51 protein-coding genes, 1 pseudogene and 1 riboswitch (1 of these 53 running past the window's edge) are annotated in these 57671 nt (G+C 36.7%); of the genes and pseudogenes, 38 read left to right on the plus strand and 14 right to left on the minus strand.

Going from position 1 to position 57671, the window contains the following annotated elements; translation table 11 throughout:
* From LDX58_RS19465 to psiE, 7 genes and pseudogenes are all read left to right on the plus strand, one after another.
* Window positions 1–958: pseudogene (locus LDX58_RS19465) on the plus strand (hypothetical protein); the annotation flags it as partial.
* Window positions 959–1207: 249 nt separating this feature from the next.
* Window positions 1208–1894, plus strand: a complete 687-nt coding sequence (locus tag LDX58_RS19470; RefSeq protein WP_227938563.1) for a response regulator transcription factor — start codon at window positions 1208–1210, stop codon at window positions 1892–1894.
* Window positions 1895–2176: 282 nt separating this feature from the next.
* Window positions 2177–3517, plus strand: coding sequence for a DUF5667 domain-containing protein (locus tag LDX58_RS19475; protein ID WP_227938565.1), 1341 nt, complete (start codon window positions 2177–2179; stop codon window positions 3515–3517).
* A gap of 375 nt (window positions 3518–3892) precedes the next feature.
* On the plus strand, window positions 3893–4714 hold the full coding sequence (locus tag LDX58_RS19480) for a transporter substrate-binding domain-containing protein (RefSeq protein WP_227938567.1): 822 nt from the start codon (window positions 3893–3895) through the stop codon (window positions 4712–4714).
* 27 nt (window positions 4715–4741) lie between these two features.
* Entirely contained in the window at window positions 4742–5437 is a 696-nt protein-coding gene (locus LDX58_RS19485) for an amino acid ABC transporter permease (protein ID WP_227938568.1), read from the plus strand.
* Entirely contained in the window at window positions 5434–6156 is a 723-nt protein-coding gene (locus LDX58_RS19490; RefSeq protein WP_227938570.1) for an amino acid ABC transporter ATP-binding protein, read from the plus strand. Before LDX58_RS19485 ends, LDX58_RS19490 begins: the two co-directional genes overlap by 4 nt.
* Before the next feature lie 206 nt (window positions 6157–6362).
* On the plus strand, window positions 6363–6800 hold the full coding sequence (gene psiE / locus LDX58_RS19495; protein ID WP_227938572.1) for a phosphate-starvation-inducible protein PsiE: 438 nt from the start codon (window positions 6363–6365) through the stop codon (window positions 6798–6800).
* 282 nt (window positions 6801–7082) lie between these two features.
* On the opposite strand, the gene LDX58_RS19500 is transcribed toward psiE, so the two are convergent.
* The 5 genes from LDX58_RS19500 to LDX58_RS19520 all read right to left on the minus strand — a co-directional run bounded on the left by LDX58_RS19500 (window position 7083) and on the right by LDX58_RS19520 (window position 12273).
* Window positions 7083–7535: an NUDIX hydrolase gene (locus LDX58_RS19500; protein ID WP_227938574.1), complete on the minus strand. Its 453-nt coding sequence runs from the start codon at window positions 7533–7535 to the stop codon at window positions 7083–7085.
* A 209-nt stretch (window positions 7536–7744) separates the two neighbouring features.
* Window positions 7745–7924 carry a small acid-soluble spore protein H gene (locus LDX58_RS19505; protein WP_227938576.1) on the minus strand — a complete coding sequence of 60 codons (180 nt, stop codon included), beginning with the start codon at window positions 7922–7924 and terminating at the stop codon, window positions 7745–7747.
* A gap of 594 nt (window positions 7925–8518) precedes the next feature.
* Complete coding sequence (locus LDX58_RS19510; protein WP_227938578.1) at window positions 8519–9568, minus strand: hypothetical protein; 1050 nt, start codon at window positions 9566–9568, stop codon at window positions 8519–8521.
* A 210-nt stretch (window positions 9569–9778) separates the two neighbouring features.
* On the minus strand, window positions 9779–10921 hold the full coding sequence (locus LDX58_RS19515) for a S1C family serine protease (protein ID WP_227938580.1): 1143 nt from the start codon (window positions 10919–10921) through the stop codon (window positions 9779–9781).
* Between the two features lie 11 nt (window positions 10922–10932).
* Window positions 10933–12273 (minus strand): zinc-ribbon domain-containing protein, encoded by a 1341-nt coding sequence (locus tag LDX58_RS19520; protein WP_227938582.1) that lies wholly within the window; start codon window positions 12271–12273, stop codon window positions 10933–10935.
* A 308-nt stretch (window positions 12274–12581) separates the two neighbouring features.
* Between LDX58_RS19520 and LDX58_RS19525 the strand changes: the two genes are divergently transcribed.
* From LDX58_RS19525 to LDX58_RS19535, 3 genes are all read left to right on the plus strand, one after another.
* Entirely contained in the window at window positions 12582–12791 is a 210-nt protein-coding gene (locus LDX58_RS19525; protein WP_227938584.1) for a hypothetical protein, read from the plus strand.
* A gap of 209 nt (window positions 12792–13000) precedes the next feature.
* Complete coding sequence (locus LDX58_RS19530; protein WP_227938586.1) at window positions 13001–13162, plus strand: YwzD family small protein; 162 nt, start codon at window positions 13001–13003, stop codon at window positions 13160–13162.
* Between the two features lie 885 nt (window positions 13163–14047).
* The gene (locus LDX58_RS19535; RefSeq protein WP_227938588.1) at window positions 14048–15154 is read left to right on the plus strand and encodes a CapA family protein; all 1107 of its coding nucleotides are present in this window, start codon (window positions 14048–14050) and stop codon (window positions 15152–15154) included.
* 726 nt (window positions 15155–15880) lie between these two features.
* On the opposite strand, the gene LDX58_RS19540 is transcribed toward LDX58_RS19535, so the two are convergent.
* Window positions 15881–16279 carry a VanZ family protein gene (locus tag LDX58_RS19540; protein ID WP_227938595.1) on the minus strand — a complete coding sequence of 133 codons (399 nt, stop codon included), beginning with the start codon at window positions 16277–16279 and terminating at the stop codon, window positions 15881–15883.
* A 129-nt stretch (window positions 16280–16408) separates the two neighbouring features.
* Window positions 16409–18193, minus strand: coding sequence for a L,D-transpeptidase family protein (locus LDX58_RS19545; protein WP_227938597.1), 1785 nt, complete (start codon window positions 18191–18193; stop codon window positions 16409–16411).
* A gap of 372 nt (window positions 18194–18565) precedes the next feature.
* Between LDX58_RS19545 and LDX58_RS19550 the strand changes: the two genes are divergently transcribed.
* The 3 genes from LDX58_RS19550 to LDX58_RS19560 all read left to right on the plus strand — a co-directional run bounded on the left by LDX58_RS19550 (window position 18566) and on the right by LDX58_RS19560 (window position 22538).
* A complete protein-coding gene (locus LDX58_RS19550) occupies window positions 18566–20110 on the plus strand; it encodes a hypothetical protein (protein WP_227938599.1) in 1545 nt (514 codons plus the stop codon).
* Between the two features lie 106 nt (window positions 20111–20216).
* Window positions 20217–20678, plus strand: a complete 462-nt coding sequence (locus tag LDX58_RS19555; protein ID WP_227938601.1) for a hypothetical protein — start codon at window positions 20217–20219, stop codon at window positions 20676–20678.
* A 519-nt stretch (window positions 20679–21197) separates the two neighbouring features.
* Entirely contained in the window at window positions 21198–22538 is a 1341-nt protein-coding gene (locus LDX58_RS19560) for a transglycosylase SLT domain-containing protein (protein WP_227938603.1), read from the plus strand.
* A gap of 49 nt (window positions 22539–22587) precedes the next feature.
* Here LDX58_RS19560 and LDX58_RS19565 read toward each other — a convergent pair whose 3' ends face one another.
* The 4 genes from LDX58_RS19565 to LDX58_RS26135 form a co-directional block, all read right to left on the minus strand.
* The gene (locus LDX58_RS19565) at window positions 22588–23334 is read right to left on the minus strand and encodes a hypothetical protein (protein WP_227938605.1); all 747 of its coding nucleotides are present in this window, start codon (window positions 23332–23334) and stop codon (window positions 22588–22590) included.
* Window positions 23335–23579: 245 nt separating this feature from the next.
* Window positions 23580–24479 (minus strand): accessory Sec system S-layer assembly protein, encoded by a 900-nt coding sequence (locus tag LDX58_RS19570; RefSeq protein WP_372459254.1) that lies wholly within the window; start codon window positions 24477–24479, stop codon window positions 23580–23582.
* A 23-nt stretch (window positions 24480–24502) separates the two neighbouring features.
* Entirely contained in the window at window positions 24503–26866 is a 2364-nt protein-coding gene (secA2, locus tag LDX58_RS19575; protein WP_227938609.1) for an accessory Sec system translocase SecA2, read from the minus strand.
* 54 nt (window positions 26867–26920) lie between these two features.
* Window positions 26921–27052 (minus strand): hypothetical protein, encoded by a 132-nt coding sequence (locus LDX58_RS26135; protein ID WP_265416774.1) that lies wholly within the window; start codon window positions 27050–27052, stop codon window positions 26921–26923.
* Between the two features lie 186 nt (window positions 27053–27238).
* On the opposite strand from LDX58_RS26135, the gene LDX58_RS19580 reads away from it, so the two are divergent.
* Window positions 27239–29731 (plus strand): Ig-like domain-containing domain, encoded by a 2493-nt coding sequence (locus LDX58_RS19580; protein ID WP_227938611.1) that lies wholly within the window; start codon window positions 27239–27241, stop codon window positions 29729–29731.
* A 437-nt stretch (window positions 29732–30168) separates the two neighbouring features.
* Here LDX58_RS19580 and LDX58_RS19585 read toward each other — a convergent pair whose 3' ends face one another.
* On the minus strand, window positions 30169–31515 hold the full coding sequence (locus tag LDX58_RS19585) for a L,D-transpeptidase family protein (RefSeq protein ID WP_227938613.1): 1347 nt from the start codon (window positions 31513–31515) through the stop codon (window positions 30169–30171).
* Window positions 31516–31782: 267 nt separating this feature from the next.
* Here LDX58_RS19585 and LDX58_RS19590 point away from each other — a divergent pair, with 267 nt between their 5' ends.
* Window positions 31783–33126, plus strand: coding sequence for a C40 family peptidase (locus LDX58_RS19590; protein ID WP_227938614.1), 1344 nt, complete (start codon window positions 31783–31785; stop codon window positions 33124–33126).
* Window positions 33127–33209: 83 nt separating this feature from the next.
* Window positions 33210–33335: a hypothetical protein gene (locus tag LDX58_RS26140; protein ID WP_265416775.1), complete on the plus strand. Its 126-nt coding sequence runs from the start codon at window positions 33210–33212 to the stop codon at window positions 33333–33335.
* Window positions 33336–33434: 99 nt separating this feature from the next.
* Here the strand turns inward: LDX58_RS26140 and LDX58_RS26145 are convergent, their stop codons facing one another.
* Both LDX58_RS26145 and LDX58_RS19595 read right to left on the minus strand, forming a co-directional pair.
* Complete coding sequence (locus tag LDX58_RS26145) at window positions 33435–33560, minus strand: hypothetical protein (protein WP_265416776.1); 126 nt, start codon at window positions 33558–33560, stop codon at window positions 33435–33437.
* A 47-nt stretch (window positions 33561–33607) separates the two neighbouring features.
* A riboswitch (cyclic di-GMP riboswitch) is annotated at window positions 33608–33694 on the minus strand.
* 101 nt (window positions 33695–33795) lie between these two features.
* The gene (locus tag LDX58_RS19595; RefSeq protein WP_227938615.1) at window positions 33796–34704 is read right to left on the minus strand and encodes an LCP family glycopolymer transferase; all 909 of its coding nucleotides are present in this window, start codon (window positions 34702–34704) and stop codon (window positions 33796–33798) included.
* Window positions 34705–34881: 177 nt separating this feature from the next.
* Here LDX58_RS19595 and LDX58_RS19600 point away from each other — a divergent pair, with 177 nt between their 5' ends.
* From LDX58_RS19600 to rfbD, 22 genes are all read left to right on the plus strand, one after another.
* Window positions 34882–35574 (plus strand): YveK family protein, encoded by a 693-nt coding sequence (locus LDX58_RS19600; protein ID WP_227938616.1) that lies wholly within the window; start codon window positions 34882–34884, stop codon window positions 35572–35574.
* A gap of 17 nt (window positions 35575–35591) precedes the next feature.
* Window positions 35592–36287 (plus strand): CpsD/CapB family tyrosine-protein kinase, encoded by a 696-nt coding sequence (locus LDX58_RS19605; protein ID WP_227938617.1) that lies wholly within the window; start codon window positions 35592–35594, stop codon window positions 36285–36287.
* 45 nt (window positions 36288–36332) lie between these two features.
* Complete coding sequence (locus LDX58_RS19610) at window positions 36333–37103, plus strand: tyrosine-protein phosphatase (RefSeq protein ID WP_227938618.1); 771 nt, start codon at window positions 36333–36335, stop codon at window positions 37101–37103.
* A gap of 479 nt (window positions 37104–37582) precedes the next feature.
* A complete protein-coding gene (locus LDX58_RS19615) occupies window positions 37583–37726 on the plus strand; it encodes a hypothetical protein (protein WP_227938619.1) in 144 nt (47 codons plus the stop codon).
* Window positions 37727–37987: 261 nt separating this feature from the next.
* Window positions 37988–38875, plus strand: a complete 888-nt coding sequence (gene galU, locus LDX58_RS19620; RefSeq protein WP_227938621.1) for a UTP--glucose-1-phosphate uridylyltransferase GalU — start codon at window positions 37988–37990, stop codon at window positions 38873–38875.
* Between the two features lie 232 nt (window positions 38876–39107).
* Window positions 39108–40928: a polysaccharide biosynthesis protein gene (locus LDX58_RS19625; RefSeq protein ID WP_227938623.1), complete on the plus strand. Its 1821-nt coding sequence runs from the start codon at window positions 39108–39110 to the stop codon at window positions 40926–40928.
* A gap of 227 nt (window positions 40929–41155) precedes the next feature.
* Entirely contained in the window at window positions 41156–41536 is a 381-nt protein-coding gene (locus LDX58_RS19630; protein ID WP_227938625.1) for a prepilin-type N-terminal cleavage/methylation domain-containing protein, read from the plus strand.
* 567 nt (window positions 41537–42103) lie between these two features.
* Window positions 42104–43336, plus strand: a complete 1233-nt coding sequence (locus LDX58_RS19635) for a DegT/DnrJ/EryC1/StrS family aminotransferase (protein WP_227938627.1) — start codon at window positions 42104–42106, stop codon at window positions 43334–43336.
* A gap of 120 nt (window positions 43337–43456) precedes the next feature.
* A complete protein-coding gene (locus tag LDX58_RS19640) occupies window positions 43457–44065 on the plus strand; it encodes a sugar transferase (RefSeq protein ID WP_227938629.1) in 609 nt (202 codons plus the stop codon).
* A 51-nt stretch (window positions 44066–44116) separates the two neighbouring features.
* The gene (locus tag LDX58_RS19645) at window positions 44117–44632 is read left to right on the plus strand and encodes a GNAT family N-acetyltransferase (RefSeq protein WP_227938631.1); all 516 of its coding nucleotides are present in this window, start codon (window positions 44117–44119) and stop codon (window positions 44630–44632) included.
* A 24-nt stretch (window positions 44633–44656) separates the two neighbouring features.
* Entirely contained in the window at window positions 44657–45877 is a 1221-nt protein-coding gene (locus tag LDX58_RS19650) for an ATP-grasp domain-containing protein (protein ID WP_227938632.1), read from the plus strand.
* Window positions 45878–45881: 4 nt separating this feature from the next.
* Window positions 45882–47108, plus strand: coding sequence for a glycosyltransferase (locus LDX58_RS19655; protein WP_227938634.1), 1227 nt, complete (start codon window positions 45882–45884; stop codon window positions 47106–47108).
* Window positions 47109–47186: 78 nt separating this feature from the next.
* Window positions 47187–48341, plus strand: coding sequence for a glycosyltransferase (locus tag LDX58_RS19660; RefSeq protein ID WP_227938636.1), 1155 nt, complete (start codon window positions 47187–47189; stop codon window positions 48339–48341).
* A 55-nt stretch (window positions 48342–48396) separates the two neighbouring features.
* Entirely contained in the window at window positions 48397–49509 is a 1113-nt protein-coding gene (locus tag LDX58_RS19665) for a glycosyltransferase (protein ID WP_227938642.1), read from the plus strand.
* Between the two features lie 3 nt (window positions 49510–49512).
* Complete coding sequence (locus LDX58_RS19670) at window positions 49513–50916, plus strand: O-antigen polymerase (protein WP_227938650.1); 1404 nt, start codon at window positions 49513–49515, stop codon at window positions 50914–50916.
* 263 nt (window positions 50917–51179) lie between these two features.
* Complete coding sequence (locus tag LDX58_RS19675) at window positions 51180–52223, plus strand: TDP-N-acetylfucosamine:lipid II N-acetylfucosaminyltransferase family protein (RefSeq protein ID WP_227938652.1); 1044 nt, start codon at window positions 51180–51182, stop codon at window positions 52221–52223.
* A 2-nt stretch (window positions 52224–52225) separates the two neighbouring features.
* Entirely contained in the window at window positions 52226–53104 is an 879-nt protein-coding gene (locus tag LDX58_RS19680; RefSeq protein ID WP_227938654.1) for a methionyl-tRNA formyltransferase, read from the plus strand.
* Window positions 53105–53108: 4 nt separating this feature from the next.
* Complete coding sequence (gene rffA / locus LDX58_RS19685; protein WP_227938656.1) at window positions 53109–54242, plus strand: dTDP-4-amino-4,6-dideoxygalactose transaminase; 1134 nt, start codon at window positions 53109–53111, stop codon at window positions 54240–54242.
* 15 nt (window positions 54243–54257) lie between these two features.
* Window positions 54258–55685 (plus strand): lipopolysaccharide biosynthesis protein, encoded by a 1428-nt coding sequence (locus tag LDX58_RS19690; protein WP_227938658.1) that lies wholly within the window; start codon window positions 54258–54260, stop codon window positions 55683–55685.
* Between the two features lie 179 nt (window positions 55686–55864).
* On the plus strand, window positions 55865–56767 hold the full coding sequence (rfbA, locus tag LDX58_RS19695; RefSeq protein ID WP_227938708.1) for a glucose-1-phosphate thymidylyltransferase RfbA: 903 nt from the start codon (window positions 55865–55867) through the stop codon (window positions 56765–56767).
* Window positions 56764–57324 (plus strand): dTDP-4-dehydrorhamnose 3,5-epimerase, encoded by a 561-nt coding sequence (rfbC, locus tag LDX58_RS19700; protein WP_227938660.1) that lies wholly within the window; start codon window positions 56764–56766, stop codon window positions 57322–57324. The genes rfbA and rfbC overlap by 4 nt, the downstream gene beginning before the upstream one ends.
* Before the next feature lie 3 nt (window positions 57325–57327).
* Window positions 57328–57671, plus strand: the 5' end (the start) of a protein-coding gene (gene rfbD, locus LDX58_RS19705; protein ID WP_227938662.1) for a dTDP-4-dehydrorhamnose reductase. It continues 499 nt past the right edge of the window; the window shows 344 of its 843 coding nt (coding positions 1–344); the start codon lies at window positions 57328–57330; its stop codon lies off the right edge, out of view.

A 57671-nucleotide genomic window follows, 5' to 3' on the forward strand; every position in this document is an offset into this window, starting at 1 on the left:
AGTAGAAGAAACAGATAGCACAGAAGATGAAGGAACAGAAGAAGTAGTAGTAGAAGAAACAGATAGCACAGAAGATGAAGGAACAGAAGAAGTAGTAGAAGAAACAGATAGTACAGATGAAGTTGTAAATGATACCGAAGACGTTGCTAGTGATGATGCTCTTGAAAACGAAATTTACGATAACTATCAATCTATTTTCAATCTTTATGATCAGTTAATTAGCTATCAAGGTTTCTACATTGAGAATACTCTTCAAAACCTTGAGACTGAGCCAGTAACAGAAGAAGCAGATCCAGTGCTTGATGAAGCAGCACCAGTGGTAGAAGAAGAAACAGAAGAAGTAGATACAGTAGTCGATGAAGCAGCACCAGTAGTAGAAGAAGGAACAGAAGAATCAGACCCAGTGCTTGATGAAGCAGCACCAGTGGTAGAAGAAGGAACAGATCCAGTGCTTGATGAAGTAACACCAGTAGTAGAAGAAGGTACAGAAGGAACAGATCCAGTGCTTGATGAAGTAACACCAGTAGTAGAAGAAGGAACAGATCCAGTGCTTGATGAAGTAACACCAGTAGTAGAAGAAGGAACAGATCCAGTGCTTGATGAAGTAACACCAGTAGTAGAAGAAGGAACAGAAGAAGTAGATTCAGTAGTAGATGAAGTAGCACCAGTAGTAGAAGAAGGAACAGAAGAAGCAGATCAAGTAGCCGATGAAGTAACACCAGTAGTAGAAGAAGGAACAGAAGAAGTAGATTCAGTAGTAGATGAAGTAGCACCAGCAGTAGAAGTAAGTACAGCAGATGCGGGAAATACTAGTGCAGAAGCAGATCTTGGCGCTGAGGCTGATGCTGATGTACAAACGGACACGAATGTAAAATATGAAAGTACTTTGGATAAGCTAGTTGGATATTATGATAGCGTGAAGACGGCTTACTCAAACTTTATTTCTTTCTTAAAATAAGTATAATTGGGAATGTAAATTGATCGAGGAACCTGAAAAAGGGTTCCTCTTTCTTATGGAAAACCATTAACTGGGACTTATGTAAGTCGTTAAGTTTAGAATTGGAAAGAAGTTAGGCACTAGTTTCAAACTTATGTCCCTTGTAACACCCTGATTGTTAATGCTACCGTGTATAAGTGTAAAAGCTTCTTTCAAATGCACACTTCCACAATAATACTAGAATACTAGGAATTAAAGGAGAGGTTTTATTTGCTTAATGTTCTGGTAGCTGATGATGACGACAATATTAGAGCGATTATCTTCCATTATTTAAAAAAGCAAAATTTTAACGTGGTTGAAGCTGACAATGGCAGGGATGCGTTAGATTTAGCATTAGAAAAACAAGTGGATATGGTTATTTTAGATAAACTGATGCCTGAAATGGATGGTTATGATGTTTGTCGTGAGATTAGAAAAGTATCGAATCTGCCTATTATTATGTTAACAGCAAGTGGTGATGAATTTGACCGAGTTCTTGGTTTAGAGTTGGGAGCCGATGATTACATCATCAAACCATTTAGTCCAAGAGAACTTGTCGCTCGAATGAAAGCCGTTTTAAGAAGAGTGGACTCGACAAGCAGAGATATAGTAAAAGAACAAAGCTTTACATATGATTATGGGGAAATCAAGATTGATGTTGATCGGAGAGAAGTGATTGTTAAAGGTGAGAAAGTGACTTTAAGACCAAAGGAATTTGATTTATTGGTGCACCTGGCTAAAATTCCCGGTAATGTCTATACACGTGAGACTTTACTTGAACATGTTTGGGGATATGACTTTTTGGGAGATATCCGTATAGTCGATGCTCATGTAAAGAAAATTAGAAATGAATTTAAAAAAATTGGTTGTGATGTGCTGCGTACAGTTTGGGGTGTCGGTTATAAGTTTGAAGTGTAGCGTGCCTGTCACAACCCGAAGATTGTTAGATTTTGTCGAGAAATAATAACAGTAACAGAAAAAGAGAGTCGGTCATTATTTCAGATAAGGATCGACTCTCTTTTATTTTGATCGATTTTCCAAGTTTAACGGTCAGAATATTTGCGAGTGATCAATGGTGGGTTTTTCTCTAAAGTAAATAAGGAAAAGAATAAGTTTTTAAAAAATTTCAAAGACACCCCCTAAAAATAGAAAGTCGCTTCGTAAAGAGTAATGTAAACCATTTTTGGAGGGATTATTATAATGTCAAAAAACAAAATGCTTTTCAGTAAAAATGTTCGTAATGTTTTAGCTACTGGTGTGATCACAACGGCTTTAGCCTTTACTTCGGTAACAGGACAAGCTTATGCGGATAATCATGAGCCAGAAGCGAACTCTCAAGTTGGGGAAACAACAGAGGGGTCTTCAGAAAATGAAACTACTCAAAATGAAGTAATAGTAGAAGATTCAATTGAAATTGGTAATGATGTTCATACCGAGGAAGACGTTGTAGTAGAAACACCTTCACTTCTTCCTGGTGATCTCTTTTATTTCACTAAAAAAGTAATGGAGAACATTCAACTTGCCTTGACATTTGACGATGTAAAAGAAGCTGAATTATTGATTTCGTTTACCCAAGAGCGTATCAAAGAGGCAGCAGTCTTATTTGCTGAAGGGGAAGACGATTTAGCTTATGAAGTTCTTCAAGAAGCTCTTGACCAACAGGAATTAGCATTAGGAAAATATGAAAGCTTAACTGAAGAAGAGGTTGCCGAAGAAGAAGAGGTAACTGAAGAAGAAAAGGTTGCCGAAGATGCAGAGGTAACTGAAGAAGAAGATGTGGTTGCCGAAGATGGAGAGGTAACTGAAGAAGAAGAAGTGGTTGCAGAAGAAGAGGTAACTGAAGATGAAGAAGTAGCTCTTGAAAATGATGAGGATACACAAGAAGAGGATCAATTAGATTCGATTCGCGATGAACTTGAAGCAAAGTTTTCTGCGAACATCCTTGCGCTTCAAGCAGCTCTAGATAAAGTGAAAAATCCACAAGCAAAATTATCTTTACAAAAGAATATTGTAAAGGCTCAAGAAAGACTTGAAAAGAAAATCAATAAAAAATTAGCCAAGCTAGAAGAGAAAGTAGTTAGCGAAGAAGAATTGGCTTCTGATGAAATTCAAGCAGACGAGTCTATGGAAGAAACGGACGAACTTAACGAAGCCGTGACCGAAGATGTAACTGCAGACGAGACGGTAACAGCAGCAAAAGACGTTCAAGATCAAGAAAATAAAGCAGCTAAAAAGGCTGAAGAAAAGCAACGTGAAGACGCAAAGAAAGAAAGAGAAGCAGCTAAAAAGGCTGAAGAAAAGCAACGTGAAGATGCAAAGAAAGAAAGAGAAGCAGCTAAAAAGGCTGAAGAAAAGCAACGTGAAGATGCAAAGAAAGAAAGAGAAGCAGCTAAAAAAGCTGAAGAAAAGCAACGTGAAGAAGTAAAGAAAGAAAAAGAAGCAGCTAAACAAGCAGAAGAAAATAAAAAAGAAGTAAACAATGAAAATAGTAGATCTGAAGAGGCTAAAAGTCAACGTGAGGAAGCTGGAAAAGGGAATTAAGTAAAAAATAGAGGACCGTGTTGCATCACTGTGCGTTGTACCTAAAAAAGTCAGGATACATACGGTTTGAACATGAAGAACTAGAGCTAATCGGCTTTGGTTCTTTTTCTTTTACTCGCTAGTTTGGACTTTAATGTAAGAGACTAGAGGGAAACTAGAAGAAGAAAACTTCAGTTAAATATTGGAGAACGAGGGATCAAGAGGATATAAACTCATCTTAGAGGAAATGAAAAGGATGAAGAAGTCACATCGCCTTACTACAATGTAACATGCTATATAGTGAAATTTCAGAATTTACCAACTTTGCCAATTGTTTTGAAAGTGATTAAAGTTATAGGGTCAATAAGTTTTCAAACAAAAAAAGGGGGAATTTTCTTGAAAACTGGTCAAAGAAATAGACAGAGTTTAAAAATGAGAGATATGCTTACCGCGTTTGTGACAGCAGCATCATTGATGGTACTAGCTGCATGTGGAACATCGGAGGATGTGCAAACAGGGGAAGAGGCACCGGATGCGGATGAAGTTCAAACGATTTCTGTTGCTGTTGTACAAGACTATCCACCATTTGAGTACATGGTTGATGGCGAATTAACTGGTTTTGATGTTGAAATCGTAGAGGCGATCGCTGCGAATCAAAATCTAGAAGTGAACTGGGAAATCATGAAATTTGGTGGAATCATTCCTGCACTGCAAGCGAATCAAGTAGATGCGGCTGTATCGGCAATCACGATTCGGGATGATCGTGCGGAAGTCGTTGATTTCACAGCACCTTATTTTGAATCTGGTTTATCTCTTGTCGTGCCTAAAGATAGTGAGATTAACAGCATTGAAGATTTAGCAGGAGCAACAATCGTTGCGAAACAAGGTACATCTGGTCTTGAAAAAGCGAGAGAATTTATTGAACAGTACAATGGAGATGAAATCGTACTTCAAGAAGATGCAACGATGTACATGGAAGTGATATCTGGGAATGGCGATGCCTTAATTAATGACTATCCAAGTGTTGCTTATAAAATTGCAACAGATGGTGAGGACACGGAAATTCGGATCGTCGGCGACCGTCTAACAGGTGAAGATTACGGAATTGCTGTTTCAAAAGGGGCAGAAGGTTTACTAGAAAAGTTGGATGCGGGTCTTGCTGAAATCATTGGAAACGGACAATACGACGAAATTTACGAATCATATTTCGCTGAATAAGCAGTTTTCTAGAAAAGGTGCGACTTTATGGTCTCACCTTTTTTAGAAACAAGATGGGAGGAAACGACGATTGATACGATAACGATCATCATCGATGCGATGCCAGTGTTGTTAAAAGGGATGTGGATGACGATTGTCATTACGGTCATTTCTCTTTTAATTGCACTAGTGATTGGATTGGTATTAGGTTTATGCAGCATTTCTACAAATAAGCTGTTAAAAATAATCGCAACGATTTACGTAGATGCAATCAGAGGCACACCGATTTTAGTGCAAATTTTATTTATTTATTTTGGTTTACCGTCAGCAACGGGAATTACGATGTCTGCGTTCGCAGCGGGTATTATTGCGATAAGCATTAATGCCGGTGCTTATTTAGTTGAAATTTTCCGTGCTGGGATTAATTCAATTGATAAAGGGCAAATGGAAGCGGGTCGAACACTTGGATTTTCATACGGGGAGACGATGAGAATCATCATTTTGCCTCAGGCCGTTCGCCGTATGATTCCAGCGTTTGTTAATCAGTTTATTGTTAGTATTAAAGACACGTCACTTCTATCGGTCATCGGGATTGCCGAATTAACGATGTCGGGACAATCGATATACGCGATGAATTTCCGTGCCTTTGAAATATTAGGGATGGTCGGTATTTTATATTTCATCTTAATTTATATCCTCACGTTATTTTCCCGTTGGCTTGAAAGGAGATTAGATGTAGCATGATCAAAATTAAAAACTTGCAAAAGTCTTTTGGGGATCTCGAAGTTCTCAAGGATATGAGTATGGACATTCAATCACAAGAAGTCGTCTGTGTGATTGGGCCATCCGGTTCAGGGAAAAGTACGTTCCTAAGATGCATTAACCGCTTAGAGGAACCAACTGGCGGCTCTATTTATATAGAAGGAACCGATATTACCGATCCGCAAAACAATATTAATAAAATGCGTCAAAAACTCGGGATGGTGTTTCAACAATTCAACTTATTTCCACATATGACCGTTTTAGAAAACGTTACAGCTGCTCCAAAGCGTTTAAAAGACAAGACGAAAGTGGAAATTGACAGCTTAGGTAAAGGTCTTTTGGAGAAAGTGGGATTGTCGGATAAGGCTGGTGTCTATCCCGATAATCTATCAGGTGGTCAAAAGCAACGGGCTGCGATTGCTCGTGCGTTGGCGATGGAACCGACGATTATGTTATTTGATGAACCAACATCAGCACTTGACCCAGAGATGGTTGGCGATGTGTTAGATGTGATGAAGGATCTAGCAAAAGAAGGAATGACGATGGTGATCGTGACTCATGAAATGGGATTTGCGAAAGAAGTAGCGGATCGCGTTATTTTCATGGATGGCGGTTATATTGTGGAGCAAGGTAAGCCAGGAGACTTGTTTGGGGATCCGCAGCATGAGAGGACGAAGGCATTTTTGTCGAAGGTGTTGTAGTGCCTGTCACGACCAGAACATTGTTAGATTTTGTCGCCCATTTGGGATGCCTGACCCCCAATGCGTTAAAGCATTAATATGGTGGGACCAGCACTAGGCTTCCAAATAAGAGCGTTGAGTAAAAAATGTGCCAGTATAAAATGAAAAATGAAAAGGGTAAAAGCAAATAATGGTCGAATATAAAAGGTGAGGAGGGGTGGTAAACGATGAGAAGAAATTATGGCTATTTCCTAAAAATGGTTCCGAAGGTTTTTCAAGTCGTTTTGAATGTTTCTCTAGTCTGCTTAGCTGGAATACTTTCTTTTTTATTAGTGAAGGAATTGGTCGTATTTGCTCAGATTTTAGTGGCAGATGGTGCTAATGATTATAAGGTCTTCCTTGCTAGAATCCTTGTTTTCTTTTTATACTTTGAGTTTATTGCGATGATTGTAAAGTATTTCAAAGAGGAATACCACTTTCCACTCCGGTATTTTATGTACATTGGTATTACGGCGATGGTGAGATTAATTATTGTTGAACATGATAACCCGTTCGACACGTTGTTGTTTACCCTTGTTATTTTAGTGTTAATTATTGGCTATTTCATTATGAACATGACGCCTCGTGAAAGACCTGAAGTTAAGAACTTAAAGAAGGAGGAGTAAGTGTTCGTGATTTGTCACTCCTAAAAAAGGGGATGGCCTACTTTTTTATTCTTAAAATAGCCTTTACAAACATTTATAGATGAGCATTTCTTGCAGCTAGATCGAGATCACTTCAATAAATGAAATAAACCACCACCAGATTATTAGATTAATTCTGGTGGTGTTTGTTGTTTATAGTTTAGCTTTCCTTGTTTGGAGTTAAAGACTCCTTCTTTTAATGGGTGGAATTAATTTCTACTATTCTGATCAGCATTAAAAGTTCGAAGATGAAAAAAATTAATTTCAACCGACTGCGATATCCCGATAGATCTTTAAAATCTGCCGAGTTGTTTTCGTCATTTCAACAGGTAAGTTATTCAAATCAAAATAGTTAAATCTAGATATTTCTTTATCATCGACTTTTATTTCACCAATTGTTGAATCGACTAGATAAATGGCAATAATACTATAAACTTTATCCCCATTTGGATATTGATGATAAAAGTCCTTGCCAGAAAAGACATGGAATAAGTTCATCTGATTGATCGATAGATTCAGTTCTTCTTGTATTTCTCGTTTAGCAGTTTCCTCCAAGGTTTCTCCCAATTCCATATAACCACCTGGAATGCCCCAATTATTGGTATCGATTCGGTAAGAGAGTAGAACTTGCTGTTGTTTTCTAATGATAACTCCTGCAGAGTTAAGAATAATCGGCATGCTACCAACTAGATCTCGAAGTAGCTTGATGTAATCCAAATAGACCACCTCATTTTTTTTCGCTTATATTTTACATGAAAACGTTTTATCCTAACTATAAACAGTGTAGCTTAAGGTAGAATCCTATTATTACCTTGATTTTAAGTGCAAGATAAAATAATAAGTAAGGACATGTTTTATGTAAAGGAAACCCTCACCAGAATCTGGGTGGGGGTTTGTAGTAAATTTGTCAGAAAAAATTGTTGAGATTACTCTTCTGTCAAGCTGGTTACAGCAACACTTTGTTTAATATCTGGAGTGTTAAGGGGATGGATTGTAGCAGTTTCCTGGTCTTGGTCCACATGTTCAATGTAGATAGGTTCCCCGTTATACATAACAGTTACCATATTAGTTGAAGATGAAATTTCTTGTGCTCGTTGTGCGTCCATTTTAGCCACCTCCTTAAGAGATAATGTTTATACTATTTGCAGTTGATTAAATGGATATACAATTTTTCTTGAAGGGACCGATTAGCCTTGCATGATAGTAACTTAATAATATTCAAAAAAATCACATTGTTTTTTATAAATTAGCAGAAAAATTTTTTGTGTCGACTATATTGTTGAAAAGGTAAACGTGATGTTCGGGCGATCATATGAATGATAAAGACGAGCACAATTAATTGGAAGGTCCCGAATAATCGGGTGACGCCATCAGAATTGGAGTTTAACGGCTCAATTTAGTCTAGTAAGATTAGGAGTACTAACATTAGCCATAACCATCGTCTATTATAAAAAGGGGTAGCTATTTCTATAAACTCTCAGTTTGTCGAAGCAATTCAAGCTGCGTGTAATTACATCAATTGAACAATCACAAATAAATTTGATCGGTTTGCACAATTAAAATTGATCATTCTTTTCCATTTAAGATTGAGCACCTTACTTCCGAGGAAATAGTTTTTCTCTATTCTTAGCTAATCGTCCTCCTTAAAAGAGATCATCGCTGACCTTGCCTTGGAGTATTACAGGTTTAAGCGTTAGGGGTCAGGAAAGATTTTGGAACCGATTTTGCGCTACATTTATCTTATAAAGTTGTTCTTTTAACAAAGGCAAATTCAACTCGACTTGTTTTTTGATACGAGCATCTAGTGGAAGGTTCTTAATACTTTCAATAGAATAATAAAGTGGTTTTTGGACACGATCTAGCAGTGCCTCTTGCTCTTCTTTGGTAAAAGAGAGAACGAATTCTCGTTGTTCAAGAGTCAAGGAATGTAATTGTTCTTGTCTTTTCTTTGCCAATTTCCATTCTTTTACTTCCACTTTTTGTCGTTCAAGGAGTGGGAGATGCAGTTGGATTTGTCTTTGAGTGGTTTCCTCATATTCCGAGATTTCTTCATCTTGAAAAAAACCTTCTACTATTCCATCTTCAATGGATAGAAGCAATTCTCTCCGATCTTCCGGGTTCATTTTTGAAACAAACTGTTGTTGTTTGATATTTAATCGTTGGAACAGAAACGATAATTTCTTTTCTTCCTCGTAGCGTGCGTTAATCCGCTCGACCAGTGCAATTTGGTTATCGGATAACGGAAGCCCTGCTTCATATTGGTCAATAATGTCCTGAGGGAGAGATAAATGCAGATAAGAAGCTAAAGGGTAAAATAAGTTCTTTTTATATTTAACTAGAATATCATCTCTTTCAAGATCGATTGCATACATCCCGTTTTTCACATCTTTAATTACAGAAGAAGGAAGGGAGAGGTAGTTTTCGAAACAGTTCTCCCCTAGATATCTTACTGCGCCTTCTTTTTTGTTTTGGATGAGATATTGGAAGCGAAGGGATTGACCGCAATCGCACTTATGAGGCCGTTTCTTATATCCGCCATCCAAAATGTCTATCAAAACCCAATCCTTAATTTTTCCTTCGATGTCTTGGTGGCTCATCGTTTCGTTTATGTCTATTCCTTTGTAGTTTGCTAGTACTTGTAACCATCGGCTCTTCTTTTTAATTTTCATTCTGTGTGTCAGAAAGTAGACTTGCTCATCATTCAATTTGCTCATGATCGCTTCTACCTCTTTTTGCGCAAGGAGTACCATTGGTTCGACACCTCCATTTAAAGGGATTCTATTCGTAATCTATTAAATGGTTATGCGTTTGGTGAGAGGTTTATGCTGTAATTTATTTAAAATGCGAGATTTGTGAAGGATAGTAACAGTGCTCCCGGACTTAGCAGAATGAATGCAGTGCCTGGCACCTTAGATGAACAACACAAACAACACAGAAAAAGCAGTTGGATTCCCAACTGCTTAGTCTATCACTTCCCCTTTACCAGACAAAATCTTCATCTGATCATTCTCATATCCTACCGCATAGGTCACTTTGTATTTACTATACGTATGGCTGCCGTTCTTTCGCTCTTCGGCTGTAATGATGGCCGTAACGATTGTGTCCTCTTCTGTTTTAACGATTAAATCATCAATGACGACTGATTTAGTATCTAAATAGCCCTCACGGAACGATTCATAGGACGTTTTCCCCTGCCAAGAGCTTCCTATTAAAGAATACGCTGTTACGTAGTCTTGAACATTGAGGCTATCATAGAAGTAGCTTACTAGATATTCTGCTAAATCTTCGTCTAAATCCCTTTCTCCGTCATATGCATAACCAGCTGCATTTTCCACGATATTTGGTAAGGTAGTCATTGGTGCCTTGGACCATCCCTCAATTAACGTAATAACGTTTGGTAGTGGAATACTAAATCCAATCGATCCTTGATCAGCCTCCGCAGAATTAATGCCGAGAACTTCACCTGTGTCACTATTAATTAGAGGTCCTCCGCTATTTCCTGGTGCAATCGGTGCTGAAATTTGATAGGCGTCCTCAAAGTGATAAGGAGGTAACTCAAAGTCGCGATTCACTCCACTGATAATCCCAGTCGTGACCGTATTTTGAAATCCTAGTGGGCTGCCTAATGCAAGAACTTCATCACCTATTTCTGCGAACTGCTCTCTACTCACTTTTAATGGTTCCGTTCCTTTTAACCCATCAACACGGACCACGGCAACATCTGTACTTTCGCTGATTCCAATGACCTTTCCGGCGAATTCACGGTTGTCTGTCGTTTTCACCTGTACATCTGTTGCACCAGCAACGACATGGGCATTTGTCACCACATCTCCTTGATCATTATATAAAAAGCCAGAACCTAAGGAGTCATTTGCTGTTTCAATCTGAACGACTAGCTTTTGCGTTTCATGGATAATTTCTTTTAATTCCTTTGATTCAGCTGGTGTAGAGACTTCCTCTGATGCAATCAGTTCTCCTGCCAATATGGTCGATGGGGCGTTAAGTTGGTCTGGAACAGATCTCTTTACGAACGTAAATCCATACGCGGCGGCACCCCAGATCATCATAGTCGCAATGCAACTAATTATCCACTGCTTCTTCATTTCTTCCCTCCTTACTCGACAAACCAAGTTATGTTATCAACTTCAACGTTTACATCTTGCGAAAGATAGAACACAACATCCTCGAACGAGCCTTGTTCTCCTCGATTTACATAATAGGGGTAGACTGTAGTCGAACGATCATCAAGAGAGTTGCCCTCTAAATCGTAAATCGTATAATCAATCGTAACGGAAGAAATGTCTTTCGTCGCTACGTTTGTCACTTCTCCATATAGATATAAGTCACCATATTCATCGACTTCATATTCAAATGACGTGATCTCAACAGCTGCAGTATAATTTTGTAAGTCCTCTCTAGCTGCGGCCTCTATCGCCTGTTCTAGTCGCGTCTGCTCGGCTTCTTCAAATGCAGCTTGTTCCTGTTCAATTTTTTCCTTGAAAGAAAGAAGCGTTTTATTATCTGTTGCGTATTCAAGTCCTTGATTTATAGTCGCAATGGCATCTGAAAACTGCTTTTTCTGTAATTGTTGCTCTGCATGGTCACTCGATATTTGAACAATTTTTGTGAGAATTTGTTCTTTGACCGCGGCTGCTTCTTCTGAAGGTAATCTAGCAACCAGAGTGAGCTTATTTATCAACTGATTAACAGTTGTTAACTCACTTAGTTCCTGTTTTATTTTCCCGACGGTTATCGTTACTTCCTTGGCCTCGATTAACTCTGTAAAAGGTTCAAATAACGGGTCAACTTCAGATTCGATCGTTTCCTTTAATGAAGAAAGAATATCCTCCGCTTCGACAAAGTTCTGCTCTTTAATTTTTTCGCTAATAGCTGTTAGCTCAGCCATATTACTAGAGGCACGATGAACAGCTTCCATGTCCTGCTGCAAGACTGCATAAGCTGGACGCATGTGCAGCGCGCTTTGCAACGCTTTTTCAGCCTTTGTATATTCACCATTTAAGGCAGCGGTCTCAGCTGACTGCTGCAAAGCAAGAACTTTTTCATTCTTATTTGTTTCATTAAAATAGGATGCTGATACACCTCCACCGGCTAATAACAAGCTAACGACTGGAATCAGGATTGGTAGTTTTTTTAGAAAGCGACCACGGGGAACATCGGTTTGTTGTATTGTTTGACCTTCATCTTCTTCTGGTTCAAAAGCTTCAGTTGTTGCCGCTATCTCTGCTACTGCAGTTGTTTGGTTTTCGGTAATTGTCCGGGAAAGCTCTTGATCTAGTCTAGATTTTTCAGAAGTATGTAACTCAGAGCCCAGGGATATCTCTTTTGTATCTAGCGTCTGTTCAACACGTTCCTCTGTCGTTAAGACCTTTTCACCACAGTTCGAACAAAAACGAGATTTCTCAAGCAATTGCTCACCACATTTATGACAAAACATGATTAAAATCCTCCTAATCAAGTTTATATTTACTATAATAGTAGATTATTATACAAGATTAGACAATGCCAATTGATAAACAATTTATTCGGGTGATTGTCACAGTAATAAAATTTCAAAAGCCCCCCCTAAAAAATTAAAGTCTTTTCGTATAGATTAATAAAAAACAATTTTGGAGTTCTTTATTTGGAGTTCTTTATGTCGAGTGCAAACGTTCGAAATGTTTTAGCTACTAGTGTGTAGATAATGACTTTCGTTTTTTACTTTGGTAACAGGACAAGCTTCTGCGGATAATCATGAGCAAGAAAATGATTCTAAAAGTGGAGGAACGGTTCAGCAAGAAGGTGAAGATCCATCAACTCAAGAAGGAGCAACAGCAGAAGGGACTTCAGAAGCTGAAAACTATTAAAGATGATGAGGGTTTCGAAGAATTAATTGAAGTAGATAATGATGTATATAAGGATGAAGAAGTTGAAGAGAAAACAGAAGAAATAGAAGAAGAAGATCAGGAGTATTGAAGGGATTTTAGAAAAATAGTCAGAAATTGAAAAAACTAGACCAAGTCTAGTAGTGCGTGCTGCAATCACCCGGAATGTGTTGATTAATTGTTATTCCATTTCCTTTTTTTGGGTGTTATTATATGTAAATGATTTAAAGTAGCTTAGTGTTCTAGTAGTCTTTGTCAATAGAGACAGAGCATTAACTACCATTTGTGGGGAGAGAAGAAATGAGTGTGCTTAAAGAAGTCGAGATGTTAACACAAGAACGTCTGTTGAAAATATTAGAAGCTGCATATAAAAAAGGTACGGAGTCTGCTAATGTGACGTCTAAACAATTAGTAGACGAAATTTCCGCAGTCTTAAAGCCATATGTTAAGCCCGAGAAATAAATAAAAGTTCGAAGCAACAGTACTTGTAAGCAAGTCAGTCGCTTAGAACTTTTTCTTTTTAATTGGGGAAAAATTATATAAGAAATTTTTGTGCGATCTCTAAATAAGCTCTCTCTCAGTAAAGTCAAATTTCTGAACAAAGTTACACTTGGAGCAAGCCCTTCCTAGTTGCTCGTTGGTAAGAGGACTTTTGTAATAAACTTCATCAAATTCACATACAGGGCACTCAATAATATGAAGAATTTCTCTCTGACCTAAAACTACATTAAGTAAGTTTTCAAAGTACATAATCCTCACCTCTATATGTTATTTCTTACCTATTTTAGCAAATAGGATAGGAGAAGTATGATGAAGTTTGTCAGTGATAAAGGAGTTATTTAACGACAAAAAGTGAGATAGAAGGTAATCAGAATGCTGTGTTTTGTATCTGGGCGTCGATGGATTCCAATAGTTTAAAATCCGATATGGATTCCAGACCTCTAGTACACAAAAGCTTTAATAAGGTGGGGGGCAGGAACCTTAACAAGGAACGATTGGTTAGAAGTGTTTGATCATAGATTAAAGAAACGATTTTTCAGAAAATTGAGTGAAACTACATAAAGCAGATGGCGACTGAACTCCCTCAGAAAGGGGAAGGCATATGAAGACTAGTCTCCATTGTCGTCTATCTTTATAAAAAGAAATAGCCATCCTGCCGCCAAGTAATTTGAGCTGTATCTATAGCAAAAATTTAAGATGATCAATCGAAATTCAGTGGCGGTATCAGAAGCGGTGCCAGGCACCCAATACAAAACCGTTCATTTCCCGGAAAATTGTCGAATTTCCTATTATTAAGTTGTATAATAGATGAAATTCCTAAACAGTTTGAAAGGGGCAACGGTGTCCATGAAACAATTTTTAATTATTGCTATTCTAATAGTTAATTTAGTGGCTTGTCAGTATACAGAAGAAAAAGCGATTAAAGAGATAATCGCTGAACCTATAGTAGGGTCTGAAACCATTGAATTAATAGAAGAGGAAGTCAGCATTACCATTGGCTCGATTGGAGATGTTTTATTACATAGTCGAGTATATAACCGAGCAAAGACAGAGGACGGATATGATTTTTTACCAATGTTGGAATTGGTTGAACCGCTTTTACAAGCTCCTGATTTCATGATGGCTAATCAAGAATCCATGCCAGGTGGAGAAGAGCTAGTACTGTCAACTTATCCAAGCTTTAATAGCCCTCACGAGATTGCCAGTAATCTGCAAACAATTGGAATTGACATGGTGATTGGAGCGAATAACCATACGCTTGACCGAGGGGTAGCAGCAGTAGAAAGTGCATTAGATTATTATGACAAAATTGATATGGACTATGTTGGGGTTTACAGGGATACAATAGATCGAGCAAGAGACCGGATTGTATCGGTTGAGGATGTAACCATAGGTGTGTTGGCGTACACCTATGGGACAAATGGTATTTCAATCCCAACCGGACATGAAGACATTGTTGCTTTAATCGATCCTGAAAGAATGGAGCAAGATGTAAAGAGACTTCGTTCAAAAGTAGATGTCCTCATTGTTCACATGCACTGGGGAGCTGAATATGAAAATGAACCTAATGAAGAACAACGACGATTCGCTCAACAACTAGCAGAAGCTGGAGTCGACATTATATTTGGACATCATCCACATGTGTTGCAGCCTATTGAAGTGATTAAGCTGGATTCTGGGCATGAGACGACGGTTTTTTATTCTTTAGGAAACTTTATATCATCGCAAAATTTTGATCTTACTGATATTGGTGGGATAGCGACTGTTGAAGTGACGAAAAATTGGACTGCTGAGGAAACAACGATACGTATTCATTCTCCTTATATTGAACCAACTATAGTAGAACAAGAAACATACCGAGTGTACCCGTTTGCTGAAACTGAATTTGGGTCAATTAGTGGCAGGACGTTTGAAGAGACGCGTGATCATACACAGAAGTATTTTACCCATTAGACTTTTATAGTCCAAATAATAAATTACAAAACAAAAGAGGTAAACCCCTAAGGAGAAGTAGTTCCGTTTTTGTGGAGAAGAAGTACACTTAAAGTACGAGCAAGATAGTTTTGTAATCACTTAAATGTTTAGCGGACACAGGAGACCTTATTACTCGAAATAGAGGATATTTTTTTAGAGATTTGTTGAAATAAGGGACCTGGTGTCCGTTTGACTCATGAAAATTGTATGACCGCTAACCATCAGTCAACGCCCTTTATTTAATAGGGGCGTATCTTAAATTAGATATATAAGCTTGGATTAGATTAATAATCCAAGCGTTTTTGTGTGCTAATTGTTTTGTTATTTCACTCGTTATTTATACTGTTCTTTTACTTTTTCTCCACATTATCGGAACTACTTACCATAAGGGGTTCACCTCTTTTTAAAGACAGCAATTAAGAAAGAAATACATAAAACCATTTAATCCATCCAAAGAAAGAAAGCCATAACGGAATACTCAGGGAAACGCCCCATAATAATCCAGTTAAAAAGGTATTATGCTTATTCATATGTTCAACCTCTTTTCTTCTTTGAAAGGATGACAAAGCATAATCTAATTATATAAGAAAGCGCCTACAAGCAAAGTCAATTTCGTTCATCAGTTTCAGGCAAATTTCTTCGTATTTACTAATACTCATGCATAAAATGACACTATAGCTAGCTATAGTGTCATATCTTCTGTTACTATTTAATGGTTTTTCGCTTGTTAATCCAATAAATAAAAATCAGCATGAGAAAAGCTCCTAATGAGTCAATCAAAACATCCGTCACCAAAGCGGAACGATTTGGTAGAAAGGATTGATGCCATTCATCAATGGCACCGTAAATCGATGCGAGTAACCAAGCGATAAAATAACGGTATTGTGATCCCCGTAAAGCGAGCCAGAGAAAAAGTGCCAGCAAACCAAAAGCAGTGAGGTGCGTAGCTTTTCTTAGAACGTAATTTAAAATAGCTGAATCAAAAAAGGGATTTAATAAAAGTTGTTTTGTAGAATCTCCTGTGAAAAATGGTTGTCTTGTGGCTATAGCAATAGCAAAACACCAGATTAGAGCTATCGACCACCACAGTTTAGAATTGTTCATGTTATCACCCAAAGTTGATTATACACGAAAAATAGCTGCTCAGTATGAAAAATGGTAGACAAAGAAAAGCCCCTTATACTCATTTTTCTGAATAAAAGGGGTCACGATAACTATATTAACTGCGAACAATTACTCGCTTCCAAAAAGCTGCTCAGTTATTGTTTGTTTTCTCAATAATAACTCGTCATTTACAGCACCTGGAAGGGCTTTATATTGACCAGCCTTTTTGATTTCCTCTGCCCGCCTTTCTAATCGGTTAAGCATTGCATAATCTAATTTAGCTTGTTCTACCTGATTATTTGTAATTAATTCATCAATTTCTGTCATTAATCGTAACATTGATACTTCATAAATCGTTCTTTCGACTGCTATTTTTGCAGGGGTAACGTAATCGCTATTAAGTGAAGATCTAGTGCTGGCACCAGAAACTTGACCTATTTTTTGCTCTGTTATCTTTAGTTGTTTAGTAAATGGGTCGTATTGATTTTCAATAGTGGAGATATTACCACTGTCAATTGTGGAATTAAACTCGATTAGGTGTCTAGACATGATAGCACCCTGAGCATGGGCTTCACGCTCTTTAAGTGTATAGTGGACAGCATTAGGTAGTTGCTTATAGTTACCGGCTTGTTTAATCTCCACTGCTCGCCTTTTTAAACGTTCTAGTTTTGCCATTTCACTCTCTGCATTTTGAAGGCTACCTGATTTAGCTAATTGTTCAATTGATTGAATCAAGCGAATTTGTGATACTTCATAAATAGTACGCTCAATCGCCACTTTGGCTGGAGTAATATACAGGTTTCCAAGTTTGTCTCGAGTGCTTCTTCCAGCAACTTGACCAATTTTCAACTCTGTTAATCGTAATTGACTAGTGAAATGATCGTAAAGATGATTAATTGTAGTCATATTTCCACTGCTTATAGCGCTCTCAAATTCCGCTAAACGTCTAGTTAGAATAGAACCTTGAACACGAGCTTCACGTTCACTAAGCGTATGATTAACACTACTTGGGAGATCTTTATAATTCCCGGCTAGCTTGATTTCAGCAGCACGTCTTTTCAGGCGTTCTAGTTTAGCCATTTCATTTTCCGCTTCTGAAAGGTTGCTTGATATAGCTAACTGTTCGATTTGTTGGATCAGTCTGTATTGAGAAACTTCATAAATGGTTCTTTCAATCGCCTCTTTGGCTGGTCTGATGTATCGATTGCCAAGTTCATCACGGTTCCTACTTCCTGAAACTTGACCAATCTTCTGTTCTGTCGTTTTTAATTGTTTAGTAAATCCATCGTATAACTGATTAATAGTAAGAAGGTTCCCATTATTTATAGCACGATTGAAAGAAGTGAGTTTCTTTTGTAACTCATTTCCGGCTTTAACGGCCTCCATGTATCTTGCTTGCTCTGGATTTAAATACCCATGGCTTACTGCGATTGTTGCAAAGGAAGACTTAGAACTTGTAATAACAACTTTAGTATTTAGGTTTACTCGTGAATAGAGCCATCTCACTTCATCATTGTGCATTCGAACACAGCCGGCACTTACATAGTTCCCTATTGAACTAGCATTATTATTTCCGTGAATTGCATATGTAGTTCCGTATGTACCACGAGCGTCAAGACCTAACCAACGGTCACCTAATGGGTTAGAAGGAGATCCCCCAGGTATACCTCCACTGTAATATGGACGATTAGTGATTTTATTTACAATTCTAAATGTGCCTTCAGGAGTTAAAGTTGAATTCCTACCGGTAGCTACTTGAAACGTCCTTACTAATTTCCCACCTTCAAAAAAGGCTAGTTCATTTACAGACTTATTAATAATAATTAATTGTTCCTGAGTTGACGCATGAGCAGAATTACTGGCAAAAAAAAGACTAATAAAAACTAATAAAAATGACAAAATTACCTTTTTCATCAAAACACCCACCAATCATAAAAGTCAAAGTAAAACTAGTATAATCATTAACTTATAAAAAGGGTGTAGAATTATAGCGAATAGATCTAATGAAATAAAAAAATAAGTTATAAGACATAAGATGTAAGACGGATATAATTTGTAAAATTATTTATATAAACAATAGAAAATTTGAAAAAAATGCCTTATGATAGTTCTTATGACACAAAAAAATTCATTTCCAATGCTTTACAAGAATTCAAATTTATATTGATTCCATACATAATTTGTGAAATAATATCAAAGTGAAGCAGAGTACTAGTTTGATAAGTACATTCTATATTTGAATGTTGAAATTACTATAAATACATAAGAAGAAAGGGGCTTTTTTCCTTGAATAAGAAAAAAGTAACAAAAGTTGCATTAGTATCTACACTAGCTACAGCTGCATTTGTAGCTGCTACACCAGCTGATGCAAGTGCTGTAACGCCACAAGAATCAGTAAAAAATGCTCAATTAGAAGCGAACAAACTTATCCCTCATTACAATTTAGTATCTAAAGGTAAGTTTGAAGCAACAGCGGCATTCGAAAAACAATACAGTGTAACACTTCAAGCAATTGAAGAAGCTAAAAAGGCAATTGGTCCTGTTAAAGGGGCAGAGCGTGTTTGGTTAAACGATCAGCTACGTTATGCGGATGTACAACGTGTTCGAGCTGCTCGTATCATTGATGCTGGTAAACATATTCAACCATTAAATGTAGCGGTTGAAAACTTCCAACAATACTTAGGTCATGAAGTTACTGCGGATACAGTTGAAGCGTATGACGCACTTTCTTCTGAAATTAAAAATGCAGAGCGTGCAATAAGCCGTATTTACGGACCTGAAAATCGTGCCATTGCAGGTAATGATCTTGTTCAACCTGCCAAACTGATCCGTGAACAATTAATGTGGGAAATCTCTGTTTATAATCTAGTTAATGAAATTGATGGTTTACTAGAAGCAGGAAAAGTTGAGGAAGCTGAAGCGAAATTTGCTGAACTTGATCGTGTTAAAGAACGTGCTGTAGCATTTAAAGAAAAAGGTCAAGCTCTTTATCCTGGATTCTATGAAAGATATGTACAAGTTGACGCTCAATTAGAAGCGAAAGAAGAAGCGGCAAAAGCTGTGTTTGCTGAATTAACTGATGAACCAGTGGAAGAAGAGCCGGTTGAAGAAGAACCAGTGGAAGAAGAACCAGTGGAAGAAGAGCCGGTTGAAGAAGAGCCGGTTGAAGAAGAACCGGTTGAAGAAGAGCCGGTTGAAGAAGAGCCGGTTGAAGAAGAGCCGGTTGAAGAAGAGCCAGTGGAAGAAGAACCAGTGGAAGAAGAACCAGTGGAAGAAGAGCCAGTAGAAGAAGAACCAGTAGTAATCGATGGTGGACTTGAAGTAATTGACTTCGACCACACTTCAATTACCGTTACTGGTTGGGCTGAAAACACTGATACTGTAGAACTTGAGCTAGTTTCAGATGAACTTATTGTAGAGCTTGGTACAGTAGCTGTTGAGGTTGATGGTTCTTTCGAATCAGCGTATACGTTTGATGAAGAATTACCAGCAGGTTCTTATGATGTTAATTTATATGTAGACGGAGAGCTATTAGATTCTACTACTCTAGTATTGGAAGAAGTAGAGCCTCCTGCGCCAGAATTTGTCGCGTTAGGTAAGGCAGCTGAAATTGGTATAGTAGCAGATGCATTTGTAGTAAGAGTCGTAACAGTTTCACTTGACACTGTTGGGGATGCTTCAGAAGTTAAGCTTGTTCTTGAATCTGGTGAAGAGCTTGAATTTGCTTTTAATGCTGATGATTACAATGGCGATGGTGGATATCGTTTAACGACATCTAACATGGCTCATACTGTAGCAGTTTTAGGTGCAGGTACTATTTACGCAAAGTAATAGTTAGGTCGTTAACAACTTGATAAATTTATGATTTTAGCTCTACCTGAGATTGTGTAACGTGAAGAAATCGGGTAGAGCTTTGTAGAAGATAGGAGGTTTTTATTTGAAATTCTCAAATAAAGTGTTTGCTGCGGCTTTAGTAGGTACTGTAGCTGCTACTGCTTTTGTACAGACGGCTCCTGCTGAAGCAGCGTCACCGACTAAAGGGTTTGTTTTTGAAACAACTGAAGGTAAAGCAGTGGTAAGTTTAGACCAGTTGATTGTTGTTATTACATCTCCAGGTCATGGATTACGTGATCATATCTTTGAAGGGTCGAATTTGAAAGTCCCTTATGGTTTCCAGGATAATGCTGACCGCTTTATTACATTAGATGCTTTCATTAATGGGTTAACATCAAATGCTGGTAAATCAGTAGAAGAGGTATTTGGACTAATTACTAATACTGTACCGACAGAGGAATCAAACCAATTCCTTATCCCAAGTGTTAATAATGGTCAATTAGTCTTCACACCAGTTGCTGGTGACCAAGAAGAAGAGCCATTTAAAGTTGTAGATATCTATTAAGCGAACGGTTATGAGTAATCGTTAGTGGTAGTAAATAAGCACTTAGCTAAGGTGGATTCAAGCCGAAACTAAGTGCTTTTTATTTTATGAAAGAATTGTAAGTAAGTGATCGAACGAGAATTTGGTGTGGAATTTTTCGATAATTAGAGCAATGTACTTTGGATTGAAGAATTTTTAATTCCATTCCTACTTCTAGTCTAACTAGATCAGTCTTATAAAAATAGTCACTTTTAGAGCTTGTTCAAAAAGGGCGGTTTTCCTTTTTTGAACAAGCTCGAAGCAATGAGCGAAGCCACTGCAATGTTTTAAGTCGATCCGAGTGGTTTTCTCGGATAGACGCGCAGTGAGTGAAGCCATTGCAACGCCGCATTAGGAGAGAGGATATTAAAGGGTTCAAAAAGGGCGGTTTTCCTTTTTTGAACAAGATCTTTTATGGGTATGTGGATAACTTAATTTCCTTTGGGAAGTACTGGGTATTTCTTGGTAGTTTGATAGAATAGGAAGAGAGCTGATATAGAAGTGTTTAAGAAACTAATAGTCATATGTTTATTCACATCAAGTTTATTATTTACTCAACAGTCGGTGTTTGCAGAGGAAATAGATGAATCTATTATAGAAGAAGACGAGCTGAAGAAAAGTGAAGCTCTTGTAGACGATTCAGAGGCGGAAGAGGAACTGGTTAAGTCCGCTCAAGAAGAAGAGAGAGTGGGGGTGAATCCATCCGAAACGGAACTGCGTCAAATGCTTACGGAAAAAGCATTAGAGCATGGAATACCGCCTGAGATTTTAAAGGCGATCGCGGAGAAAGAGTCACAGTCAAAGCAGTTTGAAAATGGAAAACCAAAGATTTCAGTGATTGATGGTGGAATTGGGATTATGCAAATTACACCAAGCCGAATAGAAGAAAATCGTTTTGATGAAGACAGGCTAAAATATGATATCGAATGTAATATTGAAGCTGGAATTGATATCTTATTAGAACGTTGGAATGATTTTAGTGGAGGAATCATTCCTCGCATTAATGCTATGGACCCAATGATTCTAGAAAACTGGTATTTTGCCTTAATGGCTTATAATGGACTTGGTCTTGACGGGGAGGGGATTGGCTATAATAACCCATTTAGCAGAGTTTCTACGTACCAAGGTCAAATTTATAATATTATTAGAAGTAATAGTTACGTGCAGACAAATGTAAGTCAAGTCCCGTTTTTCGAGATTATTGAGTCAAGAATTATGAAATTTCCTTCGCCTGAATTAAATTGGCCGGATGCAATCACTTATTCGACTCAGATGTTTGATGCGGGAAACCGGGCTATGATTTTAAATGAATTAGAGCCAGATGATAAGGATGATTATGCTTATGGAAATCTGCGTAGTGTGCCAGATATGCAAAGCGGTAATCCAAAAGGCATCCCGCTGTATACAGAAGTTGAAATCATCAGCGGTCCGTATTACCAGGACACAAATAGAAATAATCACTACATTCAATACGAGGTTCAAGGTGACAACATCAGTGGATTTATGACTTCCTCTAATTTACGTCATTTAAAAGAAAAAGAGTTTGCTCCATGGGAGAAAGAAATGGGAGCAGTTGACCAAGAGAAACAATGGACAATCGCCTTTAACCAACCTTTAAATGAAGAAACTGTACAAGCACGTACGGTTTATGTACGGGATGATCGCGGCAATGGGGTAAGAGGGACGGTCACGTATAATCAAGAGGACATGACCATTACGGTGAAACCGCGAGAAGAACTTTATAAAACAGATCGAGCGTATACCCTTCATATTGATGGGGTGGAATCAGCAGAAGGAGAAGTTTTAGAAAGCGCCATCCAAATGGACTTTTCAATTCAATAGATTGATAGAAAAAAGCTGCGCGGAGCACAAGCCCCAACGCAGCTTTTCTTTATTTATAATACTCAACCTTGCCTTGTTCTAACTCTTCTACTGAATACGTACTTGCAGAAACCGTTACAAAGTATCCACCAGTATTATCATAAAGTTCAGGGTTAAACTCCATTAAAAGTGGTTCTTCACCCTTCATTTTAACGAATATACGCAGGTCAGAATTAGGGTGTGGTAAGCTTTTTAAAGGAACGGCAGCAACTGTCTCTACATCAAAAAGATTTTGAACGAGCCCACCTAATGAATTAGCAGTTCCTAACGCATACTTCGTTTCGACAGGTTCTTCTTTTCCTTCCTCTTTCACAATAATTTCAACATGGTGCTCCGGGTACTTGTCTTTGACTTTATCTGTGTATGAATGAATCACTTTTTCACGCTCAGCGCTGCTCGTCTCAGGTTTAAATGTAATCGTTGTTTTGGCAACCTGTTTACCAACGAAAACTTCGCTAGCAACAAAGCCTTCTGATTCACCCTTCAAACTAGATGTGGCTTCATTAGAAAGCTCTTCATCTTTTTCTGTTTCTTCATTAAAAGACTCAGCTGATACGTTGACTATGGGATTTAAACCAGTTTCCATTTCTTCGGTTGTAGCTTCAGCTTCCACGTTCTCATCATCTTGAATTTCTCCAGTCGCGTCAGTAGCAGTCGGTGTAGATGTTTGTTCCGAAATTTTGTTTGAAAGGGCTACGATCGAAACGATCAAAACAACAACAAGTACAGCAGCACCTATTCCTATATATTTCTTCATCTTGGGTTCCTCCAATATATCTTTATCTCTCCATTAGTAAGTCTACTGAAAAAGTCATGCAATATCTACTGTTTTATTAAAGGAAATAGTAAAAAATGTTTAATAATGACAGATGATTTATAGTAAAACGAGCTAATTAATCATCATAAACCCTCTTAAATTAGAAAAAGAGTAAAAGCTTAGTCATGATACCAATCAAAAACGCTTGGAAATCGTCCTCCAAACGTTTTAATGACGGTACAACTCTATCTAACCGGAGTAGCCTTCCACTTCGATAAGTCAGGCTTGTCCTTCTTTAACAGATCTTTCGTAAAAATAAACGTCCATGGCTTACTCGTATTCGCTTTAATCACAAGTGGATCCAGTTTAAAGCCACCTTTAGCAACGACATCATTAGCGGCATCCTCTACTTGAAGGGAGAGCTGCTTTAGTGTCAAGGCTTTGTCATGACCATTACGAATCAGCATCGTGACATGCAACAGACCATTTCGATCAAACTTGGCTTGTAATCCAAGAAAGTTAACTTCTCCAGGTTGAAGGGGAGGCAATTTCTCTACTTTTTCTTGTAGCTGTTGCTTCGATGCAACCGTTAAGGCTTTTTCCCATTTTTCGTCTAGGTCGAGTGCATGCTTTTGGTCGGATGGACTTAGTGAAAAAGCCAATTTCCAGCCCTCATCAGGTACATCTGAAAGAATCATATCCTCTGTCTTAAATTCAAACAACCAAGGACGGCTACTTGCTGCAGGGATTTGCCCAAGTTCGCCAAGTTTAAATATCTTTTCAGCAAGTGTTTGATCATCTCGACCAATTAGGGCAAGTTTGGCGTCTTTTAATCTAACGGCTTTCTGTAGTCCATTTCTGACAAAAGCTGTTACTTTAAAGCTATCACTCGTTCCCTCAATGGAGATTCCGTGTAAAGACAATTGATTGGATTGTAATGGCGGCAAATCTTGGTGTAAAAATTGATAGACATACAAATCCTCTTTGCTTATATTCCAAGAAGGATGCAAGGAGAGTGTTGTTTCCACTTCCTTTTTTCCAGATGGAGGTGTCTCTTCTTCTAAGAGATCGCTTGACAAGATTGTATTTTCAGCCCCTTCTAAGGAAGGTTGGTTGTTCCCCTTTTTCTTGAATAAGAATCCCACTACATTCATACTCCTTTCAAAACCTAATGACTGCTTTTATTCATTAAAGGCGTGATTACTTTGGCGAAACGGATGCTAACATCCCTTTCATATGATTGATACATGTGTTGGAATAATTGAAAAGCTTCACGGTTATAAATTCTGATAGGATCCTCTTGGCTATATCCGCGCAACCCAATCCCCTCTTTTAACCGATTCATCTCTTCAATATGCTCGAGCCAATGATAGTCTATAGTCGCTAGCAATAGTTTTTTTAAATCAATACCTACCCGCTGTTGCGGAAGGTAGTCTAATTGATAGAAGATCGAACTTATTTCCGTATTAACGAGTTCCTTAATATCTGTTAATTCCAATAGAGAACGACGTTTATTCGTGAGATTGACATGTATCGAAAGAGTAGAGAGAATCGATGTTAACTCGTCTAAGTCCCACTCCTCTGGCAACAGTTCCTTTGAGCACGATTGATCGACGATTTGATCGGTAACGTTTTTCATCATTGAATGAATGACCGGAAGAAGCTCGTTCGCTTTTAAAATCTCATTTCTCTTTTGATAGATGATGGAACGTTGCTCATTGACAATATTGTCTAGCTGTAGGATATACTCACGAATGGAGTAGTTGTGGTTCTCGCATGACTTCTGTGCTTTATCGACTAACTTATAGGCCTCTTTACTCGTGATCAAACCGTTTTGGTTAACAGAGAATTTCCTTATCGCCTTATCCAATTCTTCCTGAGCATAGCGTTGGACAATATCATCTTCAACGGATGTCATTAATTGGGTCTCACCACGATCACCTTGGCGACCAGATCGCCCTTTCAATTGATTATCCACTCTTCGGCTTTCATGACGTTCTGTCCCAAGAACAAACAGGCCACCGAGTTCACTTACACCTTCACCAAGCTCAATATCAGTTCCACGCCCTGCCATGTTCGTCGCGATGGTAACCTGATGTTTCTGCCCAGCTAGAGAAATTAACTTTGCTTCATTCTCGACACTCTTGGCATTTAAAAGCTGATACGGAATGTTGCTATTCTCTAAATAAGCAGCCATCTCTTCTGATTGTTGAATGGAGGTTGTTCCAATTAAAACAGGTTGACCAATTACATGACGTTTCTTCACTTCTTCTGCAGCTGTTTGATATTTGGCTTCTTTCGTCATAAAAAGAAGCGGTTCATGATCGATGCGGATTCTAGGCTTGTTCGTTGGAACTTGAATAACATCGATGGAATACAAAGCTTGAAATTCCTTTTCTTCGGTTTTGGCCGTTCCCGTCATCCCAGATAAGCCTGGATACATCCGATAATAATTTTGAATGGTAATCATCGCTTGCGTTTTATTTTCTTCGGTAATGTCCAGATTTTCCTTTGCTTCAAGTGCTTGATGTAAGCCATCGCTAAAAGAGCGCCCTTCCATAATTCGCCCAGTGAACATATCAATGAGCTTTAATTCTCCATCTGTCACGATATAATCTACATCCAGTTTGAACATGACATGTGCTCGTAGTGCTTGGATGACAAAGTGATAAAGAGTTTGGTGCTCTAAATCATACAAGTTATCAATGCCAAACGCCTTCTCAACCTTGGTAATGCCATGTTCGGTTAGATTGGCTGCTTTTGTCAGAGGATCAAAGGTATAGTCAACCTCAGACGTGAATGTTTTTACGAGTTTGGCACAGATATAGCATAGACTCGTATTAACTTCTGATTTAGCCGCTAGAATTAACGGCGTTTTCGCCTCGTCAATTAAAACACTGTCAATTTCATCAATAATCGCGAAGTGAAAAGGACGCTGAACCTTGTCGGCTTGATTGTAAACCAGATTATCGCGGAGAAAATCAAAACCAAATTCCGTTCCAACCCCGTACGTAATGTCAGAAAGATAGGCCGCTTTTTTTTCTGCGGTGCTGAGCTGAGGGAGGTTTAGACCAACCGTTAAGCCGAGAAATTCGTGGACTTGTCCGATTAATTCTCGGTCACGTTTGGCTAAATATTCATTTACCGTTATCACATGAACCCCTTTTCCTTCAAGGGCTCGTAAATAACTTGGCAGAGTGGCAACTAAGGTCTTTCCTTCTCCGGTGGGCATTTCCGCAATGTTTTGATCAGTAAGGGCCAATCCACCAATTAATTGAACATCATGATGGCGCAGACCAAGCACACGTCTTGAGGCTTCACGGACAATGGCAAATGCCTCAACAGTAATATCGCTGATACTCTTGCCTTGAGCCAATTGCTCCTTGAAGTAAAAAGTCTTTTCGCGAAGCTTTTCATCTGAAAATTGCAGGTACTCCCCTTCAAGGACATTTATTTCCTGAACAAGCAGTTCATAGTGCTTAAGTTCTTTGAATTGTTGATCACCAACAATTTGTTTTATGTAAGATAACATTAATTTTCTCTCCTTACTTCTAGTAAAAAAGACATAGAAGTATTCATCAATCAATTATAACATTAACGATAAAACCTTATCTATATGAGATGATTCTATTTTCAATTTATTTTCCAAATTGATCGCCATCTTCTTGCTAGATTTCCCCGCTTTTCCTTCAAGCGTTTTTCCAACCATATCAACCATTCCTGTCATTCTGCTGGAATGATAAATTTCTATCTGAAGCTATTAAAATATGAACAAAAGCTATTCTCGTGTTTTAGTACGAGTTTTTTAATCGTACTTATGGACTAACAAACTACCAATTATGTATAATTATAGAAGAATTATGTGGAAATGCAAAAAATGTTAAATGTATGAGGAGGACTTATATTGAAAAACTTTGTAAGTAAGATGTTCTTTTTATTTACTATCGTTCTGTGTACGTTACCGTTCATCCACGTTTCAGCGCCGATTGTGGCAGCTGAAGAGGATGGAAAGTGGAGAGTGATAGATTCAGTAGAAAATGTACCTTTAAATAAGGAATGGACCATTGAATTTAACGAGGATGTCGATCTATCGGCTATTACGTCTGATCACATTTTTGTGAAAGATGAAAGAGACCAGGTTGTGTCGACTACAACGGTTCTCGTTGATCATGGGACGACTGTAAAGGTCTTACCACCTCTAGATGGGTATCAACCTTTTCAAACGTATACACTTTTTGTCGGTGAGCGCGTTTATTCAACAAAGGAACGTTCATTACATGAAGGTGTAAAACAATCATTTGAAACAGGTGATTTTGAAGAAGAACTAAGTCCACCTTTTGAGACTCGCTCTGATAGTGCCAATGAGGTTATTTACCAAGATCATGTAATTGAATTAGAAGAAGAAACTTTGTTAAGAGCCCAACTGTTGTCGGTGGAAGACAACCTCTTTATTTTTGATGGCGCTCCGGAAGAGATTACGAAGTTAGAAAAAGGAGATATTTTTATCTTACCTCCAACAGAAGAGTATCCAATGGGATGGGCCAAGAAAGTGGTCTCCATTAAAGTAGAAGCTAACGTCACCAGTGTGGTGACAGAGGAACCGACTATGGAAGAAGTCCTTGAAGAAATTGACCTTTCCCAAGCCATTCCGGTTAAAGCCACTGACTTTGAGATTGACCCAGAACTATTCCCTAACGCGATTGAAGAAGTATCTGAGGATGGTAACGAGGTCGTCTACAGTCAAGCGACTGACCCGAACGTGAAAATAACGATTACAACGAAAAACGGCGATCCTCATGTGAAATTTGAAGGAATTGAAGTTTTTCCTAAAGGGGACAACCCGGGGCCGGCTATGTTAAATGGAGACATCACTTTTTTAGTACCAGAAATCCATTTAGACACTAAGGGATTAAATATAAATCACTTAGAGTTTACGAGTGGATTTGAGTCGAATTTAAAACTGGATTTTCCAATGGTTCAAGGATTCAATCCACCCCCGACTCAAATTCCTAAGCTTCCTATTAAAATTCCCGTCAAAGCATATGGAATCGCTGGTGCTTCTATTAATTTAAGTTTATTTCTAGAAGGAAGCGGTGAAGTGAATCTTAGTGTCTCATCCAAAGACTCATTAATCATTAATGTTGGTGCGACAACTATCGATGATACCTTCACTCCATTTAATCGGACAAGATATACATCCGAAGCAAAAATAGGGATACTAAAAGGCACGATTAAAGGGAAAATGGGGCCGCGAATTAATGTGAATGCTGAGGTGTTGCAATTTACGTTAGGTGGTATCAATCTAGACGGGGGATATAAGTTTGAAATAAACGGCGAAGTTGATTTGCAGAACGTTTGCTTCAATAGAAAAGAGGAATTGTTTCTAGAAGCAAATGCCTTAATCGGTAAAGAACCAAAGCCATTAAAGAAATACACGCTACCAGTTTGGTCTATGCCACTTAATCATCTTTCAACTTGTACATATGATGAGTTACTCGTGACACCGAACGAGGTTGTATTAGAACCAGGTGAGCATATTCAACTTGATCTGCAAGGTAAGAGGTTTAATACCATTGATGAGCTAGAATTTCCGGACTCCAACATCAAGATGATTTCGTTAAATAATGATGTCGTAAGAGTCAATTCACTAGGCTATGTGACTGCACGGTTTGGCGCTGTACCTGGAGCCCAAACGACAGTCATGATCAGTTATAGAAATGGGGAAGATGGGACGGTAGAAGCTCAAATCCCCATTACTATTGCAGGCAATTATGTGGAAAAAGAAAAAGAGGAAATGATCGAGATCTACTCTTCTGTATCCGGAGCAATCTGGGAAGAAATTCGTGGAAGTGAAATTCATCAACAATATCCGGATATCCCAGCATTTAGTGACATTCGTTCAACTCTACTAAACTATGGGACTGAATCGTTTATAGATGGGCCAATTAAAGCGTTTTATGAAGAGGCTTGTTATTCTTGCGATTGGATGTTTTTCCCCTGGTTAGAGGAAGATATCAGGTGGAAGGTCGTCAGTCAAACTCCTAAAACGATCCAATTTTATGCCGTTGAGTTTGAAGGGCATCTTACTTTTGGTGGAAACTATACCATCACTCTAGAAAGTGAAAATGGAGACTGGAAGTTAGCGGATATGAGCTTTGAAAGTTTCGAAGATCGAAGTTTAGACCTAACACGTGAAGAAGCAGAGAAGATTATCTATGACTATTATTCGCAATGGAATAGCAATCTATCAATGACGTACTTAAGGCTAGATAGTAACCGAGTTCAAAATTGGTATACGGGAGAATGGTATACGAAGCGAGAACATGTATTTGAAGTAGTGGGCGATGATTATACATCTGAAGTGGCGATTAATGCGGATACAGGATTTACTCCTTAATCGGAACACAGAAGATTTTAAAGATCCTTCTCATATGAAGTGTGAAACGAAACTAAGTCAGTAAATATCTATCAGTTTGGAGATGCATGGTTCACTTGCATCTCCTTTTTCTTATTACCAGCAAAATATAGCACTCCCGCCCGGGTTCAGCAACCGCTCGCATGCTAATTGCGCGCAATCGGTCATTAATTGCACGACTATCTAATTAATTGCAAAGGAAATACAACTAATTGCACAAAAACAAAAATAAATGCACCGAACACAACTCTTTTTGCACGCGCATCAAACTGCTGTCACCTCTAAAAAAAGCGATCTACATTTAAGATACTCTATCTATAAGTAAAAACAAAAACCCCCTAGATTCTAAAGGCCACTGAAAAAGGTGAAAATCTTACCTATTTCAGTGGCCTCAGATTCTAGGAGATCTTCACATCAACTTACTCCACCATTCCACTCAAACGATCTTCCCACTCATTAAGGAAATCAGTATACGCGGGAAGATCTGGGTACATTCCAGGATGGAGCTTGTTTCCTGCTGCTTTAATATCAAGACTTCGAACCTTTAAACGACTCAGTAAAGCAAAGTCTTCATCAATCGTAGCGAGATTGCCATTATTAATATCCTGTTCCATCCGCTTCAACACTTCATAGATCGTCACTTCCCAAATAACGGTTTCTCGTTCAATTTTCGCTGGAAGGACAAATTGTTGACCGGCTAAATCTCGATTGCCCGCTCCATAAATCCGGTAAACGGCCCGCTCGGTTCGTCTAATTTCGCTAGAGAGATGATGGTATGCATCGACTGCATCTTGATTCAGAACGCCTTTGCTTACATAACTGTGCAGGTTCGCTTGAGCATTCTGCAATCCTTGGCTCGTTTTCGTTGCATCAATAATCCGCGCCGCTCTTACTCGTAATTCATCTGCGTATCGGAGTTGTTCTTGAAGCCAATCTTTTCGCTGTCTATTTGTGACTGCATCAAGCGCGCGCTGTGCCGTTAAAATGTTCTGTCTGGTTTCATTATATGCAGTATGGTATGCAGTGTTTGTGACAGCATCTTCAGGCTTTTGCAGTTGGTAAAAACTGCGCAGGTTGTTGGCGCTGATTTGCGCTTCGCCAACTAGCTTGGTCGCTTCTGCATTAATATGCGCTTCAAGTAGTGAATTCACTTGGTTGGGTAGACCTTGAACAACGAGAGGGTTTTTGTTTGGATCAAGCCATTGCAATAAGTGAACCATGCTTTGCTCGGATACCGCCACACAGCCTGCAGTGGGACTCGTAGATGAGCTCCAGACGTGGATGAAGATGGCACTTCCTTTACCCGGTACAATCGGGTTCATGTTGTAGTTAATGACGACACCGTATTTGTATAATGGATGATTCATTCGCTCGAAGCTTTTCCATTTTGCTTGCGGATTTCCCGAAAAATTCACCCATTTATTGTAGTCTGGGGAAGAAGGGTCATCAATCCAATAGTCATGGCTCCCTGCACGACGGTAAGGCATGCTTACTCCGGAAGGTTTGGGAGCATGTCCAAATGCAGTGCCAAGTTCAAACACTCCTATCGGGGTTTTGCCGTCACCTTCCTTTGTTTTGTGATCGATACCGCTAGTACCAAGGACGGCTTGCATCGGTGAATGGACTTTCACCCAGCGACCATTTTGTTTTTCGTAGGTTTGAAGAGTCGCTCTTTGGTTGCCGATTCGATCAGCGGTTACCACAATGACTTGCTCCGATGAAGTCAGTTGATTCATTTGAGAATAGGTAGCCGCTTCTGTGGTCATCGTCCATAAAAACATGGGAGCAAGGACGATGACGCTAAGAAAAACGTTAAAAAGGACAGATAATTTCAAAGAACGCACCTCGCAATAACAGATTTTAACATCCTCATTATACGATAGTTCAAAAACGGGTGCGATAGTAAATAATAGAATTCCCCCACAAACTATGAATAGATAAAAGGGAATCTAAAAAGAAGCTAGAATAATATAGAAAAGAAAGGTAAAATAAAGAAAAAATTAGTGAACATTTGGAAAAGGAGGTTTCTCTAGATGAAGGAAGCATCAACACTCAAAAAAGTCGTCCTTTCTTCGACGTTTGCAACAGGTCTTATGCTTGCGACGCCACTTGCAGCAGATGCAGCCCTTGGAGATCAAACGTTACGAATCGGAATGGATGATCCCGACGTAAAAGATTTACAAGATACGCTTAAGAATAAAGGTTTTTTTACCCATCCCAGCTCAACAGGCTACTATGGATCGATTACAGCAGATGCAGTCCGTCAGTTTCAGGCTAAGCATAACTTACAAGTAGATGGAATTGCCGGTCCACAAACGTTAAGGGTTCTTTTAAAGAAAATGGATGGACAAGCTCATACAGCAAGTGCTAAAACTGTAACGGCACAGTCTTCAAGCCAAGTCGTGCAGTCGACAACCTTATTGCGATCTGGATCAAGCGGTACACAAGTCGAGCAACTGCAACAAAAGTTAAAGGAACGTGGTCACTACAATTACACGATTACAGGTCAATTTGGAAGAATTACCGAAGCGGCAGTGAAAGAGTACCAACGAGCCAATAACCTTGTCGTCGATGGCATTGTTGGACCACAAACGCTTGGGCTTTTAATCAATGAGCCAACAACGGCTCAAGCACCTACTTATCAAACGGAAACTAGAGATGAGAAAATAGCAAGTCGAACGGTAGTCAATACGACACCATCAGCATCCACACAAACAATATCCGTACTCAAGATCGGTAGCAGCGGTACAGCGGTTACTGGGTTACAGGTAAAGTTACGCTCTCTAGGATTATTCGATCAAGAGCCAACGGGATATTATGGAGAGGTCACGGCAGCGGCCGTTCGCAGCCTGCAACGTCTACATCAATTGACGGCAGATGGGATTGCTGGGCCCAAAACGTTAAATACATTGAACAGTTTGGCTACGAATCAACCTGCAGCACAGGCGCCTTCGATTCAACCTGTGGCGACAACACCGGCACAACAAGCACCAACACAACCAACTGCAAGTCCTGCTGCCCTTGTCACCAATCTAGTTGCTGAAGCCGCTAATTACATAGGAGTACCCTATTTATGGGGCGGTACATCGACTGCAGGGTTTGACTGCAGCGGCCTTATCCAATATGTCTTTAATAAGCAAGGCATTTCAATTCCACGTACCGTCGCGCAGCAGTGGAATGCAGGGAAAACAGTTGCGCAACCAGCTGTAGGAGATCTCGTATTCTTTGAAACGATTTCTGCTGGCCCATCCCATAACGGTATTTACATTGGCAACAACCAATTCGTACATAGCGGCTCATCAACGGGAGTGACCATTGCGAATATGAATAGTAGCTATTGGAGTGAACGCTACCTCGGAGCGAAGCGACTCTATTAAAAAAGGACTCTCTCATTCTAATAAAAAAAGTGAGGGAGTTTTTTAGTTTGTTGAAATAAATAGAAGTGAAAAGGGGCGAAGGGATGGATGATGAAACAAACGGTGTTCACTTAATAACAAGCAGCAGCCACTCCGAAAAAGATAAAGGCACATTGCATTCGAAAACGGTGTTTAAAACGCAACGACTAAGCAAAGGCAACGGCGAGTAGGATCAATTTGCAGAACAACGACGAAGTGAAAATTTTAACTTCCAAAGATTTCAAATAAAAAATGCTCCCGCAAAAGCGAAAGCATCAATACCAATTCGTTTAAAGCAGATTACCAAGCAGCGAAGCACCAACAGCTAATGCAATCGCTACTACTGAAGCTAAAGTGATAATAATATACCCCTTAACCTTTTTCCTTTTTTGCATTTGTTCGGGTGTTAAAAACATATGTATACCTCCAGTAATGTAAAATGAATCATACGGAGGACAAACCTTTCGGCAGCTGGCTGGCATAGTGGTTTTCCAATGAAGCCCCTATAGCTTTGCGTCATCATCTTTCGGTGATTTTGCTATTGTCGTATGATCTCAATATATATATCGACAATATATGACAAAGTTTTAGTGATTTCCTCAAATAAAAAAGTCACTCTCAAAATGAATAAGAGTGACTATTGCGTTCATTTTATTCTAACCCTAAATGAGTTCTTAATTCAGACTGTACCCTTGCTACTTCTTCATCTGGAATTTGTAAGTAATAAACGCCATTCATCTTCGTTCCTGAACCTTTGATCTCCATTTGTTCGACTGAATGACGTGCACTTCTGTAATTCGATTGAATCTTCCACATGTCATCCAACGTCAAATCCGTTCGTACAGACTTCCCAACTTCATTTAATACATCTCCAGCTTTTGTAATCGAACTAATTTGAGCTCCCTCTTGAATAACCGCTTCAACAATTTCACGTTGGCGATTATTACGTCCAAAGTCTCCGCGAGGATCCTCATAACGCATGCGAGAGTAAGCAAGTGCCTCTTCTCCACTTAAGAATAGTTCCCCCTCTTTAAACGTAAAACCATTCTGGTGAAATTCAAATGCATTGTTCACCGGCACACCGCCAAGAGCATCCACCAAGCCTTTAAATCCTTCCATATTAATACTGACGAAGTGATCAATCGGAATATCCAAAAAGTTCTCAACCGTATCCATCGTCATCTCCACACCACCGAAAGCATAGGCGTGATTAATCTTATCTTGTATGCCTCTTCCAATGATTTCAGTACGAGTATCACGAGGAATACTAAGCATTTTGATCGATTCTTCTGCAGGGTTAACTGTCATGATAATAAGCGTATCAGAGCGACCAGAGTGATCATCTCCTCTGGAATCAACACCTGCTATTAAGAATGAAAGGGGCTGCCTATTATCGACATCCACTTCTTCTTTTCTTTTATCCGTTTCTCGCTCAAGCGGTTCATGTATTTCCTGAACCGTATCCGTCACTGATTTATACAAATAAAAACCATAAGCTACAACTGCTAACAAAGCAACACCGAAAATAAGGCCTAGAGTAATAAGAATTTTTTTCTTCATAATTGTACGCCTTTCTCTATTGAATTTAATGATTTCCAGAAAAATAGTATAGATTTACTTACGTCATTATAGTTAAATTGTTACTAGTGAGCAACAAAAATTTCAACAGCATACGACAATCTGTGATATAATCCTTTTTGTTGTCATGTTACTAATTTTAGGAGGTTTTCAATTAGAATGGAAGAAACAATTAGTTTAAAAGATATCTTTCAAACGTTAAAAAGACGATTGAAGCTTATAGTCCTTATTCCTATTATTGCTGTTTTAGTCAGTGCGCTTGTTAGCTACTTTCTATTAACACCAATCTATCAGAGCTCTACGCAAATCCTAGTAAACCAAGCCAAACAAGATCAGGCTTTCAACCAAGCTGATATTCGTACAAACATTGAACTAATAAATACGTATAACGTAATTATTAAAAGTCCGATCATTTTGGAAAAGGTTATCAAAGAAGCTAATCTTACTGAATCAGTAAGTGAATTAAATAGTAAACTTAGTGTAGCAAGTCAAAATAACTCACAAGTGGTCAATATTACCGTTGAACATGAACAGCCAGCGATCGCTGCTAAAATTGCCAATACAGTCGCGTCCGTGTTTCAACGTGAAATTGTCTCAATTATGAATGTAGATAATGTTAGTGTTTTATCACAAGCACAAGTAAGTGATTCACCATCTCCGATTAAACCAAATCCCACATTAAATATGGCGATTGCTTTTGTCGTTGGTTTAATGACAGCTGTTGGACTTGCTTTCTTATTGGAATATTTAGATACAACCATGAAAACAGAAAAAGACATTGAAGATATTTTAGAACTACCTATTTTAGGCGTCGTTGCAACGATGGAAACTAATGAAGGAAAGAAAAAGTAGAAGGAGTGAGGGAGAACGTGTCTCGTAGACAAAAGCAACCTAAAGGAAATAACCAACGAAGCCTGATTGCTGATACAAGCAAGAGTTCACCGATTACGGAACAATATCGAACGATTCGAACGAATATTGAATTCTCTGCGATTGATCACGAAATTAAAACGATTGTCGTGACATCTGCAGGGCCAGGAGAGGGGAAATCAACAACGGCTGCCAACCTCGCTATTGTCATGGCCCAAAATGGAATGTCTGTTTTATTAATTGATGCAGATTTGAGAAAACCAACGGCTCATTATACGTTTGGTGTTCCAAATATGAGTGGATTAACGAATGTTCTAACGAAACAGGGACTATTAGAAGACACGGTCATACAAACAAAAGTAGAACACCTGAAACTATTACCGTGCGGTCCAATCCCACCAAATCCTGCTGAATTACTTAACTCAAACATGATGAATTTGCTTTTAGAAGAGGCTCAAGTATTATTTGACGCCATTATTATTGATACTCCACCAGTCATGGCCGTAACAGACGCGCAAATTCTTGCGAGTAAATGTGATGGAACTGTTCTTGTTTTATCGAGCGGGAAAACGGAACGGGAAGCAGTTATAAAGGCAAAAGAACAATTAACAAAGGTGAAGGCAAGAATTTTGGGAGCGGTATTAAACAATAAGGAAATGGATTCTGGTCATTATTACTATTATGCGAATAACTAAAATAATTATAATTGACTAGATTATAAGGAGAGGGGATAGCGAACTATGATAGATATACATTGTCATATTTTGCCGGGCGTAGATGATGGCCCTAAGACTCTAGCAGAAAGTTTAGAGTTAGCGAGACAAGCTGAAGCTGAAGGCATTACAACGATCATTGCAACACCGCACCATCAACACCCCTCTTTTGAAAATAGTGGACCTTCAGTTTTAAGGCAGGTAGAAGAGTTTAATCAAGCATTACAAGAAGCTGATATAAACATACATGTGAATCCATCCCAAGAAATTAGACTACACGGTGAAATGATTCAGCACATCGACTTAGGCGATGTGCTACCGATGACACCAGAGAGTTCTTATTTATTGATTGAATTTCCGACTAATAGTATTCCTCGTTATGCAACCAGGTTGTTTTATGATTTGCAGTTGAAAGGATATACACCGATTATTGCTCATCCGGAACGGAACAAGGTATTTGCTGAGAGGCCTGAGGTTTTGTATGAGATGGTGGCAAATGGAGCATTAACGCAAGTGACTACATCTAGTTTGACAGGGCATTTAGGGAAGAATGTGAAGAAGTTTACAGAGCTGTTGATTGAGGCGAATTTAACGCACTTTCTAGCATCGGATGCGCATAATCTTGGAGAACGGCCTTTTCGATTTCAGGAAGGTTATTCGGTGCTTGAAGATGTTTTTGGGATGGATATGGTTTATCAGTTTAAAGAAAATGCTGAATTACTATTGAATAATAATCATGTGCACATGCTGCCACCTGAACCGGTGAAGAAACGGAAAAAGCTATTTAGTTTCTTTTAGAGTGTGTCTAGGTTTAGTGTTTTGCCTTTTGGGGCTTCAGCGAAGAAGTAACACCCTATTCTTTAAAAGTGAGGGTGTTTTTACATGGAGTAGAACAGTCAATTCCTGACTCTTTTCTGAGTCAATACTCACAAGGCTTTCTTATTGACTTTTGCGAAAGATGTCGAATGATGTGGCACGCTATTTGTTGAATTTTGTAGGAACACCTATTAAACTAGTAAAGTGCCAAAATAGATCTTTATTAGCATGAGATCTTATTCCACAAAGGAATATGTAAATTTCGGAAACCTAAATTTTGATAAAGATTTTTGCTTGACCTGTGTTATTATAGACGAGTTAAGAGATAACTGTCGTTTTTTGATGGAAAGCGCAAAAGGTCTTTAGTCCTGTTTATAGAGTTGGCGTAACTAAAGGATATTGAATGTCAAACAAGGGTTTAGGGAAATTCTTGTCCCTTTTAATGTAAAGGAATGTTAAATATGAAAGAGTTAGACCAAATGCCTAAATCAATCGTAAAAGCACTAAGGTATATAAAACAAGATGCACCGAAGGACAAGCTCGATGTCATTCACCAGCTTTTACAGCAAGCAATAGCGCAAAGGAAGCTAGAAGAAACTCGTTAAGAAAAGTGAAGAGCTTTTGGCAATGCCTCCTTGCCCTTATCGATGGAGGCACTCGATTACGCTGTGGGTTCGACTGAACCTTAGACGCATTTTGTCGTCAGTGGTGTGATGTGAGGAGGGGTTGGATGCCTCTTTTTTTAAATAAACAAAAGAAACAACTTAGAACCTTAAGCTATCGGTCTTACCTTAATTAAAAAAGATTAGTAGCTTAAGGTTTTAATAATAGATAAAGACATATAAGAATTCACTGGAGGTTTCACCGTGTATAGAAAAGTACGTAAAGCGATTATCCCAGCAGCGGGATTAGGAACTAGATTCCTCCCGGCAACCAAAGCGATGCCAAAAGAAATGCTACCAATTGTTGATAAACCAACCATACAATATATTATCGAAGAGGCGATTGCTGCAGGAATTGAAGATATCATTATTGTCACTGGTAAAGGAAAACGTGCAATTGAGGATCATTTTGATCATGCGTTTGAATTAGAGCAAAATCTAATTGAAAAAGAAAAATTCGCCCTTCTTGATAAAGTACAAGCTGCTTCAAAAGTTGATATTCATTATATTCGTCAGAAAGAGCCTAAGGGATTAGGTCATGCCGTTTGGTGTGCACGTAAGTTTATCGGGGATGAACCGTTTGCCGTTTTACTTGGTGATGATATTGTGGAGGCAAGTACACCTTGTACGAAGCAATTAATTGATGTTTACAATGAAACTGGCTCTTCTGTTATAGGAGTTCAAACCGTAGCAGACGATCAAACACATCGGTATGGGATTGTTGATCCAATTTCACAAGATGGTAGAACGTATCAAGTGAGTAACTTTGTTGAGAAGCCAGCACAAGGCACAGCTCCTTCTAACTTAGCAATCATGGGCCGTTACTTATTAACACCTGAAATCTTTGGGTTGTTAGAAAACCAAGAAACGGGTGCAGGTGGAGAAATTCAGTTAACAGATGCGATTCAAAAGTTAAATGAAATACAGTCTGTTTATGCTTATGATTTTGAAGGGGAACGTTTTGATGTTGGGGAGAAGTTAGGTTTTGTGTTGACGACGTTAAAGTTTGCTTTGAAAAATGAAGAGTTAAGAGAGCCGTTGTTAAGTGAAATAGAAGAGCTTCTTAATAAGAATAAGATTGTGTTGAAATAGTGCTTTATTTAAAAGAAGGGATTTGATATCCCTTCTTGGTTGGTTTTAATACCTTTAAAAGATTTATGAAAGATTTTCGAAGAAGGGCAATGGCTCCGCACGTTGCGCGCCTGTTATGAGAAACCCACTCATAACAGGCTTAAAAGAAAGCAACGGCTACACTCATTGCTTCAAGGCAACTAAAAAGGTGTAAACCGACCTTTTTTAGTTACCTTAGAAAGGGGAACAATTTATGTCATATCGCAAACGTATAGCTGCTCTTGTTACAGTTGATTCGCTTATTGTGTTAACGGCCATTTTTATTAGTCATTTTTTATTAATCCCTTTAGCAAATCCTTTTACTATTGTCTTACTTGTTAGTGCTATCACTTTGTTAGTTAGTCATCATTTTTTTGCTTATAAATATCACCTCTATAAAAAGGTTTGGCAATATGCGAGCATTTCTGAACTAACGGGAATCTTCAAAGCTGTTACGTTTTCGGTTGCGGTAGCAGGTGCCGTTCAGCTGATTTTCTTTCAAGAGATTGCCTTACGAACATTAGCGATCACTTGGATGATGCACATTCTTTTTATTGGTGGTTCACGTTTTTCATGGAGACTTTATAGAGATTATTACATCAAACCAGCATTATACAAAAAAAATACGCTGATTATCGGTGCTGGAGCAGGTGGAACAATGGTTGCTAGACAACTCCAACAAAGTCAAGAATCTGAATTAAGTCCAGTTGCCTTTGTGGATGATGATTTCACAAAACAACATTTAGAATTACTAAACCTGCCAGTTGTTGGTGGGATAGAAGAAATAGAGGTAACCGTTAAAAAGTTAGAAATTGAGCAGATCATTATAGCAATCCCTTCCCTTTCTAGAAAAGAGCTAAACACAATTTTTCAAGAATGTTCAAAAACAAAAGCAAAAACACAAATCCTCCCTAGTATTGAGGATATTATGTCAGGGAAAGTATCGGTTACTCAGTTTCAAGATGTAGAAGTAGAAGACTTACTCGGACGAGATCCAGTCGAGCTCGACATTGATGGAATTGCAGAGTATATCAAAGGCAAAACCGTGCTTGTTACCGGTGCTGGTGGATCAATTGGTTCGGAAATTTGTCGTCAAATTTCTATTTTTTCTCCGAAAGAGCTTGTTTTACTTGGACATGGGGAGAATAGCATTTATTCGATTGAGATGGAGTTGAGACGAACGGCACCAGAGTTGAATATATCGACTGAGATTGCCGATGTTCAGGATCGAGAGAAGATGTTATCGATTATGACTAATCGCAAGCCGCATGTTGTCTTTCATGCAGCTGCTCATAAACACGTGCCTTTAATGGAGCGTAATCCAGAAGAAGCTGTTAAGAATAATGTGATTGGAACGAAGAATGTGGCTGAAGCTGCGGATGCAGCGAAGGTCAATACCTTTGTGATGGTTTCGACAGATAAGGCGGTTAACCCTACAAGTGTAATGGGGGCAACGAAGCGGATTGCTGAGATGGTTGTACAGCATATGGATATGGTTAGCGATACTAGATTTGTGGCAGTAAGATTTGGGAATGTGCTTGGAAGTCGTGGTAGTGTGATTCCGCTCTTTAAGCAGCAGATTCAAAATGGTGGGCCTGTGACGGTTACGCATCCGGATATGGTTCGTTACTTTATGACGATTCCGGAAGCTTCAAGACTTGTGTTGCAAGCGGGGGCGCTTGCTGAAGGTGGAGAGGTATTTGTGCTTGATATGGGGGAGCCGGTTAAGATTGTGGATTTGGCGAGAAACCTTATTAAGTTGTCTGGTTATACGGAGGATGAGATTCCGATTCGTTTTACGGGGATGAGACCTGGGGAGAAGATGTTTGAGGAGTTGCTTGGGGAGGATGAAGTGCATAATGAGCAGGTTTATCCGAAGATTTACCGGGGGAAGACGCCGGAGGTTAATATTAATGTGACTTATGAGTTGGTCGAGCGTTTTGGTGGACAGGATCGGGAAGCGCTTCGGCAGGAGTTGTTGGATATTGCTAATTTTCGGGTTGGTGGGTTGAGGGTTTTGAGTGGGGTTAAATAGAGTAGTGGGCAATTTTTGTTAAAGTATATTTGATTTTGAGATGGCTTAAGGTAAAAGAAGGAAAGATACGTGATTTCCTTCTTTTTATATGTCTGGGGTTAACAAAGAATACAGATTGTTGTTTCATATAGGTTAAAAAGTACAGGTGAAAATGGGCTACATCATTACAACTAAGAACCGTCAGTTTGCTAAGGCCCTTAATCTACTTTTAAAGGTGGTTATTGGCAATGGACAGACTTACTATTATTAAGTACACTGACATCTTAAGTAAAAGACTTAGTGATAAAGGTCTTACTTTAATTGAAGTTTTGTTGGTTGTTCTCATCTTGGGAATACTTGCTGCAATTGTTGTTCCAACATTTTTCGGGTTGGTTGAAAAAGCGGAGCAGGATGTTTGTGATGTGAATGTGATCCAGCTGGAAAGAATGTACGAATCTTATCTGGTTTTGGAGAATATTGACCATTCAGATGTTGTTTTTACTCAATATTTGCTGGATTATGGTGAAAATATATGTGATGATTGTGATCTATCCTATGTTGATGGGAAAGTTATATGTAATGTGCAGTCAAGTGATGAAGATGAAGATGAAGGGGTTCCGTTTTTTTGATTGATGATGTTTATTTTAGGTGAATGATTGAATGGGGAGTGGGGAAGTCAGAATGGTGAGTAGATGACCACTATATGTTGTGTGATTTTTAGTGGAAAATCAATAAAAGATACAATATATGGATTGTATCTAATGTACATACTTGCCTTGGGGTCACTATGGAGTAGATAAAAAGGTCATTTGTAAAAATATAGGTGCTAAAAACGTTGATTTGACGGGCTTTTTGAGTGTGAATATTCTGAAAGTTGATTGAATGTACATTAGGAACTGACTATCGTGAATAGATGACATGCTGAAAGCCTTGTGGGATAAGGGTTTTAGACGTTTTTAGTGAGAATTATAGATTGATTGAATGGTATATATAATAGGAAGAAACTCGGTTAAGGTTGGTTTTGAAGTGAATATCTATTTCGTATTTGTTAGGTAGATTGAATAGATATTACGAGGTGGGTATTGATAATAGATGGGTTTGGTAGGTTAGTAGTTAGTTGGAAAGTCTTCTAGTTAAGTACTAAGTTACTAAATGTATATGAAACCTAATCTTTCGATAAAGTGAGGAAAACTAAGATGAATGACACTAAAGTTAGAAATATCCCTTTCTCTCCGCCGGACATTACAGATGCGGAAATTGAAGAAGTCATAAAAGCATTAAAGTCTGGATGGATTACAACTGGACCTAGAACAAAAGAATTTGAAAAGAGAATAGCTGAATATGTCGGAACGAATAAAGCTGTTTGTTTAAATTCAGCTACAGCAGCGATGGAACTTACTTTACGCATTTTAGGAATTGGACCGGGTGATGAAGTAATAACATCAGCCTATACTTACACGGCGTCTGCTTCAATTATAGATCATGTAGGTGCCAAAATAGTACTAGTTGATACCGCACCAGACTCCTTTGAAATGGACTATTCAAAGCTTGCAGACGCGATCACAGAGAAGACGAAGGCTATAATTCCTGTAGATATTGCTGGGAAGATGTGTGATTACGATGAAATTTATAAAATAGTTGAAAATAAAAAAGAACTATTTAAAGCAAAAAATGACCTTCAAAAGTTATTTAATAGAGTAATAGTAATGACTGATGCAGCCCATGCTTTTGGAGCTGAAAGAAAAGGTTTAAAATGTGGGCAAGTAGCAGACTTTACCTGCTTTTCTTTTCATGCGGTAAAGAATTTGACAACTGCTGAAGGTGGAGCAGTTGTGTGGCAAAGTATTGAAGGTCTAGATGAGGAATGGCTATATAAACAGTATATGCTCTATAGTTTGCATGGGCAATCGAAAGATGCACTAGCGAAAACGAAAATAGGTGCATGGGAATATGACATTGTATATCCAGCTTATAAATGTAATATGACTGATGTAATGGCTGGTATTGGTTTAATTCAGTTAAATAGATATGAAGATTTGATGAATAGACGTAGAGAAATTATTGAGATGTATGATAAAGCACTTTTACCATTAGGTATTAAAACCATACAGCATTATGCTCATGACTATTCCTCATCAGGGCATCTTTATTTGGCGAGGATTCCCGGAATAGGAGAAGCTGAAAGAAATGAAATAATTTATATTTTAGCTGAAGCAGGAGTGGCAAGTAATGTTCACTATAAACCACTTCCGATGTTTACGGCTTATAAAAATTTAGGGTTTGATATTAAAAACTATCCAAATGCTTATGGTATGTATGAAAATGAGATTACACTTCCCTTAAATACTATAATGAGTGATGAAGATGTTGAGTATGTAATTGAAAAATTGAAGGAAATTGTAGTAGGAGATTTAAAAGTTTATAAATGATGTCAAAGTTTAAATGAACTCGAAATTATGGAAAATGAATACTAGTATTCAAATTAGGTGATTAGTGACTTTAAAACAAATTCATTCTATAAATAGTACAACCGAAAGTGAGCTGTAAATATGTATATAAAGTTATATAAGAGATTAATAGATATTCTTTTGTCAGTTTTCGGATTTATCCTCATTTCACCGCTTTTTTTGTTAGTAGCACTATTAATTCACTTCGAGGATAGAGGTCCTATTTTTTATAACGCTAACAGACTAGGTAGAAATGGTAAAGTATTCAAAATGTACAAATTCCGTTCTATGAAAAGTAATGCTCCTGATATAAGAAATGAAGATGGTTCTACTTTTAATTCTGAATGTGATATGAGAGTTACAAAAATAGGGAAGATTATTCGTAAGGCAAGCATTGATGAATTACCACAATTGTTGAATGTAATAAAAGGTGATATGAGTTTAATCGGACCAAGACCCGATTTACCTGAAGCTTTAAATATATATAGTGATGTGGAAAGGAAAAAATTAACTGTCAGACCAGGGATAACGGGGTATAACCAAGCTTATTATAGAAATTCAAACTCTCAAAGTGAAAAGTTTAAGAATGATATTTTTTATGTAGACAACATTTCATTTAACATGGATTTTAAAATATTATTTATAACTATTAAAAATGTTTTAGCACGGAAAAATATAAATAATGCAAAAAAACCAGTTGTAAAAAATTAATATAAAATTCAATGTACTCGCTATGGAGAATAATATATTGGAGATGTTTATATGATTGTTGGTGAAAAAGTTACACTAAGAGCGCTTAATCAAAAAGATTTTGAACAAATACTTGAATGGGTTAATAATCCAAAATTGAAGTATTTAACTGGCACACTTTATCCAGTTTCAGAAATTGAGCATGAAACATGGTTTAAGAACAAAATATTGGATAATAAAGGAAAAATATTCGGGATACAGGATAAGCCGAATAGCCAACTAATTGGTATTATAGGTTTAAAAAACATGGACTTTATTAATAGAAATACTGAGCTATATATTTATATAGGGGATGAAAATTATTGGGGAAAGGGGCTAGGAACAGAGGCTACTAGCTTAATAGCAAAATTTGTTTTTAATGAATTAAATTTTCATAGGATTTATTTATCGGTTTTTTCTTATAATGAACGAGCAATAAGTTCATATGAAAAAGCTGGTTTTAAAAAAGAGGGCGTTATGAAAGAAAGTCTTTTTAAATCTGGTACCTATCATGATATTGTATTAATGGCATTAATTAACAAGGGGTAATCTATACTAAAAAGGAGTTGTACAATGGTAAATAAAAAAATTATGATTCTTGGAGCAAGTATATTACAACTTCCTGCCATATTAAAATCTAAAAGCATGGGGTTACAAGTTATAGCTGTAGATATGGATAAAAATGCTATTGGGTTTAAACATTCAGATGTTTGTCTTAATATCAGTACGGTAGACATTCCTAAAGTGATTCAAGCCGCAAAAGAGTTTGAAATTAATGGTATTTTTACTCTTGCGAGTGATAAACCAATGCGTACGGTGGCGGCTGTATCAGAAGAATTAAATATAATTGGCATAAATAGAGAAACAGCTATTAATGTAACAAATAAAGCTGAAATGAGAAAAGTGTTGAGGGAAAAGGATGTTCCTGTACCTGCATTTTTTAAAATTGAAACATGGAGTGAATATATTAGCGCTGTTAAGAGTTTTAAAAACAGATTTATTGTAAAGCCTGCTGATAATTCGGGGAGTCGTGGGATATTTTTGATAGAAGATATTAATAACAAAGAGAATATTGCTTATGCATTCAATTATAGTAAAGAAAATTCTCATAGCGGTGAAATAGTAGTAGAAGAATTTATGAACGGGCGGGAGGTAAGTGTTGAAACTTTAAGTTTTGATGGGAACAATCATATTATTGCAATTACAGACAAAGTGACAACTGGTCCCCCTAAATTTGTAGAAATGGGACATTCTATACCTTCACAATTGTCTAATCAAACAAAAGCGGAAATAGAAAAAGTTGTTAGTGAAGCATTAAATGCTGTAGGACTTACAACTGGTCCTTCTCATACAGAAGTTATCATTACAGAAGACGGTCCTAAAATTGTAGAATTAGGTGCTAGGTTGGGAGGAGATAATATCACAACACATTTAGTACCTCTTTCAACAGGAGTAGATATGGTTAGGTGTTGTATTGAAATAGCAATGGGTAAAAAGCCATTTTTAAATAGTAGAGTTGAAATGGGTTCTGCAATACAATATTTTAACCAAGGTGAAGGTATAATACGAAATATTAAGGGACTTGATGATGCCAAGAAAATACCAGGTGTAGAGGAAATTTATTTCATGAAAAATATCAATGATAAAGTTGTTGAAATCTCTAGTAGTGTAGATAGATTAGGATATGTTATTGCAAAGGCAAATACAGCGACTGAAGCAATAGATGTTTGTGAAAAAGCTAGAAAGAGGCTATACATTGATATACAAAAGCCTGAAATATATGAAAGGACTTGAATATATGAAATTACTTGTAGTATTAGAACATCGATTCTTTCAAGATTCTGATGGGGCAGTATATTGTGAACGGGTTGTTGATTACAATTTTATAAAAAGATATTTAAATGTATTTGAAGAAGTAGTTGTTTGTGGAAGGTTTAAAACTACTGATACTTCTATTAATAGAAGGTTACGTGTTGATGGTGAAAATGTTTCATTTGTGAAGTTACCAGATTTCAAAGGTCCTTTAGAAATGGCCTTTAAGTATTTAGTGACAAGAGGAATTGTTAATAGTGCTATTAAGGACTGTGATGCTGTCTTGTTAAGAGCACCCAGTCCAACTTCTTTTATTTCACTATCTGCTTTGAAAAAAGAAAATACACCTTTTGCTGTAGAAATGGCCGCTAATCCAAGAACAGCTCTAAACGCAACTACAGAAAAAAGCATTTTAAAACGTATTGCATATCGATTTATACAATTAGTTTGGATTAAGCATGCAAAAAATGTTTGTATGTCCGCTAATGGAGTTTCGTATGTAACAGAACATGCTCTACAGAAAGAGTATCCTTGTCGTGCTGAAGTGTATGGCGAATCTGAAAGATTCTTTGAAGATTCCTATTCAACTATTAACTTAAAAAGCTCACATTTTTGCTCAAAGAAAAAGCAGAAACCTCAAAATTCAATTTTTACTATTTGCCATACTGGTTATATGGACGGAACCACAAAAGGGCATATTACAGTATTAGATACTTTAAATGTTCTTTTAAAAAGAGGGTATATAGTTAATGTGAAATTTATAGGTTCAGGCGACTTATTAGAATCATTTAAAGATTATGCAAAGAAGCTAGGGATTAATGAGAATGTTAAATTTGTAGGCAATCTTTATGGATATAGTGAAGTTCAAAAAGAATTATTGGCATCTGATATGTTCTTATTTCCAACTATGTCTGAAGGATTACCAAGATCATTAATTGAAGCAATGGCAAATAGATTACCATGTGTATCAAGTCCAGTAGATGGTATTCCAGAGTTGCTTAATTCAAAATTCTTAGCTCCAAATAATTCTCCTGAAGAAATTGCACAAATAGTTGAATATTTAATAGATAATCCAAGTGTAAGGGAAAAAGCAGCTCAAGATAACTATAATAAATCTAAAGAATATGAAGAAGCTGTATTAACACCACGTAGAAATAGATTTTATACAAAGTTATATAATCTTGCACTCAACAAAAATTTGATAAACAACTAATTTTTTCTGTTAAAAATATTGCTTAAAGAAAATTAATTGAGAATAAATTAGCTAAAAATAATTGTTAGGAAGTCGCAAATGAATGATAAAAAGAAGGTATTAGTTATATCATATGTATTTAGTCCGAATAACACTGTTCGGGCTTTTGTAGTTTATAAGGCACTATGTAAAAAATATGAAACAAATATATTATACGCGGATTTCGACCATTATTCAAAAAAACATATTACTTACGATAACTCTGATTATAAAAGCATTCATGTACCAAGTTATAAAAAGAATCTATCAATAATGCGTATGGTTTCTACTTTAATCTTTGGAGTAAAATTAAATAAAGAAATTAAAAAACTAAATCCCGATCTAGTTTATGTGATAATTCCAGCAAATAGTAGTGGCTTTTTTGTAAGCAAATTATGCAATAAATTAGGCATCCCCTGTGTAGTTGATGTCGTAGATCTACACCCTGAATCACTACCATTAAATGAGAGATTAAAAACTGTTGGAGACTTTTTTGGTCTATATTGGTGGAAAAAAATTAGAGAAGTTACAATAAAAAATGCAAATAAGGTAATTTTGGAGTGTAATTATTATAAGAAAATTATAAAAGAGGTATATCTTCCAAAAACAACTACAGTTTATTTGACTAAACAGTCTAGTACAGCTCTTACTTCGTATAATGCACTCCACAATAATAGCATTAATATATTGTACTTAGGGTCTATAGGCCACATCTATGATTTTGAATCAATTATTTATATCTGTGAGGAGTTAAATAAAAGAAACATAGACTACAAATTGCATATTATTGGAGATGGTGTTAAAAGGAAGTGGTTAATAGATAAACTAAAATCAAAGAAATTAAACTTCAAATACTATGGGAAAATTTACAATGAGTCAGAAAAACAAAAAATTATGGAGATTTGTGATTTTGGTTTCAATGGCTTTAAAAAAGAAACATCTGTAGGTTTGTCATATAAAAGTATTGATTATATGGATTATGGATTAGCTTTAATTAACTCTTGTAAAGAAGATACTTGGAATTTAATTGAAGATTATGAGGCTGGTATAAACTATAATCCTGATAATTTAAAAACTTTAGTAGATGAAATTGCAACCAAAAGTATAAATGATATTATAAAGATGAAAAAAAACTCTCGAGTATTGTTTGATAAGTTCTTTGATAAGGAAATTTTTGAGAAGAATATAAATAATCAAATTAAAGATTTATTATAATCTATTGAGATAGAGATGTTGAACGATTAAAAAGGATAATGGGGGTTTAAATATATTGAAAAAAAAGGTGTTATTCTTTTTATTTAAGTTAAATGGTGGAGGAGCAGAGAGAACAGTTGTAAATATTGTAAACAAATTAGATGAAAATAAATACGATGTAGTACTAGTCCTTGGTAATGATAAAAATAATGAATATTTAAACCTAATTTCCAAACATATTACAGTGAAATTTTTAAATTGTAATAAGTTGAGATATTGCCTGTTTAAATTAAGAAAATCAATCATTGAAGAAGAGCCCAATTTAATCTTTACCACTATGAATCCGAATAATTTAATGGTTATATTATCAAAGATAATTAGTTTGAAAAAAACTCCTGTAATAATAAGGGAGGCTAATAACAGGACTGAATCGGGGAGTGTTACATGGCTTAATAAATTTATGACAAAAGTTTTTTATAATATCTCAGATAAGGTCGTAGCACTCTCTCAAGGTGTTAGAGAAGATTTGATTGAAAATTTTGAAGTCAATAAAGACAAAATTAAAGTAATTTATAACCCTGTTGATATTGGTTATATCAACAAAGTAAAAGATGAAGGTATTGAAGATATAGATATAGATCCAAGTCAAAAGCTAATTATTTCCGTAGGTAGATTAGAAGAACAAAAAGATTTTTCAACACTGATTAGGGCATTTAGCTTAGTAGTTAAGAAAGTTGATTCCAAGCTTATAATATTAGGTAAAGGTTCGCAAGAAAAACAATTAAAGAGATTATGTGAAGAGTTGGATATCGCTGAGAAAGTGCTATTTCTGGGGTTTAAAGAAAACCCACAGAAATATGTCAATTTATCAGACCTATTTGTATTAACGTCGAAATGGGAAGGTTTTGGGCATGTGATAGTTGAAGCTATGGCAGTAGGTACACCTGTTATAGTTACTAATTGCAAATCTGGGCCGAATGAAATAATTAAAAATGATCAATATGGTATTTTAGCAGAAGTAGAAAATTATCAGGATATAGCAATGAAAATAATTACTCTATTAGAGGATGATGAAAGGCGCTTATATTACTCTAACAAAGGATTAGAGAGAGCTTGTGATTTTAATAGTGAAGAAATAGTTAAACAATATGAGAAGTTGTTTACCAAAGTCATTGACGGTAAGGTGTGAAAAATGAATTTACATGAAAAAGAATTTAAAATAAGTTTGCCCAGAATAGTCATTGGGTTATTTTGTTCTGTACTTATATGTATCGCAGTTATAGTAGCATATGATTACTCAGTTTCTGTTGTAGGGTTGTTTGTTTTAATTTGTTTTTTACTTATTATTTTACCTATATTTCTATTGAAAGATATTTTTCATCCTTTTATTATTCTTGCAACTTCTACCTTATTAGCAATTATAGATTTTTTAAATAAAGACCTGATTGGAAGTCAATATCCCAACTATATAATTGTATATTCATTAATGGTATTTATTTGTTGGTATTTATTTGTCTACTTAGGGTATCTTTTAGCTTCTAGAGAAACAATAAAAATTACTGCTAACAAAGCGACACTTCCTAAAATTAACAACCCTATAAAAATATCAATAGTGATATTAAGTACAGTTTTATTAGGCTTTGTTTATAGTATGTCAATTATGGGAGGTTTTCAAGGGATGTTAAATGCTATGACTAATACGACAGTAGCCTATTCTGGGTTTGGTTATCTTAGGCAAGTTGTTGGGTTAGGTGGTATTGCAGCTCTATTACTACTATATGGCGGCTATAAAAAAACTTCAATGTTAATCTTAATAGGTACAGGTGTTATGTTAACATTTTTTGGTGGTCGAGCTAATGTAATTTTAGGAACAGTTTTGCCTTATTTGATGTTATACCACTATAAAGTTAGAAGGTTTAAACTTTGGCAGCTATCGTTACTAGGGGGAATAGGTTTAATATTTGTAGAGGCTATAGGTGTCTTACGTAAAGCAAGTCAATCGCATTTTTCTATAGATAGTATGTGGGGTCTTATTACTAATGCAGCTAGTGCTACGTCTAGGGCTAATACTGTCCCACTTTTAATTGAATCATTATTGAATGGTAATGTAGATTTCCAATATGGCAAACCATTAATTAATATTATTTATGCCCCAATACCAAGAAGTATTTGGGACAATAAGCCAGAGATTATTGATGGAACAGTATTAATAGCATATGAACTAACTGGGTCTACCAGTTATGGTATGCCTGCAGGACCATACGGAGAAGCATTTTTTAATTTTGGCTGGATAGGTGTTATATTGATGGGATTTTTGACAGGATTTATAGTAAGGAGAGTTTATAGTAAATTTGTAGTTAAAAAAATTGAAAATGCTGGTGGTATAATGGGTTTAGTTTTTTATGTCCTAATTATTCAATCGGTATTTAGTATATTCTCAACTTCGGCACAAGCAAAAATATTATGGGTTGTTGGTATTTTTACTCTAGTATATTTCTTAGACTTTGTATTTGGAATTAGATTAGCTAAAAGTCGAAAACCGTCTCAGGCTTTTTCTAATAGAGTAAATGAGACTATATTGAATTCAAATAAATAGAAATACTATTTACTAAAATTATAATTAAAAAAGTGCATCTATAAATGTTAAGAGAAATTTATAAAACATATAGAAAAAATTCATAATAAGAAGGAATTATCTATACAGGTGTATTTATCCAGGGAGTATTTTATCCTTACGCTCACCTATCTATTTTAAAGGGCAATTAAGATATCTGCTTTTAAATTAGGGTGGTAGGAAACTTGTCTCGTTCTCTAAGAAAGCTATTACTGAGAATATCCCAATATGGAAGGGTGAGGACTTTGAAGGTTTTACATGTATTCAACAATGAGAAATTTGTTAATCAATATATAGAATTTATGGATCTGAATTTTGATTATTCAGATCATTTTTTTTTGATAATTGGAGATAATAAAGGGTTTGAAATTAAATCAGGTCAGAATGTTTTACAACTAACTAAAGATATAAAAAGTGTTAGAACTCTTATAAGTAAGATGAATAGGTGTGATAAACTTATAATTCATGGGTTAAGCAATCCTAACCTAGTAAAAGTATTGTTTATGTTACCTTGGGTTTTGAGAAAGAGCCATTGGGTAATTTGGGGGAGCGACCTTTATTATTATAACTTTAAAGATAAGACTTTTAAAAATTGGGCATTTGAGATTGTGAGAAAAACAGTTATTAAAAATATTAGTGGATTTATAACTCATATAGAAGGAGACTACGATTTAGCTAAGAAATGGTATGGTACAAAAGGTGATTATCACTACTGTTTTATGTATCCTAGCAACCTTTATAAAGATTATAAATTAACAAATGAATTAAAGAATACTAAACGCATTATTCAAATTGGTAATTCCGCTGATCCATCGAATAACCATATTGAAATTTTTGAAAAGCTAGCCCTGTTACCAGACAAGAATTTTGAAATTATTTGCCCTCTATCTTATGGAGATCCAAATTACGCTAGATTTGTGATAGATAAAGGTAAAGAAATGTTTGGAGATAAGTTCCAACCACTTACCGAGTTTATACCATTTAAGCAATACCTTGAAACATTAGCTAGAATTGATATTGCGATTTTTAATCATAAGAGACAGCAAGCAGTGGGGAATATAACAACACTGCTTAGTTTAGGAAAGAAAGTTTATATTCGCAATGATATAACTACTTGGCGATTTTGTGAAGAGCATGGGTTAAAAGTTTTTAGTACTAATGAACTTCAAAGTCTATTTAAACCATTGCCTCAGGAAATTAAGGATAATAATCAAAAAAAAATGATGGAACAATTTTCGAAAAAAAAGCTTGTAAATGACTGGAAGAATATATTTGAAGGGATTGAATAAAATTGAAGCTCGCTTTTTATTTAATGAATCATAAGGGTTATTCAGCAATTGTAGATTTTCTTAATAAATTCAATTCTTCTTCAGTCGAATATGTTGTACTATCTCGAGACGAACATGTAGAAAAGGATTACTATAATGAAATAAAAAACCTTTGCCATAGTCATAGTATTGTAGTTTTTGATAGAAAAGATAATATTCCAAAATATTCGGGCTATAAAGTTGCTATTGGATGGAGATGGTTAATTCGAGACACTTCAAAGCTAATTGTTATGCATGATTCAATTCTTCCCAAATACAGAGGCTTTTCACCGCTTGTAAATATGTTAATAAACGGTGAAAAGGAAATAGGTGTTACGGCATTGTGTGCTTCTGACAATTATGATGAAGGCGACATTATTGAACAGAGAAAAGTTAAAATAGAATATCCGATTAAGATACATGAAGCTATTGATAAAGTATCAGCCTTGTATTCATGTCTGGTTATTTCAATTTTTCAAAAGTTACTAGTTGATGGATGTTTAGTAGGGTCACCGCAAAATCATAACCAAGCTACTTACAGTTTATGGCGAGATGAATTAGATTACCTTATTGATTGGTCTAAAGATTCATCTACTATTATACGAACAATCGATGCTTTAGCATTTCCATATTTGGGGGCAAAATCATATTTTAATGGTAAATTAATTACGATTACTGAAGCTGAGGAAGTTAATGACGTTATGATTGAAAACAGAGATTTTGGGAAGGTTATTTTTTTATCTAATGGATTTCCAGTTGTAGTATGTGGTGAAGGGTTAATTAAAATCAGAGGTGCATACGACAAAGACAATAATCCTATTCTTCCATTAAAGAAATTTAGAAGTAGATTTGGAGTGAAATAATATTATGATTCCGTTTAATAAACCACCTGTGGTCGGTAGAGAAATTCAATATATACAACAAGCAATAGAAAATCATCAAAAACTAAGTGGCGATGGTCCTTTTACAAAGCGTTGTCATGAATGGTTTGAAGAAAACTTTGATACCTCCAAAGCTCTTCTTACTACATCTTGTACACATGCGTTAGAAATGGCTGCAATTTTGATCGATATACAGCCTGGAGATGAAGTAATAGCTCCATCTTACACTTTTGTCTCGACAGTGAATGCCTTCGTTCTTCGCGGAGCAAAAATTGTCTTTGTTGACATTCGACCGGATACGATGAATATAGATGAATTGTTAATTGAAGCTGCTATCACTGAAAAAACGAAAGCTATTATCCCTGTCCATTATGCTGGTATTGCTTGTGAAATGGATATGATCATGGACATTGCCAAGCGTTATAACCTTTATGTAATTGAGGATGCGGCACAAGGAGTGATGTCGACTTATAATGGCAAGGCGTTAGGAACTATTGGTGACCTTGGTTGCTTCAGCTTTCATGAAACAAAAAATTATTCTATGGGTGAAGGCGGTGCTCTCCTTATTCAAAACGAGAAGTTCAAAGAGCGTGCAGAAATTATCCGAGAAAAAGGAACAAATCGTAGTAAATTCTTTCGTGGGCAAGTTGATAAGTATACGTGGGTGGATATCGGTAGTTCCTACCTTCCAAGTGAGTTAAATGCAGCATATTTGTTAGCTCAGTTAGAAGAAGCAAACACAATCAATAACGATCGTTTAAAAAGCTGGGAGTTATATTATAACTGTTTAAAGAATTTAGCTGAACAAGGTTTCATAGAGCTACCAGTTATACCAGGAGGTTGTGAACAAAATGCACATATGTTTTACATCAAGTGTCGCAATATTGAGGAAAGGTCTAAACTAATTGAGTATCTAAAAGAAAACGAAGTTCTATCAGTATTTCATTATGTTCCACTTCATTCTGCTGATGCGGGCTTAGTTTATGGTGTTTTTCACGGAGAGGATCGCTATACTACAGTTGAGAGTGAACGATTATTGAGACTACCGATGTATTATTGCTTAAAGGAGTCTGAAGTTTTAAAAATATCTAAATTAATAAATGAGTTTTATATCTCATGATAGAGATTTATATTTATGCATAATAAACTCATAAAAAAATTCCTCTCTTTTTCATACGGAAGTGTGATCGGTGCTGCAATTGCATTCATTACGACTATGGTCACAACAAGATTACTGCAACCCGAAGAGTTTGGTAAAGCTTCTATGTTTACATTGTTTGTAAGTATAGCAATGATCCTCGCAGTTTTTGGTACAGATCAAGCATTTGTTCGTTTCTTTTATGAAGAGAAGGAAAATAAACGAGGCGCTTTATTATATAATTGTTTAAAAGTATCATTCATTATACTAGTCCCGGTTCTGCTTCTTGTTGTTGTGATTCGAATTGATTTACTTAACTTTTTATTTTCTGAATATAGTGTAATGACCTTTATTGTTCTCCTAATAGCTATTTTAGTTCAAGTATTATATCGTTTTGGAACGTTAGTAATTAGGATGCAACAAAAAGGAAATATTTATTCAATGCTTGAAATATTAAACAAAGTTATTATTCTAGTTGGGGTTGTAACTTTTTATTTTATATTTGGTAAAACTTATGAAATTTTGATTTATTCAACCGTTATTAGCTTTATTGTTCTTCTTATTTTTCTGATTTATTCACAAAAAGGTTATTGGAGATTAAGCAATCTACATGTTGTGGGTTCTTATCATTCTAAATTTGAAATTTTTTCTTTTAGTTATCCACTAGTTTTTACAACAGCTGTAATGTGGATTTTTGAAGGTTTTGATAAGTTTGCTATTCGCCAGTGGTCTAATTTTAATGAGTTAGGGCTATATGCTGCGGCATTTAAAATTATTGGTTTGCTCGCTATTATGAAGATGGCTTTCACTACTTTTTGGACTCCAGTTGCTTATGAAACATATCAAAAAGATCCTACAAATACTTCTTTTTATGCGAATGTTTCCAAGCTTGTTAGCTTTTTGATGATGATGGTAGCCATAATGGTTATTATGATGAAAGATATCATTATTATGTTATTAGGTGGAAGCTATGGTGGATCAAGTTTAATGCTCCCGTTTTTAGTATTTATACCGATTATGTATACAATTTCAGAGACTACAGTAATAGGAATTAATTTTCATAAAAAGGTAAAGTGGCATATTTTAATAGCAATTTTTGTCTGTATTGTGAATATTATAGGGAATTGGTTGCTAGTCCCTAAATACGGAGGAATAGGTGCTTCTATTTCGACGGGGATTTGCTATATTTTATTTTTTACTCTAAGAACGGTTATCTCTCTACATTATTATAAAGTGGATTATGGACTAGTTAAAGTTTATACATCAACAGCAGTGTTATTGGTTTTTGCTAGCTATACGCTATCACCTATCCAACCGCTTGATGAACAGATCATTGGTTTATTGGCAATGGGTTTAATCATTCTTATTTATTCAAGTGATATGAGGAATTTTATTAAACTACGTAAAAGGGGTTCATCAGAATAAAAGATATCTTTTCAGCCGGTGGTTCTGAAACGTAGCATTTATTCTTTAATGGAATCAGACTACTATAGTAAATTTTTGCATTCAATTATGATCTAAATAGAAAAAGATATTCCATTTACAAATTAATACTTTAAAGGCTTTTTTACTTACTGTTAACAATATTAAAGGAGTTGATTGTGTTGAAAGGTATAATTTTAGCAGGAGGTAGTGGCACGAGGTTATATCCCTTAACAAAAACTATTTCCAAACAACTACTGCCAATATACGACAAACCAATGATTTACTATCCTTTATCTGTTTTAATGCTTGCTGGTATTAGAGATATACTAATAATCTCTACTCCACAAGATACGCCAAGATTTGAGCAACTTCTAGGTAATGGTAGTGATATTGGAATTAATCTTAGCTATGCAGTACAAAAATCGCCTGACGGTCTAGCTCAGGCTTTTTTAATTGGTGAGGACTTTATTGGTGATGATAGTGTTGCGTTAATACTAGGAGATAATATTTTTTACGGACATGGCTTTACTAAGTTGCTAGAGAATGCTGCGTCAAGAGACAAGGGTGCCACGGTTTTTGGATATAATGTGAAAGACCCACAGAGGTTTGGTGTAGTGGAGTTTGATCACGAGGGCAAAGCTATTTCAATAGAAGAGAAGCCCGAAGATCCAAAGTCGACGTATGCCGTTACTGGGCTTTACTTCTATGATAATAGAGTGGTAGACATTGCTAAACAGATCAAGCCTTCAGAGCGCGGTGAATTAGAAATTACAGATGTTAATAAGGCCTATTTAGAATTAGAAGATCTAAATGTTGAATTATTAGGTCGTGGATATGCTTGGCTCGATACAGGGACACATGAATCTTTGCTTGATGCATCGACATATATTGAAACTGTTGAAAAACGTCAGAGTTTAAAAGTTGCTTGTTTAGAAGAAATAGCTTATAGAAAGGGGTATATAAATAAAAGCCAATTATTAGAATTGGCTGATCCACTTAAGAAAAACGAATATGGACAGTATCTAATTAGATTGGCTAATCAACATAAAAATGTATTGCAACAAGAGGAGGTTCTTGCTTGAAATTTACCGAAACTAATTTAAATGGGGTATTCATTGTAGAACCAACGGTCTATGGTGATCATCGTGGATGGTTTATGGAAACATTCAGCCAAAGCAATTATAAAGAAGTAGGAATAAATTTGAACTTTGTTCAAGACAATCATTCATTCTCAGCAGTCAAAGGTACATTGAGAGGGTTACATTACCAGTTAAACCCAAAGGCTCAAACAAAGCTTGTGCGATGTACAAAAGGAGCCATTTATGATGTAGCAGTAGATATTCGTAAAGGGAGTCCCACTTATGGGCAATGGATTGGGACCAAGTTAAGCGAAGAAAATAAAAAGCAATTATTAGTTCCGAAAGGTTTTGCACATGCCTTTATGACGTTAACCGATGATGTAGAAGTTCAATACAAAGTCGATGAGAAGTATTCTCCAGAGAATGATCGAGGGATAATTTGGAACGATCCTGAGATTGCTATTGAGTGGCCTGTAGATATTTCACCAATACTTTCTGAAAAAGACAAAAAAGCACCGATGTTAAAAGATGCTGAAAACAATTTTGTTTATGGAGTGTAAATGATGAAGATCTTAGTGACTGGCTATAGTGGACAACTTGGACATGATGTTGTACGTGAAGGCTTAAAATGTGGTTTTAATATACATGGTATTGGCAGAGACGAAGTAGACATTACTAATGAAGAAGATGTTTATCGATTTGTAAGAAAAGTAAAGCCAGATGCAATTATTCATTGTGCAGCCTATACAGCAGTGGATAAAGCGGAAGATGAAAAAGAAATTTGTCAAAATGTAAATGTAAAAGGTACAAAATACTTGGCTAGTTCTGCTAAAGAAGTAAATGCAAAGTTTATATATATTAGTACTGATTATGTGTTTGATGGAGAAGGAGAAACTCCCTTCGTAGA

Source organism: Alkalihalobacillus deserti (assembly GCF_020734105.1).
Lineage (GTDB): Bacteria > Bacillota > Bacilli > Bacillales > Bacillaceae_D > Halalkalibacter > Halalkalibacter deserti.

What these genes read in the sequence shown, in the direction of transcription:
- LDX58_RS19475 (WP_227938565.1), top strand. Translation starts at nt 2,177, where the DNA reads ATGTCAAAAAACAAAATGCTTTTCAGTAAAAATGTTCGTAATGTTTTA.
- LDX58_RS19485 (WP_227938568.1), top strand. Translation starts at nt 4,742, where the DNA reads ATGGTCTCACCTTTTTTAGAAACAAGATGGGAGGAAACGACGATTGAT.
- LDX58_RS19490 (WP_227938570.1), top strand. Translation starts at nt 5,434, where the DNA reads ATGATCAAAATTAAAAACTTGCAAAAGTCTTTTGGGGATCTCGAAGTT.
- psiE (WP_227938572.1), top strand. Translation starts at nt 6,363, where the DNA reads ATGAGAAGAAATTATGGCTATTTCCTAAAAATGGTTCCGAAGGTTTTT.
- LDX58_RS19505 (WP_227938576.1), bottom strand. Translation starts at nt 7,924, where the DNA reads ATGGACGCACAACGAGCACAAGAAATTTCATCTTCAACTAATATGGTA.
- LDX58_RS19510 (WP_227938578.1), bottom strand. Translation starts at nt 9,568, where the DNA reads ATGGTACTCCTTGCGCAAAAAGAGGTAGAAGCGATCATGAGCAAATTG.
- LDX58_RS19515 (WP_227938580.1), bottom strand. Translation starts at nt 10,921, where the DNA reads ATGAAGAAGCAGTGGATAATTAGTTGCATTGCGACTATGATGATCTGG.
- LDX58_RS19520 (WP_227938582.1), bottom strand. Translation starts at nt 12,273, where the DNA reads ATGTTTTGTCATAAATGTGGTGAGCAATTGCTTGAGAAATCTCGTTTT.
- LDX58_RS19525 (WP_227938584.1), top strand. Translation starts at nt 12,582, where the DNA reads ATGATTCTAAAAGTGGAGGAACGGTTCAGCAAGAAGGTGAAGATCCAT.
- LDX58_RS19530 (WP_227938586.1), top strand. Translation starts at nt 13,001, where the DNA reads ATGAGTGTGCTTAAAGAAGTCGAGATGTTAACACAAGAACGTCTGTTG.
- LDX58_RS19535 (WP_227938588.1), top strand. Translation starts at nt 14,048, where the DNA reads ATGAAACAATTTTTAATTATTGCTATTCTAATAGTTAATTTAGTGGCT.
- LDX58_RS19540 (WP_227938595.1), bottom strand. Translation starts at nt 16,279, where the DNA reads ATGAACAATTCTAAACTGTGGTGGTCGATAGCTCTAATCTGGTGTTTT.
- LDX58_RS19545 (WP_227938597.1), bottom strand. Translation starts at nt 18,193, where the DNA reads ATGAAAAAGGTAATTTTGTCATTTTTATTAGTTTTTATTAGTCTTTTT.
- LDX58_RS19565 (WP_227938605.1), bottom strand. Translation starts at nt 23,334, where the DNA reads ATGAAGAAATATATAGGAATAGGTGCTGCTGTACTTGTTGTTGTTTTG.
- secA2 (WP_227938609.1), bottom strand. Translation starts at nt 26,866, where the DNA reads ATGTTATCTTACATAAAACAAATTGTTGGTGATCAACAATTCAAAGAA.
- LDX58_RS26135 (WP_265416774.1), bottom strand. Translation starts at nt 27,052, where the DNA reads ATGGTTGATATGGTTGGAAAAACGCTTGAAGGAAAAGCGGGGAAATCT.
- LDX58_RS19585 (WP_227938613.1), bottom strand. Translation starts at nt 31,515, where the DNA reads ATGACCACAGAAGCGGCTACCTATTCTCAAATGAATCAACTGACTTCA.
- LDX58_RS19590 (WP_227938614.1), top strand. Translation starts at nt 31,783, where the DNA reads ATGAAGGAAGCATCAACACTCAAAAAAGTCGTCCTTTCTTCGACGTTT.
- LDX58_RS26140 (WP_265416775.1), top strand. Translation starts at nt 33,210, where the DNA reads ATGGATGATGAAACAAACGGTGTTCACTTAATAACAAGCAGCAGCCAC.
- LDX58_RS26145 (WP_265416776.1), bottom strand. Translation starts at nt 33,560, where the DNA reads ATGTTTTTAACACCCGAACAAATGCAAAAAAGGAAAAAGGTTAAGGGG.
- LDX58_RS19595 (WP_227938615.1), bottom strand. Translation starts at nt 34,704, where the DNA reads ATGAAGAAAAAAATTCTTATTACTCTAGGCCTTATTTTCGGTGTTGCT.
- LDX58_RS19600 (WP_227938616.1), top strand. Translation starts at nt 34,882, where the DNA reads ATGGAAGAAACAATTAGTTTAAAAGATATCTTTCAAACGTTAAAAAGA.
- LDX58_RS19610 (WP_227938618.1), top strand. Translation starts at nt 36,333, where the DNA reads ATGATAGATATACATTGTCATATTTTGCCGGGCGTAGATGATGGCCCT.
- LDX58_RS19615 (WP_227938619.1), top strand. Translation starts at nt 37,583, where the DNA reads ATGAAAGAGTTAGACCAAATGCCTAAATCAATCGTAAAAGCACTAAGG.
- LDX58_RS19625 (WP_227938623.1), top strand. Translation starts at nt 39,108, where the DNA reads ATGTCATATCGCAAACGTATAGCTGCTCTTGTTACAGTTGATTCGCTT.
- LDX58_RS19630 (WP_227938625.1), top strand. Translation starts at nt 41,156, where the DNA reads ATGGACAGACTTACTATTATTAAGTACACTGACATCTTAAGTAAAAGA.
- LDX58_RS19635 (WP_227938627.1), top strand. Translation starts at nt 42,104, where the DNA reads ATGAATGACACTAAAGTTAGAAATATCCCTTTCTCTCCGCCGGACATT.
- LDX58_RS19640 (WP_227938629.1), top strand. Translation starts at nt 43,457, where the DNA reads ATGTATATAAAGTTATATAAGAGATTAATAGATATTCTTTTGTCAGTT.
- LDX58_RS19645 (WP_227938631.1), top strand. Translation starts at nt 44,117, where the DNA reads ATGATTGTTGGTGAAAAAGTTACACTAAGAGCGCTTAATCAAAAAGAT.
- LDX58_RS19650 (WP_227938632.1), top strand. Translation starts at nt 44,657, where the DNA reads ATGGTAAATAAAAAAATTATGATTCTTGGAGCAAGTATATTACAACTT.
- LDX58_RS19655 (WP_227938634.1), top strand. Translation starts at nt 45,882, where the DNA reads ATGAAATTACTTGTAGTATTAGAACATCGATTCTTTCAAGATTCTGAT.
- LDX58_RS19660 (WP_227938636.1), top strand. Translation starts at nt 47,187, where the DNA reads ATGAATGATAAAAAGAAGGTATTAGTTATATCATATGTATTTAGTCCG.
- LDX58_RS19670 (WP_227938650.1), top strand. Translation starts at nt 49,513, where the DNA reads ATGAATTTACATGAAAAAGAATTTAAAATAAGTTTGCCCAGAATAGTC.
- rffA (WP_227938656.1), top strand. Translation starts at nt 53,109, where the DNA reads ATGATTCCGTTTAATAAACCACCTGTGGTCGGTAGAGAAATTCAATAT.
- LDX58_RS19690 (WP_227938658.1), top strand. Translation starts at nt 54,258, where the DNA reads ATGCATAATAAACTCATAAAAAAATTCCTCTCTTTTTCATACGGAAGT.